Source organism: Veillonella sp. S13053-19, from assembly GCF_002959835.1.
In the GTDB taxonomy this organism is placed as follows: Bacteria; Bacillota; Negativicutes; order Veillonellales; family Veillonellaceae; genus Veillonella; species Veillonella rogosae.
On record NZ_PPDA01000009.1, the window covers coordinates 1 to 57,671 of the forward strand.

48 protein-coding genes, 1 pseudogene and 1 riboswitch (1 of these 50 running past the window's edge) are annotated in these 57,671 nt (G+C 39.7%); of the genes and pseudogenes, 12 read left to right on the forward strand and 37 right to left on the reverse strand.

Going from position 1 to position 57,671, the window contains the following annotated elements:
* Positions 1-386: pseudogene (locus tag VEHSUH06_RS05425) on the forward strand (IS256 family transposase); the annotation flags it as partial.
* A 46-nt stretch (positions 387-432) separates the two neighbouring features.
* Here the strand turns inward: VEHSUH06_RS05425 and VEHSUH06_RS05430 are convergent.
* The 7 genes from VEHSUH06_RS05430 to VEHSUH06_RS05460 all read right to left on the reverse strand — a co-directional run bounded on the left by VEHSUH06_RS05430 (position 433) and on the right by VEHSUH06_RS05460 (position 7,621).
* Positions 433-924: a QueT transporter family protein gene (locus tag VEHSUH06_RS05430; RefSeq protein WP_105098062.1), complete on the reverse strand. Its 492-nt coding sequence runs from the start codon at positions 922-924 to the stop codon at positions 433-435.
* 485 nt (positions 925-1,409) lie between these two features.
* On the reverse strand, positions 1,410-2,099 hold the full coding sequence (gene queC / locus VEHSUH06_RS05435; RefSeq protein ID WP_105098063.1) for a 7-cyano-7-deazaguanine synthase QueC: 690 nt from the start codon (positions 2,097-2,099) through the stop codon (positions 1,410-1,412).
* 70 nt (positions 2,100-2,169) lie between these two features.
* A complete protein-coding gene (locus VEHSUH06_RS05440) occupies positions 2,170-2,925 on the reverse strand; it encodes an exodeoxyribonuclease III (protein ID WP_105098064.1) in 756 nt (251 codons plus the stop codon).
* 140 nt (positions 2,926-3,065) lie between these two features.
* Positions 3,066-3,290, reverse strand: a complete 225-nt coding sequence (locus VEHSUH06_RS05445; RefSeq protein ID WP_105098065.1) for a hypothetical protein — start codon at positions 3,288-3,290, stop codon at positions 3,066-3,068.
* Positions 3,291-3,303: 13 nt separating this feature from the next.
* Positions 3,304-4,122: a sulfurtransferase gene (locus tag VEHSUH06_RS05450; RefSeq protein ID WP_105098066.1), complete on the reverse strand. Its 819-nt coding sequence runs from the start codon at positions 4,120-4,122 to the stop codon at positions 3,304-3,306.
* Between the two features lie 182 nt (positions 4,123-4,304).
* Positions 4,305-4,709, reverse strand: a complete 405-nt coding sequence (locus VEHSUH06_RS05455; RefSeq protein WP_105098067.1) for a (deoxy)nucleoside triphosphate pyrophosphohydrolase — start codon at positions 4,707-4,709, stop codon at positions 4,305-4,307.
* Between the two features lie 8 nt (positions 4,710-4,717).
* Entirely contained in the window at positions 4,718-7,621 is a 2,904-nt protein-coding gene (locus tag VEHSUH06_RS05460) for a DUF3427 domain-containing protein (protein WP_105098068.1), read from the reverse strand.
* 315 nt (positions 7,622-7,936) lie between these two features.
* Here VEHSUH06_RS05460 and VEHSUH06_RS05465 point away from each other — a divergent pair, with 315 nt between their 5' ends.
* The gene (locus VEHSUH06_RS05465; RefSeq protein WP_105098069.1) at positions 7,937-8,872 is read left to right on the forward strand and encodes a DUF3829 domain-containing protein; all 936 of its coding nucleotides are present in this window, start codon (positions 7,937-7,939) and stop codon (positions 8,870-8,872) included.
* A gap of 42 nt (positions 8,873-8,914) precedes the next feature.
* On the opposite strand, the gene VEHSUH06_RS05470 is transcribed toward VEHSUH06_RS05465, so the two are convergent.
* The 10 genes from VEHSUH06_RS05470 to VEHSUH06_RS05515 form a co-directional block, all read right to left on the reverse strand.
* The gene (locus VEHSUH06_RS05470; protein WP_105098070.1) at positions 8,915-10,468 is read right to left on the reverse strand and encodes an ABC transporter substrate-binding protein; all 1,554 of its coding nucleotides are present in this window, start codon (positions 10,466-10,468) and stop codon (positions 8,915-8,917) included.
* A gap of 407 nt (positions 10,469-10,875) precedes the next feature.
* The gene (locus tag VEHSUH06_RS05475; RefSeq protein ID WP_105098071.1) at positions 10,876-11,691 is read right to left on the reverse strand and encodes an ABC transporter ATP-binding protein; all 816 of its coding nucleotides are present in this window, start codon (positions 11,689-11,691) and stop codon (positions 10,876-10,878) included.
* A complete protein-coding gene (locus tag VEHSUH06_RS05480; RefSeq protein WP_105098072.1) occupies positions 11,684-12,481 on the reverse strand; it encodes an ABC transporter ATP-binding protein in 798 nt (265 codons plus the stop codon). The genes VEHSUH06_RS05475 and VEHSUH06_RS05480 overlap by 8 nt, the downstream gene beginning before the upstream one ends.
* 12 nt (positions 12,482-12,493) lie before the next feature.
* Entirely contained in the window at positions 12,494-14,062 is a 1,569-nt protein-coding gene (locus VEHSUH06_RS05485) for an ABC transporter substrate-binding protein (protein ID WP_105098073.1), read from the reverse strand.
* Positions 14,063-14,221: 159 nt separating this feature from the next.
* A complete protein-coding gene (gene nikC, locus VEHSUH06_RS05490; protein WP_105098074.1) occupies positions 14,222-15,043 on the reverse strand; it encodes a nickel transporter permease in 822 nt (273 codons plus the stop codon).
* Positions 15,043-15,981 (reverse strand): nickel ABC transporter permease, encoded by a 939-nt coding sequence (gene nikB / locus VEHSUH06_RS05495; RefSeq protein WP_005385373.1) that lies wholly within the window; start codon positions 15,979-15,981, stop codon positions 15,043-15,045. The genes nikC and nikB overlap by 1 nt, the downstream gene beginning before the upstream one ends.
* Before the next feature lie 147 nt (positions 15,982-16,128).
* Positions 16,129-16,316, reverse strand: a riboswitch (cobalamin riboswitch).
* 391 nt (positions 16,317-16,707) lie between these two features.
* Positions 16,708-18,039, reverse strand: coding sequence for a putrescine-ornithine antiporter (gene potE / locus VEHSUH06_RS05500; RefSeq protein ID WP_009352445.1), 1,332 nt, complete (start codon positions 18,037-18,039; stop codon positions 16,708-16,710).
* 617 nt (positions 18,040-18,656) lie between these two features.
* On the reverse strand, positions 18,657-20,084 hold the full coding sequence (argH, locus tag VEHSUH06_RS05505; protein WP_105098075.1) for an argininosuccinate lyase: 1,428 nt from the start codon (positions 20,082-20,084) through the stop codon (positions 18,657-18,659).
* Positions 20,084-21,295, reverse strand: a complete 1,212-nt coding sequence (locus VEHSUH06_RS05510; protein ID WP_105098076.1) for an argininosuccinate synthase — start codon at positions 21,293-21,295, stop codon at positions 20,084-20,086. Before VEHSUH06_RS05510 ends, argH begins: the two co-directional genes overlap by 1 nt.
* Positions 21,296-21,620: 325 nt before the next feature.
* A complete protein-coding gene (locus tag VEHSUH06_RS05515; protein WP_105098077.1) occupies positions 21,621-22,427 on the reverse strand; it encodes a biosynthetic peptidoglycan transglycosylase in 807 nt (268 codons plus the stop codon).
* Between the two features lie 363 nt (positions 22,428-22,790).
* On the opposite strand from VEHSUH06_RS05515, the gene VEHSUH06_RS05520 reads away from it, so the two are divergent.
* Together VEHSUH06_RS05520 and VEHSUH06_RS05525 are read left to right on the forward strand one after the other, a co-directional pair.
* Positions 22,791-23,069 carry a metal-sensing transcriptional repressor gene (locus VEHSUH06_RS05520; RefSeq protein WP_009352282.1) on the forward strand — a complete coding sequence of 93 codons (279 nt, stop codon included), beginning with the start codon at positions 22,791-22,793 and terminating at the stop codon, positions 23,067-23,069.
* Positions 23,070-23,299: 230 nt separating this feature from the next.
* Positions 23,300-24,421 carry an IS256-like element ISVat2 family transposase gene (locus tag VEHSUH06_RS05525; RefSeq protein WP_105097717.1) on the forward strand — a complete coding sequence of 374 codons (1,122 nt, stop codon included), beginning with the start codon at positions 23,300-23,302 and terminating at the stop codon, positions 24,419-24,421.
* Between the two features lie 86 nt (positions 24,422-24,507).
* Here the strand turns inward: VEHSUH06_RS05525 and VEHSUH06_RS05530 are convergent, their stop codons facing one another.
* Complete coding sequence (locus VEHSUH06_RS05530; protein ID WP_105098078.1) at positions 24,508-24,768, reverse strand: HPr family phosphocarrier protein; 261 nt, start codon at positions 24,766-24,768, stop codon at positions 24,508-24,510.
* Positions 24,769-24,889: 121 nt separating this feature from the next.
* Positions 24,890-26,617, reverse strand: coding sequence for a phosphoenolpyruvate--protein phosphotransferase (gene ptsP / locus VEHSUH06_RS05535; RefSeq protein ID WP_105098079.1), 1,728 nt, complete (start codon positions 26,615-26,617; stop codon positions 24,890-24,892).
* Positions 26,618-26,926: 309 nt separating this feature from the next.
* Between ptsP and dapF the strand changes: the two genes are divergently transcribed.
* The 5 genes from dapF to VEHSUH06_RS10750 all read left to right on the forward strand — a co-directional run bounded on the left by dapF (position 26,927) and on the right by VEHSUH06_RS10750 (position 36,159).
* A complete protein-coding gene (gene dapF / locus VEHSUH06_RS05540) occupies positions 26,927-27,760 on the forward strand; it encodes a diaminopimelate epimerase (RefSeq protein WP_105098080.1) in 834 nt (277 codons plus the stop codon).
* A gap of 1 nt (position 27,761) precedes the next feature.
* Complete coding sequence (locus VEHSUH06_RS05545; RefSeq protein WP_105098081.1) at positions 27,762-29,159, forward strand: Na+/H+ antiporter NhaC family protein; 1,398 nt, start codon at positions 27,762-27,764, stop codon at positions 29,157-29,159.
* Positions 29,160-29,232: 73 nt separating this feature from the next.
* Entirely contained in the window at positions 29,233-30,147 is a 915-nt protein-coding gene (pfkB, locus tag VEHSUH06_RS05550; protein WP_105081633.1) for a 1-phosphofructokinase, read from the forward strand.
* 33 nt (positions 30,148-30,180) lie between these two features.
* Positions 30,181-32,163: a fructose-specific PTS transporter subunit EIIC gene (locus tag VEHSUH06_RS05555; RefSeq protein WP_105098082.1), complete on the forward strand. Its 1,983-nt coding sequence runs from the start codon at positions 30,181-30,183 to the stop codon at positions 32,161-32,163.
* Positions 32,164-32,502: 339 nt separating this feature from the next.
* The gene (locus VEHSUH06_RS10750) at positions 32,503-36,159 is read left to right on the forward strand and encodes a subtype B tannase (RefSeq protein ID WP_199179737.1); all 3,657 of its coding nucleotides are present in this window, start codon (positions 32,503-32,505) and stop codon (positions 36,157-36,159) included.
* A gap of 178 nt (positions 36,160-36,337) precedes the next feature.
* Here VEHSUH06_RS10750 and cysK read toward each other — a convergent pair whose 3' ends face one another.
* The 12 genes from cysK to VEHSUH06_RS05620 form a co-directional block, all read right to left on the reverse strand.
* Positions 36,338-37,273, reverse strand: coding sequence for a cysteine synthase A (gene cysK, locus VEHSUH06_RS05565; RefSeq protein ID WP_105098083.1), 936 nt, complete (start codon positions 37,271-37,273; stop codon positions 36,338-36,340).
* 15 nt (positions 37,274-37,288) lie between these two features.
* Complete coding sequence (locus tag VEHSUH06_RS05570) at positions 37,289-37,738, reverse strand: Rrf2 family transcriptional regulator (RefSeq protein ID WP_004698292.1); 450 nt, start codon at positions 37,736-37,738, stop codon at positions 37,289-37,291.
* A 370-nt stretch (positions 37,739-38,108) separates the two neighbouring features.
* Positions 38,109-38,672, reverse strand: coding sequence for an alkyl hydroperoxide reductase subunit C (gene ahpC, locus VEHSUH06_RS05575; RefSeq protein ID WP_009352518.1), 564 nt, complete (start codon positions 38,670-38,672; stop codon positions 38,109-38,111).
* Between the two features lie 188 nt (positions 38,673-38,860).
* Entirely contained in the window at positions 38,861-39,076 is a 216-nt protein-coding gene (locus VEHSUH06_RS05580; RefSeq protein WP_105098084.1) for a hypothetical protein, read from the reverse strand.
* Between the two features lie 9 nt (positions 39,077-39,085).
* Positions 39,086-40,696, reverse strand: a complete 1,611-nt coding sequence (locus tag VEHSUH06_RS05585) for a CTP synthase (RefSeq protein WP_009352524.1) — start codon at positions 40,694-40,696, stop codon at positions 39,086-39,088.
* A gap of 15 nt (positions 40,697-40,711) precedes the next feature.
* Positions 40,712-42,445, reverse strand: coding sequence for an arginine--tRNA ligase (argS, locus tag VEHSUH06_RS05590; RefSeq protein WP_105098085.1), 1,734 nt, complete (start codon positions 42,443-42,445; stop codon positions 40,712-40,714).
* Positions 42,411-42,869: a DUF1934 domain-containing protein gene (locus tag VEHSUH06_RS05595; protein ID WP_105081637.1), complete on the reverse strand. Its 459-nt coding sequence runs from the start codon at positions 42,867-42,869 to the stop codon at positions 42,411-42,413. Before VEHSUH06_RS05595 ends, argS begins: the two co-directional genes overlap by 35 nt.
* Before the next feature lie 51 nt (positions 42,870-42,920).
* Complete coding sequence (locus VEHSUH06_RS05600) at positions 42,921-43,202, reverse strand: GIY-YIG nuclease family protein (protein WP_105098086.1); 282 nt, start codon at positions 43,200-43,202, stop codon at positions 42,921-42,923.
* Positions 43,192-43,833: a peptidylprolyl isomerase gene (locus VEHSUH06_RS05605; protein ID WP_009352363.1), complete on the reverse strand. Its 642-nt coding sequence runs from the start codon at positions 43,831-43,833 to the stop codon at positions 43,192-43,194. Before VEHSUH06_RS05605 ends, VEHSUH06_RS05600 begins: the two co-directional genes overlap by 11 nt.
* A gap of 248 nt (positions 43,834-44,081) precedes the next feature.
* A complete protein-coding gene (locus VEHSUH06_RS05610; protein WP_105098087.1) occupies positions 44,082-44,795 on the reverse strand; it encodes a hypothetical protein in 714 nt (237 codons plus the stop codon).
* Positions 44,796-44,874: 79 nt separating this feature from the next.
* Positions 44,875-45,507, reverse strand: coding sequence for a hypothetical protein (locus VEHSUH06_RS05615; protein ID WP_105098088.1), 633 nt, complete (start codon positions 45,505-45,507; stop codon positions 44,875-44,877).
* 137 nt (positions 45,508-45,644) lie between these two features.
* Complete coding sequence (locus VEHSUH06_RS05620) at positions 45,645-46,580, reverse strand: DUF3829 domain-containing protein (protein ID WP_105098089.1); 936 nt, start codon at positions 46,578-46,580, stop codon at positions 45,645-45,647.
* 299 nt (positions 46,581-46,879) lie between these two features.
* Between VEHSUH06_RS05620 and VEHSUH06_RS05625 the strand changes: the two genes are divergently transcribed.
* A complete protein-coding gene (locus VEHSUH06_RS05625; RefSeq protein WP_009352284.1) occupies positions 46,880-47,185 on the forward strand; it encodes a hypothetical protein in 306 nt (101 codons plus the stop codon).
* A gap of 71 nt (positions 47,186-47,256) precedes the next feature.
* Here the strand turns inward: VEHSUH06_RS05625 and VEHSUH06_RS05630 are convergent, their stop codons facing one another.
* The 6 genes from VEHSUH06_RS05630 to VEHSUH06_RS05655 all read right to left on the reverse strand — a co-directional run bounded on the left by VEHSUH06_RS05630 (position 47,257) and on the right by VEHSUH06_RS05655 (position 54,223).
* Positions 47,257-48,162, reverse strand: a complete 906-nt coding sequence (locus tag VEHSUH06_RS05630) for a DUF3829 domain-containing protein (protein WP_105098090.1) — start codon at positions 48,160-48,162, stop codon at positions 47,257-47,259.
* Positions 48,163-48,297: 135 nt separating this feature from the next.
* Positions 48,298-49,074: an HAD family hydrolase gene (locus VEHSUH06_RS05635; RefSeq protein ID WP_105098091.1), complete on the reverse strand. Its 777-nt coding sequence runs from the start codon at positions 49,072-49,074 to the stop codon at positions 48,298-48,300.
* An 8-nt stretch (positions 49,075-49,082) separates the two neighbouring features.
* Entirely contained in the window at positions 49,083-49,319 is a 237-nt protein-coding gene (locus VEHSUH06_RS05640) for a DUF1653 domain-containing protein (RefSeq protein WP_105098092.1), read from the reverse strand.
* A 225-nt stretch (positions 49,320-49,544) separates the two neighbouring features.
* On the reverse strand, positions 49,545-50,621 hold the full coding sequence (locus VEHSUH06_RS05645) for an iron-containing alcohol dehydrogenase family protein (RefSeq protein ID WP_105098093.1): 1,077 nt from the start codon (positions 50,619-50,621) through the stop codon (positions 49,545-49,547).
* Between the two features lie 135 nt (positions 50,622-50,756).
* Complete coding sequence (brnQ, locus tag VEHSUH06_RS05650) at positions 50,757-52,088, reverse strand: branched-chain amino acid transport system II carrier protein (RefSeq protein WP_105098094.1); 1,332 nt, start codon at positions 52,086-52,088, stop codon at positions 50,757-50,759.
* A gap of 131 nt (positions 52,089-52,219) precedes the next feature.
* Positions 52,220-54,223: a molybdopterin-dependent oxidoreductase gene (locus VEHSUH06_RS05655; RefSeq protein ID WP_105098095.1), complete on the reverse strand. Its 2,004-nt coding sequence runs from the start codon at positions 54,221-54,223 to the stop codon at positions 52,220-52,222.
* Between the two features lie 595 nt (positions 54,224-54,818).
* Between VEHSUH06_RS05655 and VEHSUH06_RS05660 the strand changes: the two genes are divergently transcribed.
* Positions 54,819-55,958, forward strand: a complete 1,140-nt coding sequence (locus VEHSUH06_RS05660) for an Ldh family oxidoreductase (protein ID WP_009352449.1) — start codon at positions 54,819-54,821, stop codon at positions 55,956-55,958.
* A gap of 295 nt (positions 55,959-56,253) precedes the next feature.
* A protein-coding gene (locus VEHSUH06_RS05665) for an L-lactate permease (protein ID WP_105098096.1) crosses the window boundary here: on the forward strand, positions 56,254-57,671 show its 5' portion. The gene runs 220 nt beyond the window's last position; the window shows 1,418 of its 1,638 coding nt (coding positions 1-1,418); its start codon is at positions 56,254-56,256; its stop codon lies off the right edge, out of view.

Sequence of the window (57,671 nt, forward strand, 5' to 3'; positions counted from 1 at the left end):
ACTCTCTAGTGGTGTTAATTAATACAGAGACAATGTTTCGATATTTAGATGAAACATTGGTGTTAGATAAAGAATGTCCGAGGACTAATAACCCTATTGAAGGTGGGGTAAACGCACAACTCAGACGTTTATTGCGGTACCATCGAGGGATGTCTGTAGAAAAACGCATAAAAGCGGTCTTTTGGTGGTGTTATTTACACTCACCAAGACCGCTTCCTGCAAAAGAAATACTTAAGGTAATGCCAACTGATGCGAGTATTTCTAAAATATATAGATCTATGAATGAAAGAGCCCAACTTCAAGGCATAATTCCAACTTGGGGGGATGCCATTTCTTGGGGTGATTTGCATAACTATGACAAATTATCTTTCAATGATTGGGATTAAAGTACCAACACGTTTTGTCCTATAACCCTCTTTTTATTTATCTATTTTACTTGAAAGCGCCTACCAAAGCAGCCACACTAGGACGGCTGATCAATGCTTTCACTAAAACAGAGCCAAGAACGGCTGGGATTGTTTGACCTACGATAAGGTTCAATACTAATGGCCAGTATGGAAGGCCAAGCAACGGGCTAAGCCATAACGGCACGCATAATGCAGGTACAAAGATGATTGGCAACATCGCCCACCAAGCGCTAAGGCCAATTTTACGCATACCTACGATAATACCTGTTGTTAAAATACCGACGCCAAAGCCGCCCATCATATCGAGGATACCAAGACCACCGAATAGGAAGTTAGAAATGAGGTTGCCAATCCCCATTGGAATTACCAAGAACGGAAAGGCATAAGCAAGTGCATATAATGATGTTGCTATACGAATTTGATACGCTCCGAAAGAAACGCTTTGCGTTAAATATAGTACAACGATGTACAATGCCACAACCATGGCAGAAATAGTCAATTTACGTGTAGTAATCATAACACTCACCTCCTCAAATAAAAAAGCATGGCAAAACTACCATGCTATAAATGCTTATGAATTTCCGTAGTTTTGTTTAGAGACAGGATGGTTTCAAACTGTCTTATTTAGTTGTCGCCTTTAGGCAATACTAATATTAGCATATATCTAATATTTTCGCAATCAATTTGGTTGTAGGCGGACTTATATGTAAATCTACTATTAGTGTTAAGTTGGTAAGGACGGGGTGTCAGGAGATACCTTTCCTCATCGCTCCACTGGCTATACGGTCATCGGCCTAGGGCCTCGACCTGCCAAAGTCGCTCTTTGAAAAGGTATCTCCTGCCACTGCGAATTTAGTTAATCAACAAATAAACTAATATTAGCGACGTAGAAGTCCACCTCAAGGCAAACATAGTATCTTATCTATTAGTTTATATACAAAGTAGCTCCCTAAATGGCGGCTACTAATATAATCCAGTTTTAGTAGATATAGAGAAATTCTATTATTGTGCTGGGTCTTTAACACTATTTGCTTCAAAGGCAGTTTGTCTGTCGATGCAGGTACCGCAGTGTCCGCATGGTTTGTCGCCGCCTTCGTAGCAGGACCATGTTAGGTGGTACGGAACGCCTAGGCGTAGGCCTTCTTTTACGATGTCTGCTTTGTTGGAGTTGATGAAAGGTGCTTCTAGAGAGCATTCTTTACCAGATCCTTCAAAGATGGCGTCGCCCATGGATTTGTAGAAGTGTTCTGTACAGTCTGGGTATGCATTGCCAGCCGCATCATCGCTATGGGCGCCATAGTAGATATATCCGCAGTCTAGAGATAAGGCTAAGGAAGCCGCCGCAGATAGGAATAGACCATTTCTAAATGGTACATAGGTGCTAACTGTGCCTTCCCCTTCTGTTTCTTGTTGTTCTTTATAGGAACCTTGAGGTATTTCCTCTGTGGATTGGGTCAATAAAGAGCAATTGCTGAAGGCAAACAATTTAGTGACATCCATTGTTTTACCTTCAATACTGTAGTGCTCTAAAATAGCTGCGGCCGCTTCTAGTTCTTTGCTATGCTTTTGACCGTATTGAATGGATAAAGGCACTACATTGTCTTTTCCAAATCTTTCAATGGCAAGGGCTAAACATGTAGTACTATCTACACCGCCGCTAAATAGTACGACGGCCTTCTGTTTTTGAGCCATATTATCTCCTTTTAACTATTACAACAGCCTCATCCGTAGATGAGGCTGTGCTTTTACATTCCTTAAAATTTTATAGATCAATTACCAATTCTACTGGGCAGTGATCAGAGCCAAAGATTTGTTGATGAATCTTTGCTTCTTGAATTTTGTCGTCAAGACGTTTAGAGGTGATGAAGTAGTCAATTCTCCATCCTGTATTCCGCTCACGAGCTTTGCCCATGTAGGACCACCAACTATATTGCTCAATTGCATCTGGATAAAGGTGACGGAATGTGTCTGTGAAACCAGCACCTAACAGTTCTGTCATTTTTGCACGCTCTTCATCGGAGAAGCCTGCATTTTTACGGTTTGTCTTAGGATTTTTAAGGTCGATTTCTTGGTGCGCTACATTAAGGTCACCACAGAGAATGACTGGTTTTTTCTTATCTAATTCAAGCAAATAGTTGCGGAATGCGTCTTCCCAAGCCATACGGTACTCAAGACGAGCCAATTCACGCTGGCTATTCGGTGTATAGCAACATACTAAATAGAAATTGTCATATTCAGCAGTAATAACACGGCCTTCTTGATCGTGTTCTTCAATGCCAATACCATTAGTTACGGACAACGGTTTAATACGCGTAAATACAGCGGTACCACTGTAGCCTTTTTTCACAGCGCTATTCCAATATTGCTCATAGCCTGGCAATTCCAAAGAAATTTGTTCTGGTTGCAATTTCGTTTCTTGCAAACAGAAAATATCTGCATCTAATTCATTAAAGGATTCCATAAAACCCTTTGTGACAGCGGCGCGTAGGCCGTTTACATTCCAAGAAATTAATTTCAATTCTTACTCCTTTGCGATACTTCGCATCAATCTAATGTTATTCACCGTATTTAACTTGGTGAAAGTCTCTTTCACATAAAATATAAGCAAAGTTTTTGCTTAATATAAGCTAATCTAAAAATTATATTTTAGCGATATTACTACTTTTTATGTTTTTTTGCATGTCTAGCTTCAGCGCGAGCCTTGCGCGCATTTTCGTTAGCCTTAAGGTCGCTTTCACGTTTCTCACGGAAATAATTAGCCACTGTAGACAAAATAAGAACTACTAACACAGTAACATTAAACATACCTGGGCCAAAATTATAGATGTGATAACACATATAGGCAAAGGCAACAACCGTTAACAATTGCTTTAAAAGATTCATTTGACCTCCTATGTTAGTTTAATGTTTCTACACCTGTATTAAGCGGGAATCCTTCATAAGTTACCCAGTCACTAGAGCTACCAACATATAATGCGGACTCCAAGCCGACTTCGCTCATAGTTAACAATGCATTACAAGCTGTAACACCAGAGCCGCAATACGTTACAACAGGTCGATTTTGATAAATTTCATTATAATACTCAGCCTCTAAGTCTTTTACAGACTTCGGACCATCGACAGTATAGCCACTTTCATAGAAATGATTAACAGCACCAGGAATATGTCCTGTCATACCATCCATCGTATCTACTTGTGATCCATCGTAACGGAAAGGCGCACGAGCATCAATGATAACATGGTCACCACTTTCACTAGCCTTAAGTACCTCATCACGACTCATAACCATATGCGTTTGCAATTCATAGTTAAAAACAGACGGTTCAGCTGGTAACGGAGTTGGTTCTTTAGTTAGACCATGACCTTCCTTAACCCAACGTTCAACACCACCAGACAATACGCGCACATCCGTTAAGCCCATATAACGCAACATCCACCAAAGGCGTCCCGCTAAGAAAAGCCAAGAGTCATACACAACAACCTTGGAATCACGAGTGATACCATAAGACTCAAAGGTATGAGCCAAACGCTCCATATCTGGCAATGGATGTCGGCCGCCATGCTCGCCCAAAGGACCTGTTAAATCCTTATTTAAATCCACCGCGTAAGAACCTTTAATATGGCCTTTTTTATAATCTTGATAGCCTCGAGCATCTAAAATAATGACCTCATCGAGACAAGCTAACAATTCATTAGGAGTGATAAAATTTGACATAGGTACTCCTTTCATATAATTATATCGAAAAATACAAATCTGATAATATTATTATATACGAGTACAAGAGGATATACAATTTATTTTGGTACAGTGAAAGTTATTTAATACCTTAAGATGTAAAGCAAACACAAAAAAGCCCCTATCTAAGATAGGGGCTTAAGCGTGATTAAATATTAGGCTTATAGACGTTTATATATGGCATCTACCGCATCAATATCAGCAGGAAGCCAATCCACAGAATATAAAGTATCTTTTGATAACCATTTAGCTGCTTCATGCTCTACTAACGTAATATTAGAGTCATTTACTAAGGAGCATAAATAGCAATGCATTGTTAAATCAAACTTTTCATAGCCAGTATATTCAATGGTAATAATATGCTCTTGAACATTAATATCAGCTTCTAGCTCTTCTTTGATTTCTCTAATAAGGGCTACATCATGAGCTTCACCTGGTTCAATTTTACCACCTGGAAACTCCCATCGATCCTTTAGATCACCATAACCACGTTGCGTTGCTAATATGGTATTGTCCTTTTTTATAATAGCAGCTACAACTTCAATATGTTTTCGTTGTTCACTCATATATATCCTTATCCATTTACAATATAATCATAAATATCATCCCGTACAGGTACTTCAAGTACATATTCTAATTCTACTGCTGCAGTACCATTGGCCATTGAAATTTCTTTAGCATGCTCCTGACCGGTAGAATGAATGGGTCCTAAATAATAAAACTCTTTAGACTCCTCATCATCTTTGTTCTTCCTTACAAATAAATGCATTGCAACACCTAATGCATCAGCATTAAATGCAGTTTGTACATCATCAGAGGTAAAGGTTCGTTTATTCTTAGATATAGCTTTTAGTAATCCTGGATTTTCAAATCTATCCTCATACTTAATAGTATCTTGAATATCATCAGCTTTATGATAGTTGATAAACACAGGATATGTTTTTGTTTCCTTATGAAATTTATATCCTCCAATATTGAGAGGTACTTCATTTTGAGGCCACTCTAATAATTGGCAAACTTGTTCATATGTATATTTTTCATATAAAGCAAATGGTGTATTGCCATAAATATTATCTTTATACCTTTCATTAAACTCCTTGAAACCATATGTAACAAGTTCTTGAACTTGTTCTTTAAAATTATTATCTTCTAAAGCCTGTTTAAAAATTGGAGATATACCATACTTACCATTAGAGAACTCAATAAATTCACTATCTTCAAAAGTCTTTTGTGCTACTTGAACGCCAAATCGATTTGTCATCATATTGATAAGATTAATTCGTCCATATTCAGATAAATCTACATTGTAATTATTATAAAGTTCTTCAGATACATAGTTAATGATATCGTCACGACCATCTAATAATGCCTGTAAAACTATAAGCTCTCGGGCACGCATCCCTACCGTTAATTTTTGAGATATAAAATGCAACATTCGCTCCTGAACAGGCGTAAAGGATATATCATAGTCCTTATCCTTAATCTTTATCAAGAAATGATGATAGGACTTAAATTTACTAAAAATTCTACTTACATCAATGGAGCCATGATCGGCAAAATCAGCAGTTTTAGGAATACGCCCCAATTTAAAACGTAAATTAAAATACGCTTCCTTTATTAATTTCATATCTGAAAATCGAGCAGTATCAATAGACTCATAAATACGCTGTTTAGCTATTTTATCAAAGTGCACCGTCGAGGTACCTGGAATAATACGATTACCAGCCTGTACATAACGACGTAAAGTGTCTTTGTTATAACTCCTATCACCAGATAATGCTATAGGAATCATAAAGTTATTGGTATAGTTACCGATAAAATCTAAAATAACAACATATTCCTTGTCTTCAAATTTACGCAAACCACGTCCGAGTTGTTGAATAAAAATGATTGGACTTTCAGTTTGACGTAACATAATAACTTGATTAATCTCAGGGATATCAACACCTTCATTGAATATATCAACCGTAAATATATAGTCAAGCTGCTCATCTATACGACCTTGGTATTCTCCTGTACCAGTTAAACGAGCAATTGCTTTCTCCCTAACTTCTTGACTATCTTCACCAGTTAAACAAATCGTACGATAAGCACCACGTTCATTAAATGCATCAGATAACTCTTTAGCTTCAATTCTATTAGCACAGAAAACAAGCCCTTTTACACGACTACCACTATGTCCAAAGTAGCGAATCTTTTCTATAATTTTATCTACTCTCTCCTTTGTAGATAAATTCGAGAAAGATACGTCCATATCGGATATATCTTCTTGAGTATCCACCCATAAATCACTAATCCCAAAGTAGTGGAATGGGCAGAGTAAATCCTCTTCTAAAGCCTGTTGTAAACGAATTTCGTAAATAATATTGTGGTCAAATAATTCATACAGATCATAACCATCAGTTCGTTCTGGACTTGCAGTCATCCCCAATAAAAACTGTGGTTCAAAGTATTCAATTATGCGTTGATAACTATCTGAACCTGAACGATGTACTTCGTCAATAATAATACAATCAAATTCCTTCGGATCATACTGTTTCATTACATCATCTCGACCCATCATTTGCATGGTCGAAAATACATGTGTTGCATTATAGTATTTCGCATTTCCTGATACGAGTCCAAACTGAATTGAACTGTCGTTATAAATTCGTTCAAAGCTTGCAATCGCTTGCTTCGCAATTTGTTCACGATGGACTAAGAATAAAATTCTTTTAGGCTTCATCTCTCGCATAGCAAAAGCGGCTGCATAAGTTTTACCAGTACCCGTAGCAGATATCAAAAGGCCTCTTCTTGCATTATTAGCTCTTAGCTCATTGAAGTTAGCAATAAACTGTTGTTGCATGCTATTTGGTTCTAAATGAACCAAATCTATAGCTCTAAATTGTTCTGCTACAGTTTTTTGAGAGGCTCGCTCAGGTCGTACCCATCTAGGTTTATACCACGGAATAAACGCTTCATAAGGAATGGCAAACTCGGAATTCCAATATAGATCAAACTCTTCTGTAATTTCCCGGGCATATGTATCACTACAATGCGCTTCAGACCGAGTATTCCATTCACGATTTTTCTTTAATGCATTAATAGTTAAGTTAGAGCTGCCGACAATAATTTGATAAGATTCATCTTTTCTAAAGATATACCCTTTTGTATGAAAGCCATGACCACTACCATTTGTAGTGCAATAGACTTTTAAATCAATATTCTTTAAATTTCCTAAGTCTTCTAAAACTTCTGGACTATTAAAGCCAAGATAGTCTGTCGTTAATATACGACCTCGAACACCACGATCTTCTAATTCCTTAAGAATTGGCTTTAATGTTAGTAAACCTTCTGGTGTTATAAATGCTACAGATATTAAAAACTCATCACAACTTCGTAAGCCATCTTCAATAGCTGATAAAACATTACGACCTTCCCCATTAGCAATAAGTTCTGAAGATGTAGCAAAATTAATTAAACGATTCGATTCTGACATAACGAACTCCCCATATGATTAATACTATACTTGCTATTATACCAGCCGCAGCAGCAGCGTCTAGAGTATATATATTTTTATACCCAAAACCTTATATATTCATTTGATATGCACTCTATTTCATCTGTAAATCGCAATGTATAAATATTAATATATGTTCACATCGAATAATTTCATCAATCCCTTATGATTATTACTGGTATACGTCTTTTTTGTCGCTTAGAGTTGTGATATAATGTAACTAATTACTCTTAGGGGCGTAGTGCGCCCAAATGGATCCAAAAGAGTTAGTGTGTTTGCAAGGAGCGTACGCAGTTGAAAAAGGGGTACATCAAGTTAATAGCGGCCATTGTACTCGGTGCGGCTATTATCGGTGGTGGGATTTATGGAGTGTACACACTTCTGTCATCCAATACAACGACAATTTTATATCGATCAACAGTTGACGATAAGATCAACGCAATTCGTCCTTATATTGTCGCATTAGACACATATAACTCATACAGCGTAGCTTATGCTAACCAATTACAACCAACTCTTGAAGAGTTACGTAATAGTTCCCATAACACGACGATTACCTTGCCTAAATATAAGGAGCTCAAAACCGCTTTAGAAGCAGCAAAACAAGATAGTTCTACTCCATATGAAGACGTAAACCAAGCAACAAATGACGTACTGGCCGTACTTGATCAAATTATTCCGATTGCAGATCAGTTGCAAGCTTACTATGTAGAACGTCGATTTGAAAAAGATAATTTTAAAGGCAGCGATGAACTAGCTGCACAATATGTACCATTAGCTGAACAATTCTATGCTACGTATAATGCATTAGATTTAGCTTTAGATAATCGTAACAATGAACTCTACACTGAGCGTATGAACGAGTATCAAGGCGAAAAACGCGAAAATGCGGTTAATTTTATTGAATTAAACCTCATGACAGCACAAACTATCGACCTTATTGATCCAGATGGAAATACGGATACGCAAAAGGTTGAGGCTAACTTACAGCAAATTTCACAACGTATTAACAAATTACAACCCGGTACGACTCCAGAAACACAAAATGCTGTACGAGAGTATCAAGATGCTGTAAAAGAGTTTGTTGCAGAAGCCCGCAACTACATTATTATTAACTCATCTTATGGCGAAGCCTATACGCAATTATTTATTAAGTATAATAAGATGATTAATAAGGCTAATTCTGTAAATATGGCAGACTTAGATGTAACAGAGAAAAATAAAAAATAAAGATATACAAAAAGAGGACCAAATGGTCCTCTTCTATTTTGTCTATTTAAGTTTAAGGTCTTTTGTAATGATGTAGTATTCAGACGGTGTCATCTTAATACCATCAATCTTCTTATTACCTACGATATTGACTTTAGGATAGCCTAAGAATAATGCTACAGCGTTATCTAGCATGAGTTGTTGTGCGTTGATAACAGCATTACGGCGTGCCACAGGATCGTTAGCGCTTTCACCAAGGGCTAACAATTCATCAAAACGTGGATCGGAGAAGCCTGAGCCATTAGTTTCAACGCCTGTACCCCAATATTGTTTCAAGAACCATACTGGTTCACCTGTATTAGCAGTTACTACACTAGAGATAATCATGTCATAATCTCCAGATTGAGATAATGTGTCAATCACAGCATAGTCTACGATTTTAATTTGTAAATCTACGCCGATTTTTTTGTAGTCTGCTTGTAATGCTTCTGCATATAATGGCAATTCAGGACGAGATGTATAAGCATAGAAATCAAGTACTAGGTTTTCACCATCTTTATCTACAATGCCGTCGCCATTCGTATCTTGATAGCCTGCACGTTTAAGTAATTCTTTAGCACGTTCTACATTGTATTTATTAGGATCGCGCAATTGGTCAAAGCCATAATCAATGGATGGTGGCAATGGAGCCTTACCCGGTACAAATGTATCCTTCATGAGATTCTTCGCATAAGACTCGCGGTCGGCTGCGGCAATGAGTGCTGCACGCAAATCAGGATTTTGAAGCTTGCCTTTTTGCCCCATACGAACAAATACGTCACGCAAGGAAGCTACTTCATAGATAGTAAAGTTCTTATCATTTTGGAATATACCGTATTCGCCAGGACCAATGCTAACGGCCATATCTACATCGCCCGCTTGTAATGCCATGGCACGTGTGTTGGCATCGTTAATAGATGGAATTTCAACCTTAGCAAAGCCTACCTTACCATCCCAGTAATTATCGTTACGTTTGAGTTCTGCACGCTCTTTTGTGAAAGAGGATACTACATATGGACCCGTACCGATAGGACCTTCCTTAGCAATATCACGACCATCAGCCTCTGCTGTGATATCCATAATTAGGAACAATGGATCCCCAAGTAAGTTTGGCAAGTTATAGTATTCCTTGTCAGTCTTAATCGTAAGCTCCTGCCCCTTAGCGGTGATTTCTGTATAGTTAAAGAACGTTTTTGCTCTTTTACTCTTCGCAAAGGTTCTTTCTAGAGATGCTTTTACAGCCTCTGCTGTCAAACTTTTACCATTTGAGAATTTTACTTTATCGTTGATGGTGAAAGTCCAAGTCAGCTTGTCATCTCCTTGTTTCCAAGAAGTAGCAAGCCATGGTGCCGCTTTCATTTGATCGTCAAACTTGATAAGCGTTTCACCTACGCCAAATCGTACAACAGCCCAGCTAAAATAGTTTTCTGTTGGTTCTAATGTACCTGCAAAGCTAATGGCCCCTACCTTTAATACATCATTAGACGGAGCAGCGTTTTGATTCATACAACCAACAGTGCCTAGCACAGTCATACCTAAGGTCATACCAATTAATAAAGCCTTGCGTAAACCTTTCATTTACACACCTAACCTTTCTACATTCATTAACTATTATGTATGCTCAGACACTCACTATGTTGTGCGTTAACATAACCTAGTAATCCTAACTCAATTTTACAACAGTTAATATAGAGAGAATCTATGTATATCATTTCATATGAGCATATTCCATTATACCTATAGGGGTATATTCCATATAGTCAACTATACTATATATTCGGTGTTAACACAATAAATACTTATAAAAGATTTCGATATATCTATTTTAAAACATCCATATCTATATTTCATATAAAAAATAGCAGTTAGCTTACAAGCTAACTGCTATTGTAATGTACCTACAGGATTTAAAATTCTATATTTTAAATCTATACACTCAAAGTTTAATTTTTAAAATCTATATACGCTTAAATGTATTTCTTATACTATGCTTCTAATGCAGCCTCTTCCAGTGTAAGTGGCTTATGATCTTGGCCAATTTCAAAGATGGAGCTCAATAGAACCTTTGTATAAGGATGCTCCGCATCAGCTAAATGAAGTGCATCTAGCTCTTCAACGATAGCACCTTTGTACATTACGACCACCTTGTGGCACATGGTACGAATAAACGCAATATCATGAGCAATAAATAGGTATGTTAAATTTTTCTTTTTTTGTAAACGCGCCAATAAATAGGCAATGGAGTCTTGTACAGATACATCTAGAGCACTAGTAGCCTCATCTAATACGAGAATTTCAGGCTCTAACACGATAGCACGCGCAATGGCCACGCGTTGACGTTGACCACCAGACATTTCATGAGGATAGCGATGCATAAACTCGCGAGGTAAATCTACCATTTCAAGATAATCACCAGCAATTTGTTCCTCTGTTCCCTTTTCAAGAAGACCAAAGTTGTATAGTGGCTCAAGAATAATATCCTTTACCTTCATACGCGGATTAAACGCCGCAGATGGGTCTTGGAATACCATTTGAATTTTCTTACGGTATTCTTTTGTTTGCTCAGAGTTCATATGCTGAATCTCTACGCCATCTACATAAATCTCACCTTCCGTAATAGGCAGCATCTTCATGATCATACGAACCAAAGTCGTTTTACCAGAGCCAGATTCTCCTACAATCCCAAGGGACTGGCCTTTTTCTAAGGTAATATTGATAGTCTTACACGCTTCGAGCTCACCACCAGTAGGAAGTGGGAATCGTTTACATACATTTTTTAATTCTACAGCGTAGTTAGTCAATGTAACGACCTCCTTCCAATGTTGGTACAGCATCTTTTAATTGTTTCGTATATTCATTAGATGGGTTTTCTAAAATATCTTGCGGTGTGCCAGCATCAACAACACGGCCCTTTTTCATAACAATGATATAGTCGGACATATAGGCCGCTACACCAAGGTTATGCGTTACCATTACGATAGCAGAATTATGCTCTTTAGCAAGTTCTAGCATTTGCATAACAACTTGTGATTGTGTTGTTACATCTAAAGCAGATGTAGGTTCATCACCAATTAATAACGCAGGATCCAGCGCTAATGCCATAGCAATGCCCACACGTTGGCGTTGACCGCCGGATAACTCATGTGGATAACGGCGCAATATATCTGCCCCATTAGGGAGAGAAACAGATTCTAATAACTCAATTGCTCGTCGATCACATTCATCATTGGTAATTTCTATATGAGATTTAAATAATTCTCTAAACTGTTTACCAATGCGAACTATTGGGTCTAAAGCACTACCACTATCTTGGAAAATCATGGCCATGTCTTTACCACGTATAGCTCTCCATTCAGACTTAGATAGGGTGCGAAGGTCTTGACCATTAAAGAGCATTGTACCATCTGTGACCTCACCACCTATAGGCAATAAACCCATGAGGGCCCGGATCACGGTAGTTTTACCAGATCCAGACTCACCTACGATGGTTAATACCTTACCGCGTTCCAAGGTAAAGTTTACATCCATAACAGCAGGCACACCTTGGTACGCGATGTTAAGGTTTTCTACAGTTAGTATGTTATCTGCCATTATAGCTCCTCACTATTTTGTAATTTTGTTAGTAATCCAGTAGTAGTCACTTGGGTACATTACAGCACCTTTCAAGTAAGAACCAGTAATAATATTAGTTTTAGGGTAACCTAAGAACAATGCAGCGCCATCATTCATCAATAATTGTTGAATTTGGATTGCATATTCACGACGTTTTGCAGGATCAAATTCAGTTTGAGCAGCATCTAACAATTGGTCAACTTGTGGATTGGAGTAACCAGAACCGTTTTGAGGGTTGGAACCATTATCATTAGTATGCCAGTAGTTAGCTAAGAACCAGATTGGATCGCCTGTATTAGCAGTTACGATATTAGAGATAAGCATATCATAGTCGCCCTCTTGACCCATTTTATCGATCAAGTTGTAGTCAACTGTTTTGATTTTCATATCGATACCAACTTTTTTAAGGTCTGCTTGAACAGCTTCCGCATAAAGTGGTAATTCTGCACGAGAGTTATATACAACGAAGTTGAATGTCAATGGTTTGCCATCTTTATCAAGGATACCATCGCCATCAGTATCTTTCCAGCCATCTTCAGCTAATAATTGTTTAGAACGTTCAGGATTATACGCATTAGGATCTTTCAAGTCCTTGAAGCCATAGTCCAAAGATGGTGGAATTGGAGCGGAACCAGGAAGGAATGTACCCTTTAATAATACATCTGCATAGTTTTTACGGTCTGTTGCAGAGATTACAGCAGCACGTACTTTATCGTCCCCAAGAACACCTTTTTGGTTGATACGAGCCAATACTACACGAAGAGATGCAATTTCATCTACTTTAAACTTATCATTACCTTGGAACAATCCAATTTCACCAGGGCCGATATTCACAGCCATATCGACATCACCAGACTGTAAGCTCATAGCACGCGTATTAGGGTCATCGATGGAAGGAATTTCAACAGTCTTGAATGGTACTGCACCATCCCAATAGTTTTCGTTGGCAACCATTTCAGCACGTTCTTTTGTGAAAGATTTTACTACATATGGGCCTGTACCGATAGGACCTTCTTTAGCAAAGTTACGACCATCTTTTTCAGATTGTACGTCAACAATTAGGAATACCGGATCCGCCAAAAGACCTGGCATATTAGGATATTCTTTATCTGTTTTGATAATTAATTGTTGGCCATTTGCTTCAATGGATTCATATTTAAAGAATGTTTTTGCATGATTAGATTTTTCAAAAGAACGTTCGATAGATGCTTTTACAGCTGCTGCATCAACCTTTTTACCGTTAGAGAATTTTACCTTATCATTGATAGTAAAAGTCCAAGTTCTATGGTCTGGAGATACTTCCCATTTAGAAGCAAGCCAAGGTTGAGACTTCATTTGTTCGTCAAATTTAGTCAATGTTTCACCTACACCATAACGCATTACAACCCATGAGAAGAAGTTTTCTGTAGGATCTAATGAGGATGCGAAGTTAGTTACACCAACTTTTAACACATCCTTGTTAGCAGCGCCATTATTTTCAGAGCCACAACCAGCGATGAAGGAACCCATCATAACAATACTGAGGCCTGCTAAGAGAGCTTTTTTCCAAGATTTTTTCATATAAAATCTCCTTGTACAATTACATACAAAACATAATAATTTACACATCACAACTATGACAATCCCACATAGTCAGTGATGGAAAAAACATACATTACAATCTATTCACCTAGATACTTTCACAAAAGACAGTTCTAGAAAATGAATACATCTCATAGATTACCCTTGATTCTTCGGATCTACTACGTCGCGCAAGGAATCAGACCAAAGGTTAAAGATAGCTACTACGATAAGGATAGACATACCAGGGAATGCCATGAGCCATGGACTCGTTTGCAAGTACTGACGACCCTCGTTAAGCATAAGGCCCCATTCTGGAGTCGGTGGCTGAGCACCAAAACCTAGGAAGGATAGACCTGCTACCTCAATCATGATAGCCCCAATATCTAAAGCGCCTGTGGTAATAACGAGAGGCATGATATTAGGAATAATATGACGTCTAAGAATTGTAGATGTATTAGCACCCATCATGACAGCTGCCGTTACATATTCCTCGCCGCGCACCTTAAGCGTCATAGAACGTACAATACGAGCATATTTTGCCCAACCTACAACAGATAAGGCTAAAATCGTATTTACAATGCTACCACCTAGAATACCAGCAATAGCAATAGCCAATACGATACCAGGGAAGGATAACATGATGTCTGCAAAGCGCATAAGAACCATTTCAACTTTACCGCCAAAATAGCCTGCTGCAGCACCGATAATAGTACCAATGCTTACCATGATAACAACGATACTGACACCCATAAACAAGGATAACTGTGTACCATAAATGATGCGAGACAATACATCACGACCAAGCTTATCTGTACCAAACCAATGTTGACTACTTGGCGCTTGTAATGCTTGACTCAGATTTGAGCTAAAAGCATCACCCGGAGCAAGCCATGGTGCAAATATAGCTATGAGAACTACCACAAGCATCAAGGCGCTATAGAAAGAGAACAATTTATGTTTTTGAATAAATTCTGCCATTATGCTCTCTCCCTTTTTAATCTAGGGTCTAACAAGATATATGACGCATCAACTAATGCATTAATACACATATATGCTAAGGCAACCCACAACACAAAACCTTCGATCAATGGATAGTCGCGCATGGTAATGGCATATACTGCCATATTCCCAAGGCCAGGCCAGGAGAATACCATTTCAATAACTGCAACACCGCCTAATAACCAACCGATAACAACGCCCAGTATAGTGATAAGTGGTAATACTGCATTAGGCAAAATATGACCGAATAAAATTTTCATCTCACTCACACCACGAGCACGTGCGCCGATAACATAATCCTTTTGCATTTCTTCAAGAATAACGAGACGAACTTGGCGCATGTACTTGGACCCGACTACAACAGCTAATGTAACGGCTGGTAGAATTACACCGATAGGAGTTACACGAGAAGATGCAATAGGAACAAGTCCTAATTTAAGACCAAAGATATAAATCAGTACAAGGCCTAACCAGAATGATGGCATAGACACGCCTACAAAGGAAGCAACGCGCAACAGATAGTCGATCCATTTGTTTCGATTTAAGGCGCTTATAATCCCTGCCGGCAATGCATAGAGCAATGTAAATACTAATGATGTACCTGCTAACATAACTGTCCCTGGCAAAGCCTCCAACATACGATCTACAACAGGCTTTTTAGCAGAGTAACTCATCCCTAAGTCACCTTGTGCAGCATTCACAACCCAGTTTGCATATTGCACTAAGAACGGTTTATCTAACCCAAGCTGAGCTCGAGTTTCATCGATAAGCTCCTGAGACACGATAGTATCTGCCGTTTCTAGTAACATCGTAACTGGATCGCCTGGTGCTAAATAAGTGAGACAAAATGTTAAAAAAGTAATGCCAAACAGTGTAACAATGAATTGACCTAGCTGTTTAGCAAAGCGTTTGCCCATAGGCGCCTCCTCCTATACTCTCTAAATACTACAATAATCTAAATGAACAACTAATATGCTTATCGCTCCCGATATAGCAGAGGTGCATATAGGAAAACGACAAAAAAGGTTAGTCCACCTGACTAACCTAAATTAAGTATAGTATGTACAATACCATACATTTAGAGCAGGCTTTCTGACTCAGATTCATCGCAACATTTCGGCCTTCCCAGTTTCCCAGTGACCCTATAATGAAACCTTGCTCCTCATTACAGCTATTTGCATAGTATGAGATTTACACTCATTTTCCTCTTTTACGCTCGGTGAATACCGACACTCACTAGTTCATTCGTTTTTATCGATTATAAATATACTATATTAATATCCTATTTACAATACGCATACCCCTTATGGGTATACGTACATCGTAGATTTTCAATATAATTTTTATACTAATAAAAATTATCGATTACTGATTAAGTCTCTATTTATGTATAAACCTATACAAATCACTTTATATATGTGACTTTTTACCGTATTAACTGTATGCAACTGTATATATATTAATTATTATTATAATGGTAATTTTCTCATGAAATTTTTTTATACATACCGAAAAAACTTTTAATCACTTTATCAACTATCAATTATTTATAATCAATAAAACAATAATTGATAAGTTTTGTTAATATGCAAAAAAGAGGCTGTTACTAAGTAACAGCCTCTAATAAGACGAGAGATATTCAGTTAATCGATACTTTGTTGTAAGCGGTGTGCTCTGCGTGTATCCCACGCTTTACGCAAAACATAGATCACGAAACCGATGCTTACCGCTACTGCACTACCTACCATAGCATCAAAGCCACATGCGTAGATTGCATATAAACAGTAGATAACGCCTGCGCCGAACACGTAGTTGGAACGTTTAATGCGGCTTTCAGCTACGCCAGCCATACGCATCATTGTAGGTACTGCCAAGATGCACAATACATACGGTACTACGTTAGTTACAACCGCTAAGTTTACTAAGATTTCAAATTGCTCACGCAAGGAGTCGCTTGCAGTGAACAAAGTAAGTAATGTTTCAACAGCGAGTAAAATGAATACGCCACGAACAGGAGCGTCTTTGCTATTTACACGAGCGAATACTTTAGGGAAGTAACCATGTTCCGCTGCGCTTTTGAATACGCGAGACAATGTGAATTGCCAGCAAAGTAAAGCGCCAAAGCAAGAAATAACCATAGCAGCCATAACGATGTTTGCAATTGTATCATTGAACATGTATACGAATGTCAAACCGAATGGTGCGTTAGAATTTAATAAGTCAACGTTAGGAACGATACCGGCCATAACGTTTGTGGACAAGATGTAAACCACCGCCACTGCTAATGTACCTGCTACAGTTGCAATAGGTACGTTTTTCTTTGGATTCTCAACAGCATCAGCATTAGCCGCTGCGGACTCAAACCCTAGGAAGCCCCATAATGTTAGGGAAATAGATTGTTTTACCGCATCATAAAGCGGAAGATCATTTGGGTTCCATGCCGCCCAATAGATAGACGGATCAAACCAATACCAGCCGATTGTACCGATTAAAAGAACCGGAACAATAGAGCCCCAAATAGTCATGTTGCTGAGTCGACCTGTAAAGCGATTGCCTCGGAAGTTCAAAATCGCTGCAAACCACAAGAGCACAATTGTTACTTGGCTTGTTTGTGTTGCATTAAGGTCAACACCAAAGAAAGCTGCGCCATAACCTACGGCAGAAACCGCGATGGCGATATTAGCAATGATGAGAGATATGCTGTAAGCATAGCTCGCCATAAAATGTCCAGTTTTACCGAAGCGGTGTTCTGCATAACCGCCCATGCCCCCTTTATTTTGGGAGAACATACCCGCTTGAGCAAAAATATACGCTAGTAAAAGCGCACCCACAGCTGTCACGAGCCAAGATAAAACTGAAATAGTACCAACTTGAGCCAAATTAGTTGGTAACATAATGATCCCAGCTCCTAGCATATTGGCTGCTACCATTGTGGTTAGCTGGAATACAGACATTTTTTTAGCGGTCGTTTTCATGTATCAATCCCCTTTCATAAGGTGAATTTTTTCTCGTCCATAATTCACTTAAATATAATATACCGCTAAGTAAATCCAGTTCGTGCTGTGATGGGCTTGAATGTGGATTTACCGTTGTTATTCTTATTACGAATTACATAATAACACCTATGAAACCAAAATGAAAGTACTTTATTGGCGGACAAGCCATATTACACGAATTGAATAAATTATAGGTAATTTATTATCTAAAACGAACAGAACCCATTTTAACAATGACAGTGTATATTTTTACCCTATTTTATTCTGTGTATATATGTAATTTTTCCTATCTATCACGGTTATAGTGTCCTAGTACAAGACTATTATTTTCTCGTAGTCTACTGTATACGTACACAATTTTATACTTTTTTAATAGTACATTATCAATTAGAAACGCCTTTTTATAGGTATTATCTGACTTTTAAACGAAAAAAATCGATATACATATGAGCTTTGAGCTCTATATAGAGCTTCTAAAACAGACTTATATGTATATCGATCTTAAATTTTCAATGTCACAAAAGTAACTATTACTTTGAATGTTACTCTTGTACAGGATGTAGCCCTAAATCAAAACATTAATCTTACTAAAGCAGTTATGCTTGCACAGATTCAACAATCGCTTTCCACTGAGCAATTTGTTTTTCTTCTCCGGCGATAACAGCTTTACCATTGTTCCGTTGTCTTTCCACACATTCTGGAGCTGTACCAGAATAGTTGTTACGGCCAGCTATGCAAGCTTCGATGGAGATAGCATCAAGGATATCTGCATCAAAATGATGTGAGATAGCTTTGAAGTCCTCAACGGATAAATCTAGCAATACACAACCTTTTTCAATGCAATGATGTACAGCATTACCTACGATTTCGTGAGCTTCACGGAATGGAACGCCTTTTTTCGCAAGGTAATCGGCCATGTCCGTAGCATTAGAGAAGTCATCATCAAGGACAGCTTTCATATGCGCCCCATTGACCTTCATACCGCGAATCATTGCCGCATTGATGGACAAGGCAAAATGTACTGTATCAATAGCATCGAAGATGCCCTCTTTATCCTCTTGCATATCTTTGTTATAGGTAAGCGGCAACCCTTTTAAGGTAGTTAAAAGACCTAGTAAGTGACCATAGGTGCGACCAGTTTTACCACGAACAAGTTCACATACGTCAGGATTTTTCTTTTGTGGCATAATGCTAGAGCCTGTGCAATGAGCATCATCGAGTTCAATGAAGTTAAACTCATTGGTAGACCACAAAATCAATTCTTCGCTAAGACGGCTCAAATGCATCATCACAAGAGACGCAAAGGACAAGAATTCAACTACATAATCACGGTCGGATACAGCATCCATACTATTTTCGTAAATACGAGAGAAGCCCAATAGCTTTTGTGTATAGGTTTGATCAATACCGTATGTAGAACCAGCTAATGCACCTGCACCAAGAGGCATAATATCTGCATGCTTAAATACCATCAACAAACGATCAAAGTCGCGTTCCAACATAGAGAAGTATGCCATCATATGATGACCAAATAATACCGGTTGTGCCCGTTGTAAATGCGTATAACCAGGCATGATAACATCACTGTATTTTTCAGCTGTTTCGATGAGCGCTTTTTGCATATCTACGATGAGCTCGCCCATTTCTACAACAGCTTTACGCACGTACATGTGCAAATCTACTGCACATTGGTCATTACGGCTACGGCCGGTATGTAAGCGGCCACCTGCTTCGCCAATATCATCTGTTAGGCGCTTTTCAATATTCATATGAATATCTTCAAGAGCTACGGAGAATGGGAAGTCCCCTTTATCGATTTGGCCTTTTATCTTTGTTAAGCCCTCAACAATAGCGTCCCGATCTGCGTCGGAGATAATATTTTGTTTTGCCAGCATTGTAGCATGTGCTTTACTGCCTGCAATATCTTCGGCGTACATCCGCGCATCAAAAGCGATAGAGGATGTAAAATCCTCTACCGCTTTATCAGTGCCTTTTGTGAAACGCCCGCCCCACAATTTAGCCATTATTTACCTGCCTTTTCTTTCATCAATGCATTAATTTTGAGAGGTAAACCGAACAAGTTGATGAAACCAGCCGCATCAGCTTGGTTGTATACATCATCTTCTTCGAATGTTACGAAATCTTCGCTGTACAAGGAGTATGGAGATGTAGCACCAGCAGAAATGATGTTGCCTTTGTACAATTTAAGTTTTACATCGCCAGTTACAGTTTTTTGAGTTTCATCAACGAACGCTTGCAAAGCATACATCAATGGTGCAAACCACATGCCATCGTATACGAGTTCAGCATATTTGTTAGCAATGAGTTCTTTATAGTGGTATGTAGCTCTGTCTAGGCAAAGATATTCAAGTTCTCTGTGAGCATACATGATGATGGAACCACCTGGGTTTTCGTAAACGCCACGGGATTTCATGCCTACTAATCTATTTTCAACGATATCTACAACGCCTACGCCATAGTGTGCGCCAATTTCGTTGAGTTTTTCTAACAATTGTAATGGAGTACCTTCTTGGCCATCTACCGCTACAGGTACGCCATCTTTGAAGGATACAGTTACATAACCAGCTTCATCTGGAGCTTGCTCAGGAGTATGTGTTACCAAGTACACATCATCTTTAGGAGCATTTGCTGGGTTTTCAAGATCGCCGCCTTCATGGGACAAATGCCATACGTTTTGGTCCATGGAGTACGGATGTTTTTTAGTCGCTACTACTGGAATGTCGTGCTTAGCAGCATATTCCATGCAGTCAGTTCTAGATTTCAAATCCCACTCTCTCCAAGGAGCGATAATTTTCATATTAGGAGCCAATGCTTTGATGGCGAGTTCAAAACGAACTTGGTCATTACCTTTACCTGTCGCACCGTGAGCAATAGCATCAGCACCTTCTTTTTCGGCAATATCTACGAGGATTTTACCAATAAAAGGTCTAGCGAAGGATGTACCTAATAAATATTTACCTTCGTAAACGGCACCCGCTTTTACTGTAGGCCACACATAGTCTTTTACGAACTCTTCTTTAGCATCCACGATGTACGCTTTAGACGCACCAGATTTGATCGCTTTTTTCTCAACTGCATCATAATCCTCAGGTTGGCCCAAGTCTACGCATACGGCGATAACTTCAGAACCATAATTTTCTTTTAACCAAGGAATGATAACGGATGTGTCCAAACCGCCAGAATATGCGAGTACTACTTTATTTGCTTTACCCATGATAACACCTCATAAAAAACTTACAATCTATTTCGACTCATATAATCAATATTATATCAGATCATTGTGAAAGCACCGTGGTCGTATCTGCTACCAACGGTCACTTTCGCCTTCTGACAAAAAATAGTATACACCTGTATAATTATAAATGCAAGCATAATTTTTATTCAATTTAGTAATATATTTCGGAACGTAACTTTCTGAATATAAAATAAGCTATATTATGTATTCGCCTACACAATATAGCTTATTTAGGTATGTTATTTAGGTATGTATTAGTTATATATTATTAAATACTTTAATTGTATACCAAGTTTATATTACATTACTCTTCCACAAGCCCTAATTCTTGTTGGTATGCATAGTCCGCCTCGGCTTGTGTAATCATGCCTTGGTCTACCATTTGTTCTAAGACGAGTTTTTGTCGCGCCTTTGCCCCTTTATAGTTCGTATACGGATCCAAATAGGATGGTGCATTAGGTAATGCTGCGAGGAGTGCACTTTGGGCCAAGGTCAATCGACTCGGACTTGTTCCAAAATAGCCATGGGATGCCTCATAGATCCCGTAGTAGCCATGACCATAATATACAGTATTCAAATACATCGTTAGAATTTCTTCTTTTGAGTAATAATGTTCCATTTCACTAGCGAGAATGGCCTCTTCCACTTTACGACTCATAATTCGTTTGGATGAAAGGAATAGATTTTTCACGAGTTGTTGTGTAATGGTACTGCCACCTTCGACGGTTTCCCCAGCGATAGTGTTCGTATAAAAGGCACGTATAATGCCGAGCACATCAATGGCGCCATGGTTATAATATCGCTTGTCCTCAATGGCAACAAGGGCATTTTTAGTATACTCAGGAATGACGTCACCCTTAACCCAGTGATCTTTTTTAATACGTTGATTCAGTGCTATTTCTACCTTTTCCTTAAAGGTAAATAGACGGATAATCCGGTCCGTACGACTGAGAGTATCTTCACTTTCCTCTATTCGTTTTTCAACAGTTGTATGAGCGTTACTTTCACGATCTGAACCTTGATAACTATGGTATCCGTCGTATATAAACATAGCCAATATGATGACTACCACAAACACCAATAAGTTTCGAAGGTAATGAAATACTTTCATTGCTTTCACCTATTTCATAAAGGCCTGTAGCTAAACACATATAATATAGAGATAATTATATAACAATAGATCTACAGCGCCTAATACATATACAAACACAACGTGTATTAAAAGTATTGTATCACATCAATCAAGAAGAAGATATGAATCATACTAGGTTTTATGGGTGCCCATCTTGCAAAATATATTTGATAATTTAGATGCTGTATGTAAAAGCCTACCTAAAAATATACGTTCCATACAATCGTAAATCTATATATGTAGATTTAATGCATATTAGGTTTACTTATTAAGTTGTATTACAGTCTTTAGATAGAGTATAATTAATGAGATGATAAAAAACATGCCTATTGGAGGAGTAATATGAAACAGTGTATGGATTCAGAAAATCTGCATCGCCGATTGCGTAAAATCTTAGGTCAAGTGCAAGCTATTGATCGAATGATTGAAGAAGACATTCCTTGCGAAGATGTGTTGAGCCAAATTAATGCAGCTAAGTCTGCACTACACAAGGTAGGACAAGTAGTTCTTGAAGGTCACATCAACCACTGCGTACGTGATGGTATCGAGCATGGCGACGTAGACAAAACTATTAGCGACTTTACAAAAGCTGTAGAACGCTTTGCTAATATGGGAAAATAGAGAAGAGGCTAAATCGCCTCTTCTTTTTTTGGGGTTATAGGACAAAACGTGTTGGTTTTATAGGGGATGGAGCCAGTAAATTACTGCTTCCATCGCCATTTTAAGTTCTTTTGATAAACTTAGAGGGTGGACAAAATGTGTTGGTAAAAAGTCCCAAACCCCTTGATTTTACTGGCTTCAACAAGGTTATATCTTCTTAGAAAATCGTGTTCTAAGTGGAGGGAATAATCATGCTGGTAAGATGTATAAATTGTGGATTTTCTTGTCAAAAATATGGGAAAACTAAAGCTGGATCACAACGATGGCATTGTAAGCAGTGTAACATCACCTTTACACAAACTATTGATAATACTACTAAATGTTTTCATCGATTTCTAAATTGGTTATTTAGTAAAGAAACACAACAGGACATGCCTGGGCAGGGCCGTACATTTCGTAGACAGATAGCTGATTTCTGGCAAATATGGCCTATGCCGCCCAAAATTGAAACCTCGAGAGATGTGGTATTCGTTGATGGTATTTACTTAGCTAAAAAAGCTTGTATTTTGATCTGTTATGATGGTGAATATGTATTAGGGTGGTATTTATGTAGGTCAGAACAGTCTCGCTCATGGCAAGCTCTTATGCAGCGAATAGCGACACCCATTGTGGTCGTTTCTGATGGTGGACCTGGTCTTAGAAAAGCATTAAAAAAAGTTTGGCGTACCGCCAAGCTTCAACGTTGTATTGTTCATGCCGTATGGCAAGTGCATCGCTACACTACTAGACGACCTAAGACGTTAGCAGGCATTATGTTAAAAGATTTAGCAAGCGATTTATATAGTGTAAAAACACAGGAAGATGCACAAATATGGATTCAACGATTATTTAATTGGAGAGTGACTTTTAAAGAGTTTCTAAGTGAAATGACACGTGATAGTAATGATAATTTAAGAGCTACGCATGAACGCTTATTAAAAGCCTATAACTCTCTAGTGGTGTTAATTAATACAGAGACAATGTTTCGATATTTAGATGAAACATTGGTGTTAGATAAAGAATGTCCGAGGACTAATAACCCTATTGAAGGTGGGGTAAACGCACAACTCAGACGTTTATTGCGGTACCATCGAGGGATGTCTGTAGAAAAACGCATAAAAGCGGTCTTTTGGTGGTGTTATTTACACTCACCAAGACCGCTTCCTGCAAAAGAAATACTTAAGGTAATGCCAACTGATGCGAGTATTTCTAAAATATATAGATCTATGAATGAAAGAGCCCAACTTCAAGGCATAATTCCAACTTGGGGGGATGCCATTTCTTGGGGTGATTTGCATAACTATGACAAATTATCTTTCAATGATTGGGATTAAAGTACCAACACGTTTTGTCCTATAACCCTTTTTTTGCATAAAAAAAGACTCTACCGCAGTAGAGTCCTTTTTGTTTCACGCACAAATTAGTCGTGATTAGTTGTTAAGAATTCGCTCAATGCAACGAGTGCGTCGTCTTCGTCAGCACCGTCAGCTGTTAAAGTAACAGATGTACCTTTTGTAGCGCCCAAAGTCAATACAGTTAAGATGGATTTAGCATCAGCTGTTTTGCCGTTAGCAGCGATTGTCACTTTGGAAGCATATTTAGCAGCCAATTGTGTGAAAGCTGTAGCAGGACGAGCGTGTAAACCAGATTCATTTGTAATTTCTACTGTTAATTCTTTCATGGTAACCTCTTTCTATCTCGATAGGCAGAGCCTATCCCTTACGTTCTAATAGATATATTGTATCAATTATAAGCGTATCAATTCAAGTATATTACATATGATTATGATGAAGCTTTACCAATTATAGTAAGCCTTTTTCTATTAATACGGATTTAGCATGCCCTGTAATTTCTTCAGCCGTGTCCATAGTAAGAGCTTTATTGGCCACCTCTTCACATTCTGCTTTAGAAACGGAACGCAAGATATTTTTGATAAGTGGAATAGAAGATGCTGTCATGGAGAACTCGTCTAGGCCTAGACCTAACAAAATCATTGTAGCCACAGGATCACTAGCAAGCTCACCACACATGCCTGTGAATTTGCCGTGTTCATGGCTAGCATCGATAACATGCTTGATAAGACGTATCACACCTGGATGCAATGGTTGATAGAGACTACCGATAGCTTCATTCATACGGTCTACAGCCAAAGTGTATTGGCATAAATCGTTTGTACCGATACTGAAGAAGTCCACATATTTTGCTAAGATTGGAGAAATAACAGCTGCCGCTGGCACTTCGATCATGATACCAACCTTAATATCCTTATTGAACTCTTTGCCTTCTGCTGTAAGTTCTTCCTTACATTCATCAAGCATAGCATTCGCTTGTTTTACTTCTTCTACAGAAGCAATCATAGGATACATGATGTGAATATCACCAAAGGCACTAGCGCGCAACAAGGCACGCAATTGCACTTTGAAAATATCTGGACGATTTAAGGAAATACGGATAGCACGATAGCCGAGGAATGGATTCATTTCGCTTGGCAAATCAAGGCATTTTAATTCCTTGTCGCCGCCGATGTCCATAGTACGGATGATAACCGGTTTGCCCTTCATATCTTGGGCAACCTTTTTATATTCTTCAAATTGTACATCTTCTGCTGGCAATTCGTCGTTTTCCATATAAAGGAATTCTGTACGGTACAAGCCGATACCTTGAGCACCCATAGTAAGAGCATTTTTAGCATCTTTTGCTTTACCGATATTGCCGAATAATTCTACATAATGACCATCAGTCGTAGTGGCTTCTAAGTTCGCAGACTCTCGCAAGCGTTTTAATTCCTCTTGGAATGCCGCAGCTTGGTTTGTATATTCAGCCCAATCTGCATCAGATGGATTCATTTCTACGATACCATCTGTGCCAAGAACTACTGCTTTATCGCCATCTACGAAGCTTTCAATATCACCAACGCCCATAACAGCAGGGATTTCCAAGGTGCGAGCCATGATAGCCGCATGAGAAGTAGGACCGCCTGCCGCTGTTACGATTCCTTTTACTACATTTTTGTCGAGAGAAGCCGTATCGGATGGTGCCAAATCTTGAGCCACCAAAATAACTTCCCCAGAAATATGAGATAAACCACGTGGGTTCATACCTAACATGTTGCGCATCAAACGGTCACCGATATCCTTAATATCAGCACCGCGTTCGCGCATATATGGATCTTCCATACCGAGGAAGATATTCGCAAAGGTTTCAATGGTTTGAGCTGTAGCCGCTACAACATTAGTATGGCCAGACTCAACGAGGGATTTAATACCATCAGATAAAGATGGGTCTTGCGCGATTTGCATATGCGCCTCAAAAATAGCCGCCTCTTCAGGGCCCATTTCGTCTAACGCTTTTTGACGAATCGTATCCAATTGTTTTAGAGTCGCCGCCATAGCCGCTGCAAACTTGCCAATCTCTTCTTCTACCTTGTCCTCAGCCACGGTGTAATCAGGAATGACAATTTCCTCTTGAATATATCTATATACATTGCCTACTGCAACGCCACGAGATCCAGAAATCCCTTGAATTCGCATATGTGTTCCTCTTTCTATTACGATAAACTACATTACTCTTTATTTTATCATTTCTCCGTTAAACAATAAAGTAATTAGACAATATCTATCAGCCTTATTACCTGTCCCATATGGGTTGTTTTTGACTCATTAAGCAATTTAATCGACTACTAAATTCAGGTTAATTTTTTGTCTTTTTCGCCATATTTTTATAAGATTTTATCTCATAATCAAGTGCCATTTATGTTATAATATAGAATATATAATTATATACATCTGAGACTTTCACGGGCTTCATGGTGAAAGTCTTACTTATTGATAGGAGACTTTATGAAATTAACTAAAATGCATGGTCTCGGCAATGATTTTATCCTCTTTGCTGACCCAAAAGGGACTGAAAAAGATTACACAGACCTCGCTATTCGCCTTTGCGATCGCCGCACAGGTATTGGCGCCGACGGTCTTGCCATTCTAGTTCCTTCTGAAACATGCGATGTACGCATGCGCATCATCAACTCCGATGGTAGTGAAGCAGAAATGTGCGGCAACGCCATTCGTTGCTTTGCCAAATACGCTTACGAACACGGTGAAACTACGAAAGAGACTTTCACCATCGAAACATTAGCAGGTGTAATGAAACCTTCCTTGACCATCGAAAATGGCATCGTAACACAAGTTACAGTAGACATGGGCAAACCATTCTTTAAATCTCAAGACATTCCTATGAATGTAGATATGGATAAGGTTATCGACGTAGACCTCGACGTAAACGGCGAAACCGTAACGGTCAGCTCCGTATTGCTCGGTGTGCCGCACACAGAGGTGTTCATCGACGATATTACAAAAGCACCTGTAACAACACAAGGGCCTATCCTTGAAAAACACGATGCGTTCCCAGCCAATACAAATGTTAACTACATCGAAGTAATAAACGACAAGCATATCAAGGTGCGCACTTGGGAACGCGGCGCAGGTGCTACATTAGCATGTGGTACAGGCTCTTGCGCCTCTGCCGTTATGTCCTTCGAAAAAGGCTTAACAGGCCGCGAAGTAGATGTAGAGCTCTATTTAGGAACATTACATATTTCATACTTGGAGGATGGCACGGTGCTCATGACTGGCCCTGCTGAGGAAGTCTTCGAAACAGAACTTCCTATCGATTAAGATGAAGTGGTTACAACTCATATTAAATGCGTTTCTAAAGTATCAACAAGGCCGTTCTCTAATGCCGAAAAATACGGAGTCGCTCATAGGTTTACTCATATCTATCCTCGTCATTATCATCGCCGTAGCTAACGGTATTGCTATTGGTTACGCCTTGATAGTGGTATGGTGCATCATGGCCTATGTATTCTATCGCAAAGGATACCAACCAAAAGAACTGCTAAACCTATCATGGACAGGTGCTAAAACCTCGATTGTGGTAATGCAAATATTCTTGCTTATCGGTTGGCTCATTGCTATGTGGCAAGCAGCAGGCATTATCCCAATGATTATCGCCACCGGCATCGACTTGATTAATCCGTCCCTCTTTATTGCTTGTGCCTTCTTATTAACAGCAATTGTTAGCATGGTATTAGGTACAGCTTTCGGTACTGTAGGCACCATAGGCATTGTACTCATCACGATGGCAAGAGCCGGTAATATTCCAGAGAATATCGTAGCTGGTGCCATTATAGCAGGTGCGTACTTTGGCGATCGCAATGGTCCTTTATCATCTAGCGCCTCTCTCGTAGCGGCTTTAACGCATACAAAGGTACCAACCAATATCTCTATTATGTTTAAGGATGGTCTGCCAGCACTTGTGATTTCCACAGTGCTTTATCTATTACTATCTCAGTGGTTCCCACTCAACTATACTAATAGCTTACTGCCTGATACAATCCACTTTGTATTCAACATCGATTGGACCTTATGGATTCCAGTGATTATCGTCATCGCTTTATTGCCTTTGAAAGTATCTATCCGTTGGCCTATCGGCCTCAGCGCATTAGCCGCAGCCATTCTTGCTTATACTAATCAAGGGGCTACCCTTTCCGAATTGGGATGGTATACCTTAACAGGCTTTGAACTACCACATTATAATCCACTAGCAGATATCATTCACGGCGGTGGGCTGCAAACAATGTTCATTCCTACATTATCCATCTTTATGGCCACTGCCATTTCTGGCATGCTCGAAGGGGTTGGCTTCTGGAATGATGTTAGACAACTATTAGAGCGAGCTAAAACGCGGAGCGATGTATTTGCTGCCAATGTAGGTCTCGCACTCTTAACCGGCGCTGTAGGTTGTAGCCAAGCTATTGCGGTTGTGATGACACATTCTATTATGCGTATAACCTACGCTCAACGGGGTATTCAAGATGAAGATGTGATGCTCGACTTTGAAAACAGCGGCATCGTCATTGCCGCCTTACTACCATGGAACATCGCTGCTTATGTACCTGTAGTTATGATGGGTACTAGCACAGCCGGCTATGTACCATTCGCCTTCTTCCTATATCTCGTACCGCTCCTTTACTGGTTACGACTACGGAAGCAAGATCAACCAATCATACGCTAATTACAAAATCAATCATACACTAATTACAAAATCAACAAATCATAGGCTAATTAATCTTAAAAGGGGAATTTGTATGATTTACACCATTACCTTTAACCCAGCCCTCGATTATATCGTGCGCCTAGATCACCTCAAGACGGGCACCATTAATCGTACAACTCAAGAATACGTTCTTGGTGGTGGCAAGGGTATCAACGTATCTATCGTGCTTAACAACTTGGGCATGGATACAACGGCACTCGGTTTCATCGCCGGCTTTACAGGTGAAGAAATCGTAACACAGCTCAATAGCTTCGGCGTAAAAGAAGATTTCATTCGACTCCGCGAAGGATTAACCCGCATCAATGTTAAGGTGAAAGCCTCTGATGAGGAAACAGAGATCAACGGCCGTGGTCCAATTATCTCGGACGACGAATTAAAAGCCCTCTACAAACAGCTCGATGCATTGACAGATAAGGATACACTAATCCTTGCAGGCAGTATTCCTTCTAGCTTACCTAGCGATATGTACGAGCTCATTATGGAGCGCTTGCAACATAAAAATATTCGCATCGTCGTAGATGCTACAAAGGATTTACTTACACGAGTATTGCCATATAAACCGTTCTTGATTAAACCTAACAATCATGAGCTTAGCGAAATCTTTGGTCGCCCCCTTTCTACAAAGGAGGACCTCGTAGAAGCTGCCAAAGCATTGCAAGAGAAAGGCGCACAGCATGTGCTTATCTCTATGGCTGGTGATGGAGCTATCTTGGTCGCAGCTGATGGCACTGTATATACGAGCCCTGCCCCTAAGGGGACGCTCGTAAATTCTGTAGGCGCTGGCGATTCCATGGTAGCAGGCTTTATTACAGGCTTTGAAAAGACAGGGGATCTACAAGAGGCTCTATACTGGGGTATCTCCAGTGGCTCTGCCTCCGCTTACTCTGAAAATCTCGCTACACTGACAGAAGTAGAAGCATTACTTTCACAAGTACAAGTTAACTAGTTTTACATTTTATTTGCATCAAGGAGTACACATATGCAAATCACTGATTTATTAAAACCTCAATCCGTCCTGCTAAATGCGGACCCTGTTACAAAGGCTGACGCTATTTATACCTTAGGGGAGTTAATGGAAAAAGGTGGCAACCTCATCGACAAAGGTGAGTACTTAGCAGCCGTTTTTGCTCGCGAAGAATCTGGTTCTACCGGCCTTGGTGACGGCATCGCTACACCACATGCCAAATCCGCAGGCGTAAAAGAAGCAGGCCTAGCAGCTATGGTTGTGCCTCACGGCGTAGACTTCGAAGCACTCGACGGTCAACCATCTCGTTTATTCTTTATGATTGCTGCACCAGAAGGCGCAGCTGACACTCATGTAGAGGTATTGAGCCAATTAGCTATGATGGTTATCGACCCTGATTTCAAAGAAGCCCTCATCGCTGCTCCTACTGTAGAACGTTTCTTAGAACTCATAACAGCTAAAGAGCAAGGTAACTTTGATCCATCCGTTGAAGGATATATCAAACAACCAGAATCTCAAGAGACTCCAAGTATTACCGATGCTATCGAAGCTAAAGCTACGGAAGCTATCGAAAAAGTGGCCCCTAAGATTTCTGTAGATAACCCGCACTACGATGTATTGGCTGTAACTGGTTGCCCTACTGGTATCGCTCATACCTACATGGCTGCAGAATCCTTAGAGCGTAAAGCGAAAGAAATGGGCATTTCCTTAAAGGTTGAGAAAAATGGTGCTTCTGGTGTTAAAGATGCTCTTACAGCAGAAGAAATCGCTCATGCTAAATGCATCATCGTCGCTTCTGACCGTCAAGTAGAAATGGCACGCTTCAATGGCAAGCCTATGATTCAAACTAAGGTTGCGAACGGTATCAATAAAGCAGAAGAGCTTTTGACAGAAGCCATGGCCGGCACAGCAGCTGTATACCAAGCATCAGCAGCAGACCGTGAAGCGGCTGAAATCGCTGCTAGCGCATCTGACAGCGTAGGTCGTCAAATCTACAAACACTTGATGAACGGTGTATCTCACATGTTGCCATTCGTTATTGGTGGCGGTATCTTGATTGCCCTTGCATTCCTATTCGATATATTCGATCCTGCAAATCCTAAAAACTTCGGTTCTGGTACACCTTTATCTGCGTTCTTAATGCAAATCGGTGGTGCATCCTTTGGCTTCATGTTGCCAGTATTAGCTGGTTACATTGCTATGAGTATTGCTGACCGCCCAGGTCTTGTAGCTGGTTTCGTTGGTGGCTTATTGGCTAACCAAGGTGGCTCTGGTTTCCTTGGCGCATTGATCGCCGGCTTTGCAGCAGGTTATTTAGTATTATTAGTTAAGAAATTAGTCTCTGGTTTGCCTCAAGCATTGGAAGGTACAAAACCAGTTCTCTTCTATCCTGTACTTGGTGTATTGTTCATAGGTCTTGCCATTACCTTCGTAATCAATCCTCCTGTATCTGCACTTAACCACTGGTTAATGGACTCCTTACAATCCATGGGCACTACTAGCCGCGTATTGTTAGGTCTCATCTTTGGTGCTATGATGTCCGTTGATATGGGTGGCCCTGTAAACAAAGCTGCTTACGTTATCGGTACTGGCGCACTTGCTACTGGTGAATATGGTATCATGGCGGCTGTAATGGCAGGTGGTATGGTTCCTCCGTTGGCAATCGCTCTTTGTACTACATTCTTCCCTAGCCGCTTCACAGAAGCAGAACGCAAATCTGGTATTACAAACTATATTATGGGTCTTTCCTTCATCACAGAAGGTGCTATCCCATTTGCAGCGGCTGATCCAGTTCGCGTATTACCAGCTTGCATCATCGGTGCTGGTACAGCTGGTGCGTTGTCCATGTTCTTCGAATGTACACTACGCGCTCCTCACGGCGGTATCTTCGTAGTACCTACAATCGGCAACCCACTCCTATACCTTGCATCCATCGCAATTGGTTCCGTTGTGGCTTGCTTCATCTTGGCACTTGTAAAACCAAGCTTGAAAAAATAATTGTAAAAGCTAGTATAATACTAGTACATATGACAAAAACGTACATATGCTAAATAAGTACATATAGCAAAAGGACTAGAACAAAATGTTCTAGTCCTTTTCTTATGTAAAACACCCTATGCCATTCATGATATATGGTGTTTTTGATGCAATAAGTTATGAACTAAGCACTTTAAATTTATTTATATTTTTCTAAGTTTATTTTCTTCGTACTCATCCAGTATTCATCAATTCTTCTATAAATTGTACAAATATATCGATTTATGTTAAACTATATAAATATAAATAAATTTTAAAATTATAAATTATTTTTTTCAATTCTAGTTCGGAGAGTAATTCATGAAATCATCTAGGAAACGTAAGGTCACTGCCGCGTTTTTTGCAGCAGCAGCGTTGGGTGGTGTTGCCCACGCAGCCCCTACCCTCAACATGAATGATTTAGTAGGTTCGAATACTACCACTGAATCAACGACTCAAGCCACTACAAATGTAGGAGCCCCAGTCGTACGACCTGTAGTAACCCAACCTACCCCACCAATTACACAAACAACTGTTGTTACTCAACAACAAGCACCCGTAAGACCTACACAGGTACAACAAACGGTGCCAATGCAAACACAACCGGTGATGCAAGCACAAACAGTTAGACAACAAACTGTAACAACGCAAGCGCTGCCAAAGGTAACACCTTTGATTCCTCGTGTACGTCCAGTACCAGTAACAGATACTGCGAAAGCTTTATCTCAACAACATATGGCGGTTTCTCAACCACAATACGTTGTTAATAAACAAACTAACACTGTTATGGAGCCAACATTGGCTATGCATAGCTTGATGAATGTACAACGGAAAACAGAACCTGTTACTGTACAAAAACAAGTGGATGGCAAGCAACAAATTCAAACTACACAAGTACAACGTACGCCTGTAGTTGTACAAGAGCAATCTACTATGCCGTTAACAGTTGCAAATACAACAACTACTAAACCCGTGGTAGCTAAACAAAAATTGACTATCCGCGATATTCAACGTGCTGAACGTGAAAGAATCGCTCAATTAGAAGCAGAAGAAGCAGCTAAACAAAGTGGCGTGGTCCAAGTTGATCAACAAATGGCTGCCCAAAAGCAAGCCGAGGCTCAACGTCAAGCAGCAATTCTCGGTGAGCAACAACGTCAAATGGCGTTGCAAGCTGAGCAACAACGTATTGCCCAACAGCAAGCCGAAGCTCAACGTCAAGCAGCAATTCTTGCTGAACAACAACGTCAAATGGCGTTACAAGCTGAGCAACAACGTATTGCCCAACAGCAAGCCGAGGCTCAACGTCAAACAGCAATTCTTGCTGAACAACAACGTCTTGCGGCTGAGCAAGCTGAAGCGCAACGCCAAGCGGCTCTAAGAGCGGAGCAAGAGCGTATTGCAGCTCAACAAGCAGAGCAAGCACGTATTGCAGAAGCACAGCGTCAAGCGGCTGAACAAGAACGCCTTCGTATCCAAGAAGAGCAACGTCGTATCGCTTTACAACAAGCAGAGCAACAACGTCTTGCGGCTGAGCAAGCTGAGGCACAACGCCAAGCAGCTTTAAAAGCGGAGCAAGAGCGTATTGCAGCTCAACAAGCGGAACAACAACGTATTGCAGCTGAGCAAGCCGAGGCTCAACGCCAAGCAGCTCTAAAAGCTGAACAAGAGCGTATTGCGGCTCAACAAGCTGAACAACAACGTATTGCTGCTGAGCAAGCTGAGGCACAACGCCAAGCGGCTTTAAAAGCGGAGCAAGAACGTATCGCAGCTCAACAAGCAGAGCAACAACGTATTGCTGCTGAACAAGCTGAAGCGCAACGCCAAGCTGTTCTAAAAGCAGAACAAGAGCGTATTGCTGCCGAGCAAGCTGAGGCTCAACGCCAAGCGGCTTTAAAAGCAGAACAAGAACGCATTGCAGCTCTACAAGCGGAACAACAACGTATCGCGGCTGAGCAAGCTGAGGCACAACGCCAAGCGGCTCTAAAAGCAGAACGCGAACGTATCCTTGCTCAACAAGCTGAGGAAGAACGTTTAGCTGCTGAAGAAGCTGCGCGTCAACGTGCAGAAGCTGCCGCTAAAGCTGAAGCAGAACGCCAAGCAGCCCTAAAAGCAGAACAAGAGCGTATCGCGGCTGAGCAAGCTAAAGCTGAACGTGAAGCTGCTATCAAAGCAGAACAAGAACGTATCGCAGCTGAGCAAGCAGAAATTGCAAGACAAGCTGCGATCAAAGAAGAACAAGAACGTTTAGCTGCTGAGCAATTAGCAAAAGAAGAAGCGGAAGCTGCTGCTAAGGCTCAAGCTGAAGCTGAAGCAAAAGCTAAAGCCGAGGCTGAAGCTAAGGCTAAAGCACAAGCTGAGGCTGAAGCCGCTGCTAAAGCTCAAGCTGAGGCTGAAGCAAAAGCCAAAGCAGAAGCTGAGGCCGCTGCTAAAGCTCAAGCTGAGGCTGAAGAAAAAGCTAAAGTCGAAGCTAATGTTCAAGAAAGCAAATTGCCTCAATCCTATGTAGATGCTCGTAATGAGGCATCCACTAAAGGATCTGCTGTAGTAGAAGAGAAAGATATTCTTTCCCAACCAATGGAGCCACCATTGCAAGCCGATGCATCTTCAAAGATTAGCCTTGCCTTCGACGTGAAAAATTACGAATCTATGTCTACAACAGTAGATAATAAGGAAATCAAATATCGCGCCTTCGAATATATCCCTTACGTGGCTAATCCTATCGATATCGATCAACAGTACATGAACATTTATGTACCAGAAGAATACTTCAACAACGGTACTGTAAATGGTTACAATACACAAACAGCCCCTATCTTCATGCCAAATGCGGTAGGTGGTTACATGCCAAGCCAAGCTATGACTCCAAAAGTAGAAAATGGCAAACCTAACAGTGTTGTATATGCATTATCCCGTGGTTACGTAGTAGCCTCTCCAGCTACACGTGGTCGTACTAACAAAGCATCCGATGGCAACTTCATCGGCAAAGCACCAGCAGTAATCGTTGACTTACAAGCAGCTACGGCATACTTGCATGCAAACGATTCCACTATGCCAGGTAATGCAAATCGCATTATCACCAATGGTACAAGTGCTGGCGGTGCGGTATCCTTGTTACAAGGCGCTGCAGGCAACAGCTCCGACTTCCAACCATATTTACAAGCATTAGGTGCGGCTACAGCGGCAACTAATGTATATGCAGTTTCTGCGTACGCCCCTATTACTAACCTTGATGCGGCAGATATGGCTTATGAATGGAGCTATAATGGTATTACCTCCTCCAACAAAGTATCCATGAGTCATGATGATGTGGCTTACTCCAATCTGCTTAACGAACACTTCCCTGATTACGTAAATAACTTACAATTACATGACTCTGTAGGTCGTGTGTTGAAATTAGATAAGAATGGTAACGGTACTTTCAAAAACTATGTGAAAGAATTTATCATTGCAGCTGCTAACAAGGCACAAGCTAAAGGTACTGATTTATCTAAACATACATATCTTGTACGTGATAATAAAACTGGTACAATCAAAGATATTAACTGGGAAGCTTATAACCGCTTTGTAAGTCGTTCTAAAGCTCCAGGTGCATTCGATTCCCGATCTAATGACTCTGGCGAGAACAACTTATTTGGTACAAGTACAACAGATAATAATCACTTTACAATTACTGCAGCTTTACACGATACAACCTCTAATCCAGAGGCATATGTACAAAATGCTAAAGTCGTTACTATGATGAACCCAATGAACTATCTCGGCTCTCCAGCAGCGACAAATGCTCAGTTCTATCGCATCCGCTACGGTACAGCTGATAGCAATACATCTGTAGCAATTCCATTGATTGTTGGTACCCGTGCTCAAAACCTTGGGTATAAAGTAGATATGGCTACACCATTTGATGTAAACCATTCTGGTGACTACGATCTAGATGAATTATTCAACTGGATAGACAATATCGTTAAGAACGGTAGATAATTACAATTAAATACATACCATAACATAAAAGGAGCTACCTAGTAGCTCCTTTCTCTTTATGTTAAATAAATATCCCTAACATAAACTTCCACTATGTTAAGCACGAAAAAGCCCCTCAAAACGAGGGGCTTTGCTATATTAGGAAAGCATATTCAATACTTTCACCAATCATATTCTATTACACTTCAGGGAATAAAGCTGTAGACAAGTAGCGTTCACCTGTATCAGGAAGAATTACTACGATGTTTTTACCTTTATTTTCAGGACGTTTTGCCAACTCTTGAGCAGCCCAAAGAGCTGCACCAGAGGAAATACCTACCAATACGCCTTCTGTATGACCAAATGCTTGAGATGTAGCGAATGCATCTTCGTTAGTTACTTGGATTACTTCATCGTAAATGTTAGTATCCAAAGTATCAGGAATGAAGCCAGCGCCTAAGCCTTGAATTTTATGAGGGCCAGGTTTGCCATTAGACAATACTGGGGAATCAGTTGGTTCCACAGCCACAACTTTAACATCAGGGTTTTGTTCTTTTAAATAACGACCTGCACCTGTTAAAGTACCACCTGTACCAACACCTGCTACATAGATATCTACTGCACCATCTGTATCTTGCCAGATTTCAGGACCTGTAGTTCTGTAGTGAATTGTAGGGTTAGCTTGGTTTACGAATTGACCGGCTTCGATGGCACCAGCAGTAGCTGTTACGATTTCTTTAGCCTTTGCAATAGCACCTTTCATACCAAGAGAGCCATCAGTCAATACAAGTTGAGCACCATAGCCAAGCATCAATTTACGGCGTTCAACAGACATTGTTTCAGGCATTACGATAACTACTTTATAGCCAAGCGCTGCACCAACAGCAGATAAGCCAATACCTGTGTTACCAGATGTAGCTTCTACGATTGTACCACCTGGTTGTAATTCACCAGACTCAACAGCTGCTTGAATGATTGCTGCTGCAATACGGTCTTTTACAGAACCACCTGGATTAAAGTATTCCAATTTAGCGAGGATGTTAGCATCTGCACCAAATTTAGCACCAAAACGTGTAGCCGCTAATAGCGGTGTTTTACCAATTAATTCAACAAAAGATTTTGCAATTTTAGACATAGTAGTTACTCCTTATTAAATCGAACCATCCCAATTATCATATTTTGTATCAAGTTTAGCGTAAGTTCCGTCAATTACATCTTGAAGAGTTACGTTTTCTAAATAATCATGAATATAGTTTTGTAATCCTGCCCAGAAACCAACAGTGCGTTCGTTGATTACCGTATCAGTACTCACCCCTTCATCAAGGGTGGAAATGATAGCCATAGATTCCTCTGTAGCAAGCAAAATTTCAATAATTGTGTACTCTTTAGGGCTTTTAGACAATCGATAGCCGCCGTATTTACCACGAATGCTATCCACTAGGTTTGCAGCACCCAAACGAGCTACGATACCTTCTAGGTATTTTTCAGAAATGCCTTGTCGTTCTGCCACAGATCGCAAAGATACTGGTTTATCTTGACCTTGCTCTGCTAAATCAATGAGAACCATCAATGCATAACGACCCTTTGTGGAAATCCTCATATATCTTGCCTCTCTTTGTAAAAGTTAGTGCGCTAACACACCCCATGTTATAAAGCACTTGTTATACTATTTTTATAAAACCTTGTATATTACTAGGAATTAATTTCATTATAGACCACTCATGACAAAAAAGCAAGAACTTATTTCCTACTTTTACAAAGGGATATAGATAACACAAAAGGACCAGCCCGAAGGCCAGTCCTTTTGCGTATAGTTTGTAGTTTGTTATATGAGGTTTACCATGATGAATTGGAGAGGGTTCATCTGGTATTGGGACTTACCGTATCGTCAGGAAAACGATGCGCGCCCGTGTTCTTGTCATTTGAGGAGTTGTCTAGATTACTCTAGCACTTAAGTATAGGTTTCTAAATTAAATTTTACCTACAAGATCAAGACCTGGTTTTAAAGTGTCTTTACCTGGTTTCCAACGTGCAGGGCACACTTGGTCGCCATGTTTTGCTACGAATTGAGCAGCTTGTACTTTACGAACCAATTCTTCAGCGGAACGACCGATACCCATGTCATGGATTTCAGCTGTACGTACGAAGCCTTCTGGATCTACTACGAAAGTACCACGGTATGCCATAGCGGATTCTTCTTGGAATACATCGAAGAAGTCAGCTAATTCATGTTTTTTGTCAGCTAACATGTAGTACTCGATTTTATTGATAGTTGGAGAAGCATCAGACCATGCTTTGTGAACGAATTCGGAGTCACAAGATACGGAGTAAACTTCGCAACCCAATTCTTTCAACTCTGCATAGGAGTTTTGTACGTCTTCCAATTCAGTAGGGCACACAAATGTGAAATCTGCTGGATAGAATACGAATACAGACCATTTACCCAACACGTCTGCAGTGCTTACTTTTACCAATTCAGGTTTTTTGAAAGCATCAAGTGTAAATTCAGGAAGTTGTTTACCAATAATAGACATGTTATGTCCTCCTTGTGTGAGTTTCAAATTGTAATGATTATATTTGTATTGGTGTACTTAACACCATCGGTATATCTATCTTTGTCTATATAATAACAAATATCATTCAATATTGCAAGTGTTATTTTTAAATTTATCGATATATTTTTTCAATATTTTTCGATGTAAATAAAAAAGAAGAAAGATGCTCATTTCTGAGCATCTTTCTTCTTTTTACGTACTACAATAGATTTACTACTTATAGTAGAATGATCAAAAGCGATTAAACCCGCTATATTAGCAAGCCCTCTCCGTGCTATGTGACCAGTTGTAGATTGTTCTTTTCCCGATTTACCATATACAAACTGCTCTAGTTTGAGTGCAGCTAATATAAATATACCTATAATAGATAAAAGAGATCCCATGGCTCTACTCTATTTTTTTAGTTCTAAGATCGCATCTACTAAACCGCGGAATAATGGATGTGCATTATTTGGACGGGATTTAAGTTCTGGATGCGCTTGTGTACCGATGAAGAATGGATGATTTTTCACTTCTACACTTTCCACAAGACGACCATCTGGAGATGTACCAGAGATAACAAGACCAGCATCAGTCAATTGTTGACGGTATTCGTTATTGAATTCATAACGGTGACGATGACGTTCATAGATAAGGTCTTCCCCATATACTTCACGAGTTTTTGTACCCGCTTCTACTTTACATGGGTAAATACCAAGGCGCATTGTGCCGCCTTTTTTATCTACGTCAACTTGGTCACTCATCAAGTCGATCACTTTATATTTAGCATTTTCATCGAATTCGCTAGAAGTGGCACCTTCCATACCGCATACGTTACGAGCAAATTCCATTACTGCAGTTTGCATGCCAAGGCATAGACCAAGATATGGAATATTGTTTTCACGAGCGTATTGGATTGTGCGGATTTTACCTTCTACACCACGAGAGCCAAATCCACCAGGTACAATGATACCTTCAACACCATCAAATACCTCTTTAGGATCTATAGATGTATCATCAAGTTCTTCGGAGTCAATCCAACGAATATTCACTTTAGTACCCGTAGCAATACCAGCATGATCTAGAGCTTCAACTACGGATAAATACGCATCATGTAATGCTACGTATTTACCAACGATAGCCACTGTAATATCTTTGCTTGGGTTCAAAATTTTGTGAACCATTTCTTTCCATGCAGTCATATCGCAAGGACGTTCTTCAAGACCTAATTTTTTGATAACGATGTCATCAAGACCTTGGTCTTGCATCATCAATGGTACTTCATAGATGGAGCTGCAAGTTTTGTTTTCAATAACTGCTTCTGGTTCTACGTCGCAGAACAAAGCAAGTTTTTCTTTCATTTCATCAGAAATGTGTTTTTCGCTGCGGCACACCAAGATATCTGGTTGAATACCAATGCTGCGCAATTCTTTTACGCTGTGTTGTGTAGGTTTAGTTTTCAACTCGCCTGCTGCATTGATGTATGGTACCAATGTAACGTGAATGTATAGTACGTCGTTACGACCTACTTCTTTTTTCACTTGGCGGATAGCTTCCATGAACGGCAAGCTTTCAATATCGCCTACTGTACCGCCGATTTCAGTGATAACTACATCAGCGTTATCCTCTTTACCTACGCGGTATACATTTTGTTTAATTTCATTTGTAATATGTGGAATTACTTGTACAGTGCTGCCCAAGTAGTCACCTTTACGTTCTTTATTAATTACAGACCAGTACACTTTACCAGCTGTAATGTTGGAACGTTTACTAAGGTTAATATCGATGAAGCGTTCATAATGGCCTAAATCAAGGTCAGTTTCAGCGCCGTCATCTGTTACGAATACTTCACCATGTTGGTAAGGGCTCATCGTACCAGGGTCAATATTAATGTATGGGTCAAATTTTTGAATCGTTACATTGAAACCGCGGTTTTTAAGCAAGCGACCCAAGGATGCTGCTGTAATCCCTTTACCAAGAGAAGAAACAACGCCGCCAGTTACGAAAATATACTTAGTTGCCATGATGCCTCCCACCTATTACATTTTTTCCGGAGCGGAAATACCTAAAATACCCAAGCCTTGACGAAGTACGAGGGCAATCGCTGTGATTAATCCTAAACGAGCTTGTTGCAATGCTGGATCTACGCCAATGATACGACCTTGACGATAGAAGGAGTGGAACATACTTGCCAAATCGTATAAGTAACGAGCAATACGATGTGGTGCACGATGTTCAGCAGATTGAACTACCTCTTCTGGATATTCAGCTAATTTCTTAATTAATTCTAATTCCATTTCGCTTGTAAGCGTTGTGAAATCAGTTTCACTATAACCGCCAAATGCGATGCCAGCTTCACGCACTTGGTTGTAAATGCTGTGAATACGAGCATGAGCATATTGGATATAATACACTGGGTTATCATTGCTACGAGATTTCGCCAAGTTAATATCGAAATCAAGTTGGCTATCTAAGGAACGCATCAAGAAGAAATAACGAGATGCATCTACGCCTACTTCATCAATCAACTCATCTAATGTAACGCTATCGCCACTACGTTTAGATAATTTAACGAGTTCCCCATCGCGGAACAATGCTACCATTTGTAATAACAATATAGTTAATTGGTCTGGATCATAACCAAAAGCGGCCATAGCAGCTTTTACACGGCACACATAACCATGATGGTCAGCGCCCCAAATATCAATCATTTCTTTGAATCCACGATCATATTTGCTGCGGTGATATGCAATATCTGCCGCCAAGTATGTAGGAACGCCATTATCACGAATAACAACGCGGTCTTTATCGTCACCATAATCAGTGGATTTCAACCACAAAGCACCGTTTTTTTCGTATACTTTGCCAAGAACCTTCAGCGCCTCTATAGAGTGATGAATTTCCTCAGTTTCGTGAACAGTACGTTCAGAGAACCAATTATCAAAAGTAACGCGGAAGTTTCTCAATGTTTCCTCTAGGCGAGCTAGTTTTTCTTTAAGACCTTCCTCTTTGAACAAGGCAATACGATCTGCTTCGTTCATAGCATTCAATTTATCAAAGCCTTCCCGTTCTGCAATAGCTTTTGCAGTCTCGATAATATCAGGACCACGGTAGCCATTTTCAGGGAACACAAGAGCCCCTTCTGGAATATCGAATTCAGGCATGGAACCATCTTCGTTGCGCTTAGGTGGGAACACTAATGTAGCACCTTGCAACTCTTGGAAACGGTACTCAATGGAGATAGCCATATTATCGATTTGGTTACCCGCATCATTGATATAGTACTCAGACTGTACATTGTAACCTGCTGCACGCAACAAGTTTACAAGTGCACTACCATACGCAGCACCACGACCATGACCTACATGCAACGGACCTGTTGGGTTCGCACTTACGTACTCTACTTGAATCGTATCGCGTGCACGCAATGGTTGAACACCATACTGATCGCCAGCATTTAAAATGGCTTTCAGTGTATCGTACACCATATCAGATTTCAAGAAGAAGTTGATGAAACCTGCACCAGCAACCTCAGCACGTTCGAGCCAATCAAAATTCATATGGCTAATCAAAGCCTCTGCAATAGCACGAGGGTTTTGACGGGCTACACGAGCGGATTGCATAGCGATATTTGTAGAAAAATCACCGAATTCTTTTTGAGGTGGCACTTCGAGAACGATTTCTGGATATTCCCCAGCTGGTAAACCACCGCTGTTAATCGTATCTTGTAATGCCTGTTCAATCCCCGATTTCAGGATTTCCTTCATTTCCATGCTCTATATCCTCCCGCACGTCTATATCTAACTGATTATAAAATTGCCATTCACCTTCAACGGAAATGTCATATCCTAAATGAACATGACCTACGCCTTCGTGAAAGTCTACTGTTAATTCATGAGTGTTCACGGCCATGTGTAAATCACCATACGGTGTTTCATACACGGACTCGCGCTCTTCACCACGGACGTATTGATGACGCATATTCACAGCCCCTGTTCGGAGCAATACAATAGAGTCATCATGGATTTTAATGGTCGTCTTTACCCCATCTAAGCCAGTCACACTAGATTCTTCGTAACGCACATACTGGGCATTACCCTTTTCATGTGATGTACCTGGGGAAATCAGTTCCACTACGGTATCCTTGCCGTCCATATCTCGTTGTACACTTTTTACGGACACTAGAACCCGCTTCATTTTCAACCTCCATGGTAGTAATCAATCATCATATTATACCATAATTAAGGACTATTTTGCACCCTTAATGAGCCTCAACTTCTTAGTCTTAGTCATCTGTTTAATGGCATATTCCCTACGTTGAGCCTCATGTTTATGGTGAAAGCTTTCAGCATACACCAAGGTCACAGGGCGCCGGCCCCTCGTATACTTGGCACCACCTGGAATATGTCCATTGTGCGCATCAATACGGCGCTCAAGATCTGTAGTCCATCCACAGTACAAGGAATCATCAGAACAACGCACTAAATACACATAGTGTCGTTCTTCAGACTTAGCCTCCTTATTTGCCATTTTTCGCATCATCAGTAATTGGTTCCAATGTAATGGTATTAATGATTACTGGTTCTACAGGCTTATCGTTGCGGCCTGTTTTTACTTTGCCGATTTTTTCAACTACATCCATACCTTGTACTACAGTGCCAAAGATAGTGTGTTTATTATCTAGCCAATCTGTAGGGCCTAAGGTAATGAAGAATTGGGAACCACCAGTGTTCGGACCACGGTTAGCCATGGCAAGAACGCCCATTTTGTTGAAATGCAAGTCATTAGAGAATTCATCAGGAATTGTATAGCCTGGACCACCAGCACCTGTGCCATCTGGATCCCCGCCTTGAATCATAAAACCTTCGATAACGCGGTGGAATGTAACACCGTTATAGAAGCCTTTTTTCACTAGGTAATCAAAGTTTTTTACTGTAATAGGTGCTTTAGAGCCTAACAATCGAACTTTGAATTGACCATAATTTGTATCAAAAATAGCGTATTCATCAGCAATTGGCGCGTTAGAGAAGTTAGGCATAGCTACCGTTTCTGCTTTTACAGTATTCCCTTGTGGTTGTTCCCCACTTTTTGTACCACATGCTGCTGTACCAAGCATTGTAATCCCTAACAGTGCGCATAAAGCCAAGCGTTTCCAGTTCATAGTTCCCCCAAAAATGTATCATCTATACTAACATGTATGTAAAATTCACATAGAAAAGCCGCTCAACCCGTGAGCGGCTCTTTTTTAGTATATCATATTACACTCGTATTGAAAGCCAAAATATTCTAAAAAATCATTAAATTTTACTAGAATATTTTGCCCTATACAATATCTCTACCATATAGATTAATAACACGCTTAATTAATAGAGCATTTCAATACATAGCGAAGCAACATACATTCAATATTTATTTAATAAGATTTTTGCGTTCTTTACTACCTTTAGGTTTTACCTTTAACTTGATAGCCTTGCCAGTTTCATCATAAGTAGCTTCAATGATTTTGTCGCTTTCCAAGCCGCCGCCCTCAGAGTCAATTTGATTTACAAAGTAGAGGAATTTTTGGCTTTTCGGCCCCCAACCCATACCGGCTTTTGTAATGAAACCTGTATAAGTATCTTTCAACTCAGGATTGGATTGACCTTCTTTTTTAAAGCTTTCAATAACAGTTGCCATCATATCTGGATTTAGATTGTCGATGGAGTAGAATGTTTGAGCAATATCGTTCTTGCCAGGACCAACTACGTCAACAGGCGCGCCATCAGACCAAGTTTGCTTTTCAAGATCATATTGATAACGTAACAACTCAGTGGTCCCTGGTTTTACTACGTCAATCTTAAAGGCCTTTTGATCAAAAGTCATGTCCCCAGAGACTTGAATTGGGGCAGTTTTTAATTCGCCTCGTTCTTTCAACTTATTAATTGCAGTTTTCCAAGTATCTGCTTTAGATATTTTATCTGTAAGAGCTACATTATTGGTACGATCCTGTGCCAACGCCTCTTGTTGCGCCTTTTCAAATCTAGCCTGTTTATCCTCTTTAGACTCACCACAGCCAGCTACAACGAATAAACTCATAGATAATACACCGGCCATCAAGCAACGAGACCACAATTTCTTATTCATAATTATCTCCTTAACACACAAAAATAATTGTACTCATAACATACAAATAGATAATAAATAAACTACTTATTTAAACAGCTTATTCGCCTAAATACTCTTTATATAATTTAGGATACGCTTCTTTAAATTCCATTGGTCGATAAATTTTCCCAAATACCAATGCATCGGGATTCCCCTTCTCATTAGGATCCCGTTCATTGACATAAACCACTTCCTCAAAAGGCTCATCAAGACCATAACGGAATGGATATTTTCCACGACGAGCGATATAGATATCAGAACGCGTCGTCATAGGACCTACATATACATCATTCCCAATAGATGTGGTTACTTCACCATGTTGAACATTGCCAACCTTGCCTTCGCCATATTGAACATACCAAATAGCATATGTCGTTTCCGTGGGATTCAAAATGGACTTCATATCATATTGAGAAACCGTAAAGGTTTTTGTTTCACCTTTTGGCGTAACGAGTGTATGAGCCCCCTCTTTCAAGTCGATTTCCTTCACGCTATGGGCATCCACAGTATAACTTGTGCCATCCAATGTGAAAGTAACACTAGCATCGGTAGGATTATCTACATAGGTAGTGCCTTTATAAATAATTTCATCTAACACGGATTTAAAAGCTTGATATCTACCGCAACCGGTAATAAGCAGCAAAGACATTAATAACGTAAAAATACCAAATAATTTTACGAACCGTTTCATTGGCTCTCCTCATATACAAATTAGTTTTTATTTTACAAATAATAATTATAGAGAAGTATGTACTGCCATTAAGCCGTATACTTCATACTATAAAGAGAGTCTCTCGTAAAACGAGAGGCTCTCTTATAAAAGCGATATTATTTTTTCTTACCGTCCAAATCATCTGGTTTAATACGGTTATAAGAATCAATGTAACTATTATATTGTTGAATCATACGATTAAGGTTACGATCTTGGTATTTATCGTTAGGATCAACCATTACTTGACGAATAGCACCAACAGTATCATTGAAGTTACGAACTAAAGAGTCTTTATGGGAGTCTTTTGAATCTATACCATTAAGCAACCCTTGAATTTCACCAATTTCTTTTTCGATAGCAGCTTTATCAGGGTTAGTGTACGTAGCTTGTACTTTTTCAACTAATTCTGTCAAACGAAGAGTTGCGTCCATAACGGCAGCATAGTTTTTGTAACCATCTTTCTTCATTTGTTCCATTTTCTTTTTATTTTTCTCTTTGTTTGCTGCATTGATAACTTCACCTAGCTTATCATAAGCAGCCTTGAATTTTTCTACACCTGCTACGTATTTAGCTGCTAGCTCATTACCTTTAGCCTTGCCATCATTAAGATAGGCTTTAGAATCAGTATAGGATTGAAGTTCTTTATAAACAGGTACTAACTCATCCAATACAGCTAATACATTGTCGCGCTCCGTATCAACTTCTTTGTATGTATTGCCTTCTTCTTTACTTTTCTGTAAACCTTTTTGTAAGCTTTCAAATCTAGGCTGAGCACTAATAGCATGCTCATCATAACCAGCTTTCAACTTAGCAAGGTTTTCAGCATGTTGTTGGCCCCAAGTTACGTTGTTTCCATTAAATTCATTTGTTGCTTTAATCAGTTCATTAAATGCCTTATTTAGTTTTTCATCAGACTTAGAATCTGTAGCAGAAGCTACTGCAGAAGATACTTTATCAGCTGCTTTATCACTGCCGCAACCGGAAACGAACAAACCTGTTGTCAAAGCACCTACACACAATAAGGTGGAAATTAACTTACGTTTAGAGCTCATAATCATTCTCCTATACAAACATAACAGTATAATCATCTTTTATTATACCAACTTATAAAACGTTTTCCCATGAATTAAGGGTGAATTTCATTACACCTCCATGCAAAAAATGCAAATAAACATATTTTTAATATGATAATATTCCAATTTTGCAAATTATAGCCAATATACTTGACTGCAACTCTCAAAACAATGTATATAATTCGTTATGTACTTATTTTATGCAGCCACATATGAGAGAGAATGCTTTATTATTGTAATCATTATGCTGCTATAGTTATTGTTAAAGGAGAGAAACTATGGACGATATTTTATCACTCTTGACCTTTATTTTTTTCTACACCATTTTTAGTTGTATTTTTACGTTCTTCTTAATCTTAATGGTTCGTGCCATTATGCGTCGTTCTCTACGCCGTGAACAAACTACAGAAAAGGTACTACGTAACACCTTTAATGCAGTAAAAACAATGTATTTTGTTATTTTCCTACTCTTTAGTGGCATTCCTGGTGCTATTATGTACTGGTTGAAATTCCGTACGCCTATGATGGAAGAAGTTCGCCAAAACATGATCCAACGCGGTTACGATGTAAGCGATTTAAAATAGAATTAACAAAAAAAACAGAGCTCCCAAAGGAGCTCTGTTTTTTTACCCTTACGCACTCGTTAGCTATTTGATTATTTAGCGTCGAATTGGTCTGGAGTTGTGCTGTTATACGTATCAATATAACCATTGAAGCCTTCAATCATGTTGTTAAGGTTGTTGTCGCTTGGATCAGCTAGCACTTGACGTACATCACCGACTACGGAATTGTAACGATCAGCAAGCACTTGACCACGGTCGTTGTTTATGCTCTTAAGCAATGCTTCGATTTCGGAAAGCTCTTTTTCTACAGCTGCTTTATCAGCTTTTTGAGGAGCTTTTTCCAAGTTATCTACAAGAGTAGTTAAACGAAGCGTAGATTCCATTGCTGCTGCGTAACCTTTTTTACCGTCTTTTTTCAATTTTTCGATTTGTTTTTTGCTTTGTTCCGCATTAACTTTATTTAGAGTTTCGTTGAACTTCGCATAAGCAGCATCGAATTTTTCTACTGCCGCTACGTATTTAGCAGCAAGTTCTTTACCTTTAGCGCCGCCATCGTTCATGTAAGCTTTAGAGTCATCATAAGCAGTTAAATCTTTATATACTGGCACTAATTCATTAAGAATGTTCAATACGTTGTCGCGTTCTGCATCAACTTCTTTGAATGTAGAACCTTCTTTTTTAGCTTTTTCTAAATCTGCTTGTAGTCTGTCAAAGTGAGGTTGGTTAGTAATAGCACCTTCTGCGAAGCCACCTTTTAATTTAGCCAAACCTTCTGCTTGGAATTGAGCAAAGGAAACATTATCACTGTTGAAGCGGTTAGTCGCATCGATAAGTGTGTTAAGCTTTGCAGCAGCTTTTTCGTCGCCACCATCAACTACGGAGGATACTACGGAACCAATGCCGCCCGCTTTATCGCTACCGCAACCAGATACAAATAAGCCTGCAGTCAATGCGGCTACACAAAGTACAGTGGAAAATAATCTACGTTTGTTGTTCATAACTTCTCTCTCCTATTTACACACGAGTATAGAACTAAAGGAATTATACTAATTATGCTACACCAATTCCGTAGCTACAGCTACAAAATTAGATATTCATATAAATCTCACCTTAATTAAGGGAATTACCTAAAATCAGTCAATCCATTTAAAATGTTTGCACGCATTATAAATGCCGTCTTTATCACAGTCTGTAGTGATATAGTCCGCTTTTGCTTTTAATTCAGGACGCGCATTCCCCATGGCAATATTCAGCCATTCAGGTCTAAACATGGACAAATCATTATAGCCATCACCAAATACTACGGCTTGATTTGGTTTCATTCCAAAATGCTCAAGCATATTGCGAATGCCTAAGGCCTTTTCCATTGGTTCATACAAAACACAACCTTCTCCATAGCGGATGAGCTTGTGTGTCATATGCTCAATATCTTTCTCCTCTTCTTCCCCTTCTTTAAAGAACACATAAATCTTATAAAACTCTTCAACATTATGAAAGTCAAAATCAGGATCTACGGTCGTTTTAAAGACATCCCAATTTGGATTCCACTCCAAGATTTCCTTGTAAGGTGTGATGCGCCCTAATTTATTGCGGTCTGTAACAGCCCAAGGAATATTATGAGATTCTAAATACTCTAAATATTTAATACATGCATCGCGATCCATGCCAATCATAGATACCAATTCATTATTAACGGTAATACTATGACCACCGTCCGCTACAAAATCGGTAAGCCCTGCACGTTCAGCAAAACGTTTAGCATCTACTTGAATACGTCCCGTCGCTAATGCTACGCGATGACCACGGCGTTTCAATTCATCCAAGCAGTATTGGGCGCTGTCAGGAATTTTGCCTTCAGGCCATACAGCTAGGGTATTGTCGATATCGAAAAAGAAAAACTTCTGCTCCACAGGCCCTCCTAATCACGTCCACTCATCAACTTAAATCGCTCTTTTTGTTCTACATCAGGATATTTCTCCCGATCCACATCACTAATAAACATCTCTAAAGGACGTATGTACATATCGCGCTCATCATAGAGTTTTTGATATACTACAAATTTCTCACCCGTTTCCGAATGAGTCGCTACGTCTAACACGTAATAATACATACCCTTAAAATGGCGATATAAACCGCCTTTTACTATATCACTCATGAACAACCTCATTATATCAATCTAAAACAGTAGCTAATTTTACCAAACTTAATGTATCTAAATATCCATTATCAACACGTCATTACGTAACAATATTGATAAAAAACTTAGACCCGAATTAATCATAAAAACAATTAGTTACAAGCTAAATAGATAATAAAAACATAAAACACTCTAACTATTATTATATAACTATTAAGAGGTAAATTCACGATAATCTAGTAATTAACATTCTATAGTTTCCATATAACGAATGGCATCCGCTAACATATCAGTCGTAATCTCATATGGTGATACTACTACATCGCGAACAGATACTGCTTTCTCCACGATTTGCGGTATATGGGATTCATTGAGTCCCATTTGTGAAAGCTTCGTAGGCCAGCCAATTGCACGATATACAGGTAACCAACGGTTTAATTCGTCTAATTGTTTATCTACAATAAAGAGAATTAACAAACCGTAAGCTACCATTTCGCCATGTAAATGATGCTTTTCTGTCTCTTTATTCGTAGCACAGCCGTAGCAAATAGCATGAGCAATAATACTATTATAATCGCCAGGCATACAGCCAGATACGATACCTGTCGCAAAGATTACGGTCATCACCATCAAATCAAAGGCTTCACTACGGTGTTTGATTTCGTTATCTTTATAAGCCTGTAAACCATGCTCAAAGATCGGTTCACTACACATAGAGGATAATACAAGACCTAGTTGCGTATTGTACACTTGCTCACGATTACGTGCAGACATCAAGGTTTCGTAATGCTTGGCGATAGTATCGCCCATGCCCGCCCATAAATAGCGGCTAGGAGCCTCCACTAAAATATCTGCATCAATAAAGCAATGTACTGGCGGATGATTTACAAAGGCAATGCCGTCAAAGTTATGATCTGCCGTATATACGGCGGCCGCTTCAGATGTAGCGGCACAGGTAGATGCAATGGTAGGAATGGTAAAGAATGGTTTATCATCTAGTTCTACCGCTACTACTTTCACCGTATCGATAGCCTTGCCACCGCCTACAGCAAATAGAAAATCTGCAGCTTTCACAGAATCCATAGCGGCGATTTCCTTGCCTCGAGCAAAGGTACATTCACCACCAAAATGAATGATATCCAATACCTTGATGCCTGCTTTATCTAACACTGGCTGAAGGTGAGGCATTGCCTTAGACAGGGCCGTTTCACCACCTATGATGGCTACTGTATGGCCGTATAATTTTGTAAATTGTGGAATGGCGTCAAAAACATCGTGACCGCCAAAGCTATAACTAGGTAAACAATGAGTGTTACGCATAAAAATCTCCTTTATATACTATATATGTATTATAGAAAGTCCTACCTATAAAAGCAATTTCATATGGCAACTTTTATAGCACAAAAAAGGTTCTATACTTTCAACAAAGATGAAAGCATAGAACCTTTACTATTATTATTTATTTTCGGACACAAGACCTTTATGGATAAGACCTACAACGAAGCCTAATACCGCAAAGCTCACCCAGCCCATGCCAGCTGCCTGGAATGGAATGTATTGAGTGAAGAGCTGTTCCAATGCAACAGGAGCAATACCTGCCGTTTCAAGACCAGTCATAAGAGCAGAGATCATTGTGAAAGCCATTGTCCATGCATATACACAACGACGACCACCGAACATATTGTTAACAAGCGCTAACAAGATAATTACAATCGTTAACGGATACAAGAGCATCAACACTGGAATCGCAGCACTGATGATTGTTTTCAAACCGAACATGCTAAGACCAAAGGCCGCAACAGAGAAGATGACTACATATAATTTATAGCTAATCTTCGGAGTCAACTTATGGAAGTACGTACCACAAGAAGTGATAAGACCGATACTCGTGGACAAGCAAGCCAAGAGAACGATGATAGCCAAAATGATTTGACCGAAATCACCAAACAAGTAGTTCGCACTTACGGACAATACAGGAGCACCTGTATCGAATAAACCGAAGCGCTCTACACTTGTAGCACCGATATTCGCAATAAATACGTATACGATACCGAGAAGGGCTACCGCGATAGCACCTACCTCCATTACTGTTTTTGTAATCACAGCACGAGATGTAGCACCACTAAGACGTACAAAGTCGATGACTAGAATAGCAAATACTACAGAAGCCAACGCATCCATCGTATTATAGCCGTCCAAGAAACCTTGTAACACAGCTGTTGGCGCATCACCATAAGCAGGTTGTGGCACTGCATAGCCCCCAAGCGGAGTCATAAAAGACTTAATAATTAACAACAGAATTACAAGTAATAATGCTGGTGTCAAAATATTACCGATACGGTTAACGAGCTTTTGTGGGCTAATGGACAGCCATAAGGAAACACCAAAGAATAATGCCAAGAAAATTGGTTCCATATTCATGCTTAAACCTTCAGTGAAAGGTTTAATTGCAATTTCATAAGCTACAGTTCCAGTACGTGGCGTCGCAAACATTGGACCGATACTCAAGTAAAGAGAAATTGTGTACAACAAGCCATAAATCGGATGAACACGGCTTGCAAGTTCTTCAACATCTTTACAGGAGGAGTAACCCATCGCTGCTACACCTAACAGTGGAAGGCCTACACCTGTTAATACGAAGCCGAGCAAAGCCCAACCTACATTACTACCAGCTTGTTGACCTAAGGCCGCTGGGAAGATCAAATTCCCTGCCCCAAAGAATAGGGCAAATAACATCATGCCTATGGCCAAATAGGCACGGGTCGACAAATTGTCGTTACCATTCATAAATGTAACCCCCTTTAGGTTATATAAAAATAATATTACCATTATAATCCAAAGGGGGTTAGGTATACAAGAAAAATATCCTTACTATTCCATATCGGCATAGCGTTATTCCCGCAAGTAAAGGGATTTAACTAGGAATTTTTTCTTATATGAACTTGTACATCATAGAAAGTACTGCCCCAACCTTGATCAGTTGGGCGATTTGCCGTAAGTGCATTGATAGCAACATCAGTGTCACTAGATTGTGATTGCCACCATACACCAAGGGAAACCAATGTGCCCTGTTGCACCTCATCATCATAATAAGCTTTTATATTTACACGACCACGGTCGTTATAGATTTCTACTTCATCCCCATCACTAATGTCATATAATTTTGCATCTTCTGGATGAATGCGAAGTTTCATCAATTCTGGATCATCAAAGTCGAGTTCACAGAAACTAGAATCCAAAATGCGAATATCATTACCATTGATAAGCCAGAACGGCGCATTATCACCATATGGTGGTATATATCGAATGAGGGGCTCTACATCGTGAGGATTATAAAGCTCAATTTTGCCAGATGGTGTTTTAAAGTCCATCTTATAATTTTCAGGCACAACCATCTCTACAGGTTCACCACTAAGAATCGTATCTTGGTCTTCTTTAGATATACGATTAGAGGTGCGCACAATTTGGTCTATCAGTTCTCGCTCGCTAAGATTAAAGAACTCATCTACCAATCCCATTCGCTTCGCTAATTCTGCAATGACTTGCCAATTGGAGCGAGATTCACCGATGGGATCAATCAATTTATAGCCCGTGCCAATCGTATAGTGACCATAAGAATTGTAAATATCATCATGCTCTACAGATGTTGTGGCAGGCAAAATAATATCAGCATACTTACAAGTATCCGTAAAGAAACGCTCATGTACCACAGTGAATAAGTCATCTCGCATTAAGCCTCTACGTACAACATTCTGGTCAGGCGCTGTGATAGCAGGATTTGAAGAGAAGATATATAAACTATGAACTTTAGTTCCTTCAGGATTTGTAAGCATTTCACCAAGTTTAATCATGGGCATCAATCGTGTAGCTGGCGCATGGACATGAGCCTGTTGCATTACATCTTTACCGACGAATTTACTACCACTAGCACTTGATAAGAGACCACCACCAAGATGCTGCCACGCTCCCACAACAGCCGGTAAAGCATTAATAGCACGACAAGTCATAGCGCCATTGCCGTAACGAGACAACCCGCTACCAAGACGAATAAATGGAGCCTTAGCTTTAGCATAAGCATGAGCAAACTCAGTCATGCGCTCTACAGAAACACCACATATTTCAGACGCTTTCTCTGGTGTGAAGTCAATTAACGTTTGTTCTACCAGCTGATCATACCCTTGTACATGTTGATTAATAAATTCTAAATCTGCTAAGCCATCACGATAAATGATATGAAGCATACCTAATGCTAGTGCCCCATCGCTACCGGGTTTCACAATAAGCTGTTCATGAGCCTGACTAAAGGTATATGTTTTATGGGTATCAATAATCCAAACTTGAGCCCCATTCTTTTTAGCAATATTTACATCATGTAAGATATGAACGTCTGTAGCTGTTGCATTTATGCCCCATAACACAATCAAATCACTATGCTGAGCCTCTTGTGGCTTAATAGCCAACGTATCACCGTAAACAGAGCGAAACCCCGCTTGTTTTGCAGGCGAGCAAATGCCTCTATCTTGATCGGTAGCACCTATACGACGAAAGAAGTAGTCCGCTGCAGGGCTTTGAATAACACCCATTGTTCCAGCGTAGGAATAACGTAAAATACTTTCACTACTATAAGTATCTATAGTGTGCTTGAAATTATTTACTATTGTATCTAGCGCCTCATCCCAGCTAATACGTACATATTGGTCTTCACCAACACCTTTTTTACCAATGCGCTTCATAGGGTATTCTAAACGCAATGGAGAATGGATAACCTTTTCGTAGTGCACCATTTTAGGACATAATGTGCCACGGGTAAAAGCATGATCCTTATTACCGCGCACAGATACTACCTTATTATTTTCAACACTTACAATTAGCCCACATGCGTCTGGGCAATCATAGGGACAGACAGACTTATATTCTTTCAAGATAAGCACCTCGCTTATAAATTATATAAACTATAGGATAAACTATAGGATGTATATTTATATTATATTACAGTATGACTTGTATATGTGTAATCTTTTGCACACCTTTCAATTTTAAAGAAAAGATGAAAACAAATAATTTCATGTATATCAATACATTCAGTTATCACATTCAATTTATGACCTCATCAATTATTTTGATATATAAACCCTAATATTTCAAGTTTTATCGATATCTATCCATTATCATTCTTTCTAGAGAGCTGAACAGTTATACTAATAAGGTCTATAAAAATACTATTAATCTATAAAAAAATCATGCAATAATGACTAAAAGTCATAACCATGTAGTTTAAGGTATAATCAGCTTTTTCACTTATACACTATAGAATATGTGATTTAAATCACCCGTACGTATGCGTATTTAGTAATGTCATTCAGAGTGCAAGACTATTCAATCTCACAAATTTCTGTGCTATACTGACATTGTCATTTGAGAGGATATAGAACTACCCTTAGAGTCATATTAATTTCATGATTTTTTAGAATGTAGTTGCTATATCAGGTACATATTTTCTGAAAAGAGGTTTTAACGATGGCAGACGCAAAAAACACTGTGTTATTCCCTTATGAAACACTAAAAAAATTGAGCATGGACGCTTTCCAAAAATTCGGTTTCTCCGAAAAAGAAGCTGACATCATCCAAGACGTACTTTTGACTTCCGACTTGTTCGGTATTCAAAGCCATGGTATGCAACGTATGGTTCGTTACCACAAAGGTATCACTAATGGCTTGATCAAAATCGACGCAAAACCTGAAATCGTAAAAGAAACTCCAATTTCCGCAGTTATCGACGGTCATGATGGCATGGGCCAAATTTTGGGCCACATGGCTATGGAAATGGCTATCGAAAAAGCTAAAAAATCCGGTGTTGGTATCGTATCCGTACGTAACTCCAACCACTATGGTATCGCTGGTTACTATGCTAAAATGGCATCCGACCAAGGCTTAATCGGTTTCTCTTGTACAAACTCCGAAGCAATCATGGTTCCTACATACGCTCGTCAAGCTATGCTTGGTTCCAACCCTATCGCTTGGACTGTACCTGCTGATCCTGTTGACTTCTTCTTCGATTGCTCCACTACAGTAGTAACTCGTGGTAAACTTGAAATGTACAACAAAATGGGCAAAGCTACTCCAGATGGCTGGGCTGTTAATAAAGACGGCGTTCCTTCCACTGATGCAGCTGAAGTATTGGGCAACATCTCCCGTCATGAAGGCGGCGGTATCCTTCCTTTAGGTGGTGCTACAGAAGTTCTTGGCGGCCACAAAGGTTATGGTAACGGCATGATTGCTGAATTATTCTCCTCCATCTTGTCTCAAGGCGGTACTTCCAACAAATGTATGGTTGGCGGTAAATCCAACATCTGCCACGGCTTCATGGCTATCAACCCTGAATTCTTCGGCGACCCAGCTGAAATCAAAAAACACTTCTCCCAATTCTTACAAGAATTACGTGAAGCTCCTAAAGCTGCTGGTCAAGACCGCATCTACACTCATGGTGAAAAAGAACATGAATCCGTTGAAAAAGTTAAAGCTGAAGGCATCCCTGTACTTAACGGTACAATGCTAGAAGTTCAAGATCTTTGCAACGAATTAGGTCTAGACTTCAAATCCTACTTCGGCGATTATGTACCAGAAGCTCCTGCTACAATGTTCAAAGGTAACTACTAATACCTGAACTTAGTAATGGCCCTAACAAGGACTTGTAGTTAGTACAGAAGGGGACATAAACACTGTTTATGTCCCCTCTCTTATATTTCTAACCTCATAACTTATGAGGTTAGAAATTTTTAAGTACTATATCAATTTTTGCGATAAGTATATCTGTTATTTTATTGTAACTTTACATTTTAACTGAACTTTTACAACTTAATATAATAGCGATTTACTCATCAATTTATTTGATCAAACTACATCGTCCTGTTGAGCATATATTTTTGTTTTTCTTGAAAGGATGATCTTAGAAATGAGTGCTATCACCGTTCTATTAGCGCTATCTCCAATCATTTGGTTGATCGTAGCGTTATCCATCTTGAAATTACCAGCATGGCAAGCAACAAGTGTTGCTGCAATCGGTTCTTTCATCATCGCTATTACAGCATTCCAATCTGACCCATTTATTATGGTCACTGGTGCCCTTGAAGGTGCTGCTTTGGCAATCTGGCCAATCCTATTAGTTATTACAGCTGCTATCTTTGTTTATAACTTGGTAGTATACACGAAAGCAATGGAAACTATTAAAACAATGCTTTCTTCTGTAACATCTGATACTCGTGTACTTGCATTGTTACTTGCATGGGGCTTTGGTGCCTTCATGGAAGGTATGGCTGGCTTTGGTACTGCCGTTGCAATTCCTGCAGCTATGATGGTTGCCGTAGGTTTCGACCCACTTAAATCTATCATTGCATGTCTCGTTGCAAACTCCGTACCAACTACATTCGGCTCTATCGGTATCCCAACTACTACATTGGCATCCTTGACAAGCCTTGATCCAAGCCACTTGGGTACATTCATTTCCGTACAATTATTCTTGCTTAACCTTATCGCTCCGTTCTTCGTTGTTATGATCATCGGTGGCGGCGTAAAAGCGTTAAAAGGCGTATTCCTTGTAACATTACTTTCTGGTTTAGCATTAGCTGTTCCTGAAATCGTAATCAATGCTGTAATGGGTCCTGAATTATCCGTAATTTCTGCATCCATCGTAATCATGGCAGTTATCATTGGTTGTGCAAAAATCATGCCTCCTAATGATCCTGAATACGCAGTTAAACAAACTGGTGAAGCTCCAAAAGTTTCCGGTGGTGAAGGTCTTGTAGCGGCTATGCCATTTATCTTGATCTTTGTATTATTGTTATTAACTTCTAAATTGTTCCCTGCAATCAATGGTCCACTTGCGTCCATTAAAACATCTGTACCGATTTATCAAGGTCCTGGTGCAAAACCTTACACATTCGTATGGATTGCAACTCCTGGTATCATGATTTTCATTGCTGGTATTGTTGGTGGTTTCATCCAAAAAGCAAAAGCTGGCGAAATCTTCGGTACATTGGGTAGCACCGTTAAAAACTTGAAGTTCACATACCTTACAATCATCACAGTTGTTATGACAGCTAAATTGATGACATACTCTGGTATGACTGCAGACATTGCGAAAGCAATGGTTGCTGGTACAGGTTCCTTGTACCCACTATTCGCTCCTATCGTAGGTGCGTTGGGTGCCTTCTTAACTGGTTCCGGTACAAACTCCAACGTATTGTTTGGTCCACTTCAAATCGCAGCAGCTCAAGGCTTAGATCCTACAAACTGGGAAGACCTTGGCTTCTGGTTAGCAGCTGTTAACTCCGGTGCAGCTGGTATCGGTAAAATGTTGTCTCCACAATCCAT

Coding starts and splice junctions, on each gene's coding strand:
- VEHSUH06_RS05430 (WP_105098062.1), bottom strand. CDS start 924: ATGATTACTACACGTAAATTGACTATTTCTGCCATGGTTGTGGCATTG.
- queC (WP_105098063.1), bottom strand. CDS start 2,099: ATGGCTCAAAAACAGAAGGCCGTCGTACTATTTAGCGGCGGTGTAGAT.
- VEHSUH06_RS05445 (WP_105098065.1), bottom strand. CDS start 3,290: ATGAATCTTTTAAAGCAATTGTTAACGGTTGTTGCCTTTGCCTATATG.
- VEHSUH06_RS05450 (WP_105098066.1), bottom strand. CDS start 4,122: ATGTCAAATTTTATCACTCCTAATGAATTGTTAGCTTGTCTCGATGAG.
- VEHSUH06_RS05455 (WP_105098067.1), bottom strand. CDS start 4,709: ATGAGTGAACAACGAAAACATATTGAAGTTGTAGCTGCTATTATAAAA.
- VEHSUH06_RS05460 (WP_105098068.1), bottom strand. CDS start 7,621: ATGTCAGAATCGAATCGTTTAATTAATTTTGCTACATCTTCAGAACTT.
- VEHSUH06_RS05470 (WP_105098070.1), bottom strand. CDS start 10,468: ATGAAAGGTTTACGCAAGGCTTTATTAATTGGTATGACCTTAGGTATG.
- VEHSUH06_RS05480 (WP_105098072.1), bottom strand. CDS start 12,481: ATGGCAGATAACATACTAACTGTAGAAAACCTTAACATCGCGTACCAA.
- VEHSUH06_RS05485 (WP_105098073.1), bottom strand. CDS start 14,062: ATGAAAAAATCTTGGAAAAAAGCTCTCTTAGCAGGCCTCAGTATTGTT.
- nikC (WP_105098074.1), bottom strand. CDS start 15,043: ATGGCAGAATTTATTCAAAAACATAAATTGTTCTCTTTCTATAGCGCC.
- nikB (WP_005385373.1), bottom strand. CDS start 15,981: ATGGGCAAACGCTTTGCTAAACAGCTAGGTCAATTCATTGTTACACTG.
- potE (WP_009352445.1), bottom strand. CDS start 18,039: ATGAAAACGACCGCTAAAAAAATGTCTGTATTCCAGCTAACCACAATG.
- argH (WP_105098075.1), bottom strand. CDS start 20,084: ATGGCTAAATTGTGGGGCGGGCGTTTCACAAAAGGCACTGATAAAGCG.
- VEHSUH06_RS05510 (WP_105098076.1), bottom strand. CDS start 21,295: ATGGGTAAAGCAAATAAAGTAGTACTCGCATATTCTGGCGGTTTGGAC.
- VEHSUH06_RS05515 (WP_105098077.1), bottom strand. CDS start 22,427: ATGAAAGTATTTCATTACCTTCGAAACTTATTGGTGTTTGTGGTAGTC.
- VEHSUH06_RS05520 (WP_009352282.1), top strand. CDS start 22,791: ATGAAACAGTGTATGGATTCAGAAAATCTGCATCGCCGATTGCGTAAA.
- VEHSUH06_RS05525 (WP_105097717.1), top strand. CDS start 23,300: ATGCTGGTAAGATGTATAAATTGTGGATTTTCTTGTCAAAAATATGGG.
- VEHSUH06_RS05530 (WP_105098078.1), bottom strand. CDS start 24,768: ATGAAAGAATTAACAGTAGAAATTACAAATGAATCTGGTTTACACGCT.
- ptsP (WP_105098079.1), bottom strand. CDS start 26,617: ATGCGAATTCAAGGGATTTCTGGATCTCGTGGCGTTGCAGTAGGCAAT.
- dapF (WP_105098080.1), top strand. CDS start 26,927: ATGAAATTAACTAAAATGCATGGTCTCGGCAATGATTTTATCCTCTTT.
- VEHSUH06_RS05545 (WP_105098081.1), top strand. CDS start 27,762: ATGAAGTGGTTACAACTCATATTAAATGCGTTTCTAAAGTATCAACAA.
- pfkB (WP_105081633.1), top strand. CDS start 29,233: ATGATTTACACCATTACCTTTAACCCAGCCCTCGATTATATCGTGCGC.
- VEHSUH06_RS05555 (WP_105098082.1), top strand. CDS start 30,181: ATGCAAATCACTGATTTATTAAAACCTCAATCCGTCCTGCTAAATGCG.
- VEHSUH06_RS10750 (WP_199179737.1), top strand. CDS start 32,503: ATGAAATCATCTAGGAAACGTAAGGTCACTGCCGCGTTTTTTGCAGCA.
- cysK (WP_105098083.1), bottom strand. CDS start 37,273: ATGTCTAAAATTGCAAAATCTTTTGTTGAATTAATTGGTAAAACACCG.
- VEHSUH06_RS05570 (WP_004698292.1), bottom strand. CDS start 37,738: ATGAGGATTTCCACAAAGGGTCGTTATGCATTGATGGTTCTCATTGAT.
- ahpC (WP_009352518.1), bottom strand. CDS start 38,672: ATGTCTATTATTGGTAAACAACTTCCTGAATTTACACTTGATGCTTTC.
- VEHSUH06_RS05580 (WP_105098084.1), bottom strand. CDS start 39,076: ATGGGATCTCTTTTATCTATTATAGGTATATTTATATTAGCTGCACTC.
- VEHSUH06_RS05585 (WP_009352524.1), bottom strand. CDS start 40,696: ATGGCAACTAAGTATATTTTCGTAACTGGCGGCGTTGTTTCTTCTCTT.
- argS (WP_105098085.1), bottom strand. CDS start 42,445: ATGGAAATGAAGGAAATCCTGAAATCGGGGATTGAACAGGCATTACAA.
- VEHSUH06_RS05595 (WP_105081637.1), bottom strand. CDS start 42,869: ATGAAGCGGGTTCTAGTGTCCGTAAAAAGTGTACAACGAGATATGGAC.
- VEHSUH06_RS05600 (WP_105098086.1), bottom strand. CDS start 43,202: ATGGCAAATAAGGAGGCTAAGTCTGAAGAACGACACTATGTGTATTTA.
- VEHSUH06_RS05605 (WP_009352363.1), bottom strand. CDS start 43,833: ATGAACTGGAAACGCTTGGCTTTATGCGCACTGTTAGGGATTACAATG.
- VEHSUH06_RS05610 (WP_105098087.1), bottom strand. CDS start 44,795: ATGAATAAGAAATTGTGGTCTCGTTGCTTGATGGCCGGTGTATTATCT.
- VEHSUH06_RS05615 (WP_105098088.1), bottom strand. CDS start 45,507: ATGAAACGGTTCGTAAAATTATTTGGTATTTTTACGTTATTAATGTCT.
- VEHSUH06_RS05620 (WP_105098089.1), bottom strand. CDS start 46,580: ATGAGCTCTAAACGTAAGTTAATTTCCACCTTATTGTGTGTAGGTGCT.
- VEHSUH06_RS05625 (WP_009352284.1), top strand. CDS start 46,880: ATGGACGATATTTTATCACTCTTGACCTTTATTTTTTTCTACACCATT.
- VEHSUH06_RS05630 (WP_105098090.1), bottom strand. CDS start 48,162: ATGAACAACAAACGTAGATTATTTTCCACTGTACTTTGTGTAGCCGCA.
- VEHSUH06_RS05640 (WP_105098092.1), bottom strand. CDS start 49,319: ATGAGTGATATAGTAAAAGGCGGTTTATATCGCCATTTTAAGGGTATG.
- VEHSUH06_RS05645 (WP_105098093.1), bottom strand. CDS start 50,621: ATGCGTAACACTCATTGTTTACCTAGTTATAGCTTTGGCGGTCACGAT.
- brnQ (WP_105098094.1), bottom strand. CDS start 52,088: ATGAATGGTAACGACAATTTGTCGACCCGTGCCTATTTGGCCATAGGC.
- VEHSUH06_RS05660 (WP_009352449.1), top strand. CDS start 54,819: ATGGCAGACGCAAAAAACACTGTGTTATTCCCTTATGAAACACTAAAA.